At 60.3% G+C, this 49,122-nt stretch carries 32 protein-coding genes; 9 read left to right on the top strand and 23 right to left on the bottom strand.

Annotated elements, in window-relative coordinates; genetic code table 11:
• Positions 1–115: 115 nt before the first annotated feature.
• From LVD08_RS03740 to LVD08_RS03675, 14 genes are all read right to left on the bottom strand, one after another.
• Positions 116–490, bottom strand: coding sequence for a hypothetical protein (locus LVD08_RS03740; RefSeq protein ID WP_115989738.1), 375 nt, complete (start codon positions 488–490; stop codon positions 116–118).
• Positions 491–728: 238 nt separating this feature from the next.
• Entirely contained in the window at positions 729–2,582 is a 1,854-nt protein-coding gene (locus LVD08_RS03735; protein ID WP_247267440.1) for a polyurethane esterase, read from the bottom strand.
• Positions 2,583–2,798: 216 nt separating this feature from the next.
• The gene (locus LVD08_RS03730) at positions 2,799–4,487 is read right to left on the bottom strand and encodes a polyurethane esterase (protein WP_247267439.1); all 1,689 of its coding nucleotides are present in this window, start codon (positions 4,485–4,487) and stop codon (positions 2,799–2,801) included.
• 56 nt (positions 4,488–4,543) lie between these two features.
• Positions 4,544–7,630, bottom strand: coding sequence for an autotransporter domain-containing protein (locus LVD08_RS03725; protein WP_431061419.1), 3,087 nt, complete (start codon positions 7,628–7,630; stop codon positions 4,544–4,546).
• Positions 7,631–7,861: 231 nt separating this feature from the next.
• Positions 7,862–10,813, bottom strand: a complete 2,952-nt coding sequence (gene eprS / locus LVD08_RS03720) for an autotransporter serine peptidase EprS (protein WP_247267438.1) — start codon at positions 10,811–10,813, stop codon at positions 7,862–7,864.
• A 246-nt stretch (positions 10,814–11,059) separates the two neighbouring features.
• Positions 11,060–12,418 (bottom strand): TolC family outer membrane protein, encoded by a 1,359-nt coding sequence (locus tag LVD08_RS03715; RefSeq protein ID WP_098964081.1) that lies wholly within the window; start codon positions 12,416–12,418, stop codon positions 11,060–11,062.
• A 2-nt stretch (positions 12,419–12,420) separates the two neighbouring features.
• Positions 12,421–13,770, bottom strand: coding sequence for an HlyD family type I secretion periplasmic adaptor subunit (locus LVD08_RS03710; RefSeq protein ID WP_049827896.1), 1,350 nt, complete (start codon positions 13,768–13,770; stop codon positions 12,421–12,423).
• Positions 13,767–15,542, bottom strand: a complete 1,776-nt coding sequence (locus LVD08_RS03705; RefSeq protein WP_247267437.1) for a type I secretion system permease/ATPase — start codon at positions 15,540–15,542, stop codon at positions 13,767–13,769. Before LVD08_RS03705 ends, LVD08_RS03710 begins: the two co-directional genes overlap by 4 nt.
• 204 nt (positions 15,543–15,746) lie before the next feature.
• Complete coding sequence (locus tag LVD08_RS03700) at positions 15,747–16,175, bottom strand: AprI/Inh family metalloprotease inhibitor (RefSeq protein ID WP_247267647.1); 429 nt, start codon at positions 16,173–16,175, stop codon at positions 15,747–15,749.
• Positions 16,176–16,268: 93 nt separating this feature from the next.
• Positions 16,269–17,732 (bottom strand): serralysin family metalloprotease, encoded by a 1,464-nt coding sequence (locus tag LVD08_RS03695; protein WP_247267436.1) that lies wholly within the window; start codon positions 17,730–17,732, stop codon positions 16,269–16,271.
• A gap of 460 nt (positions 17,733–18,192) precedes the next feature.
• Complete coding sequence (locus LVD08_RS03690; RefSeq protein WP_247267435.1) at positions 18,193–19,278, bottom strand: polyamine ABC transporter substrate-binding protein; 1,086 nt, start codon at positions 19,276–19,278, stop codon at positions 18,193–18,195.
• Between the two features lie 55 nt (positions 19,279–19,333).
• The gene (locus tag LVD08_RS03685) at positions 19,334–19,678 is read right to left on the bottom strand and encodes a cupin domain-containing protein (RefSeq protein ID WP_247267434.1); all 345 of its coding nucleotides are present in this window, start codon (positions 19,676–19,678) and stop codon (positions 19,334–19,336) included.
• Between the two features lie 31 nt (positions 19,679–19,709).
• Entirely contained in the window at positions 19,710–21,116 is a 1,407-nt protein-coding gene (locus tag LVD08_RS03680; RefSeq protein WP_247267433.1) for an NAD(P)/FAD-dependent oxidoreductase, read from the bottom strand.
• Between the two features lie 52 nt (positions 21,117–21,168).
• Complete coding sequence (locus tag LVD08_RS03675; RefSeq protein WP_027612776.1) at positions 21,169–21,984, bottom strand: helix-turn-helix domain-containing protein; 816 nt, start codon at positions 21,982–21,984, stop codon at positions 21,169–21,171.
• 263 nt (positions 21,985–22,247) lie between these two features.
• Between LVD08_RS03675 and LVD08_RS03670 the strand changes: the two genes are divergently transcribed.
• The gene (locus tag LVD08_RS03670) at positions 22,248–22,520 is read left to right on the top strand and encodes a DUF1652 domain-containing protein (RefSeq protein WP_025109621.1); all 273 of its coding nucleotides are present in this window, start codon (positions 22,248–22,250) and stop codon (positions 22,518–22,520) included.
• 60 nt (positions 22,521–22,580) lie between these two features.
• On the opposite strand, the gene LVD08_RS03665 is transcribed toward LVD08_RS03670, so the two are convergent.
• Complete coding sequence (locus LVD08_RS03665) at positions 22,581–25,055, bottom strand: UvrD-helicase domain-containing protein (protein WP_247267432.1); 2,475 nt, start codon at positions 25,053–25,055, stop codon at positions 22,581–22,583.
• A gap of 278 nt (positions 25,056–25,333) precedes the next feature.
• Between LVD08_RS03665 and LVD08_RS03660 the strand changes: the two genes are divergently transcribed.
• Positions 25,334–26,029: a pirin family protein gene (locus LVD08_RS03660; RefSeq protein WP_247267431.1), complete on the top strand. Its 696-nt coding sequence runs from the start codon at positions 25,334–25,336 to the stop codon at positions 26,027–26,029.
• Positions 26,030–26,208: 179 nt separating this feature from the next.
• Here LVD08_RS03660 and pgm read toward each other — a convergent pair whose 3' ends face one another.
• From pgm to LVD08_RS03640, 4 genes are all read right to left on the bottom strand, one after another.
• On the bottom strand, positions 26,209–27,855 hold the full coding sequence (gene pgm / locus LVD08_RS03655; RefSeq protein WP_247267430.1) for a phosphoglucomutase (alpha-D-glucose-1,6-bisphosphate-dependent): 1,647 nt from the start codon (positions 27,853–27,855) through the stop codon (positions 26,209–26,211).
• Between the two features lie 96 nt (positions 27,856–27,951).
• Positions 27,952–29,352 carry an aminotransferase-like domain-containing protein gene (locus tag LVD08_RS03650; protein WP_247267429.1) on the bottom strand — a complete coding sequence of 467 codons (1,401 nt, stop codon included), beginning with the start codon at positions 29,350–29,352 and terminating at the stop codon, positions 27,952–27,954.
• Between the two features lie 48 nt (positions 29,353–29,400).
• Entirely contained in the window at positions 29,401–30,870 is a 1,470-nt protein-coding gene (locus tag LVD08_RS03645; RefSeq protein ID WP_247267428.1) for a hypothetical protein, read from the bottom strand.
• 548 nt (positions 30,871–31,418) lie between these two features.
• Positions 31,419–32,441: a zinc-dependent alcohol dehydrogenase family protein gene (locus tag LVD08_RS03640; RefSeq protein WP_027612770.1), complete on the bottom strand. Its 1,023-nt coding sequence runs from the start codon at positions 32,439–32,441 to the stop codon at positions 31,419–31,421.
• A 269-nt stretch (positions 32,442–32,710) separates the two neighbouring features.
• Between LVD08_RS03640 and LVD08_RS03635 the strand changes: the two genes are divergently transcribed.
• Positions 32,711–33,640: a LysR family transcriptional regulator gene (locus LVD08_RS03635; RefSeq protein ID WP_007963542.1), complete on the top strand. Its 930-nt coding sequence runs from the start codon at positions 32,711–32,713 to the stop codon at positions 33,638–33,640.
• 16 nt (positions 33,641–33,656) lie between these two features.
• Here the strand turns inward: LVD08_RS03635 and LVD08_RS03630 are convergent, their stop codons facing one another.
• Entirely contained in the window at positions 33,657–34,835 is a 1,179-nt protein-coding gene (locus LVD08_RS03630) for a sugar transporter (protein ID WP_139053923.1), read from the bottom strand.
• A 400-nt stretch (positions 34,836–35,235) separates the two neighbouring features.
• Between LVD08_RS03630 and mexE the strand changes: the two genes are divergently transcribed.
• From mexE to LVD08_RS03615, 3 genes are read left to right on the top strand one after another with little or no spacing between them, the layout of a single operon-like run.
• Complete coding sequence (mexE, locus tag LVD08_RS03625; RefSeq protein WP_247267427.1) at positions 35,236–36,489, top strand: multidrug efflux RND transporter periplasmic adaptor subunit MexE; 1,254 nt, start codon at positions 35,236–35,238, stop codon at positions 36,487–36,489.
• A gap of 15 nt (positions 36,490–36,504) precedes the next feature.
• On the top strand, positions 36,505–39,693 hold the full coding sequence (locus LVD08_RS03620; RefSeq protein ID WP_247267426.1) for an efflux RND transporter permease subunit: 3,189 nt from the start codon (positions 36,505–36,507) through the stop codon (positions 39,691–39,693).
• The gene (locus tag LVD08_RS03615) at positions 39,693–41,114 is read left to right on the top strand and encodes an efflux transporter outer membrane subunit (RefSeq protein WP_247267425.1); all 1,422 of its coding nucleotides are present in this window, start codon (positions 39,693–39,695) and stop codon (positions 41,112–41,114) included. Before LVD08_RS03620 ends, LVD08_RS03615 begins: the two co-directional genes overlap by 1 nt.
• 58 nt (positions 41,115–41,172) lie before the next feature.
• Here the strand turns inward: LVD08_RS03615 and LVD08_RS03610 are convergent, their stop codons facing one another.
• The 3 genes from LVD08_RS03610 to LVD08_RS03600 are packed head-to-tail and all read right to left on the bottom strand — an operon-like array spanning position 41,173 to position 44,495.
• Positions 41,173–42,153, bottom strand: coding sequence for an HlyD family efflux transporter periplasmic adaptor subunit (locus LVD08_RS03610; RefSeq protein WP_247267424.1), 981 nt, complete (start codon positions 42,151–42,153; stop codon positions 41,173–41,175).
• Between the two features lie 4 nt (positions 42,154–42,157).
• Positions 42,158–42,358, bottom strand: coding sequence for a DUF1656 domain-containing protein (locus LVD08_RS03605; RefSeq protein WP_027612752.1), 201 nt, complete (start codon positions 42,356–42,358; stop codon positions 42,158–42,160).
• The gene (locus LVD08_RS03600) at positions 42,348–44,495 is read right to left on the bottom strand and encodes an FUSC family protein (protein ID WP_247267423.1); all 2,148 of its coding nucleotides are present in this window, start codon (positions 44,493–44,495) and stop codon (positions 42,348–42,350) included. Before LVD08_RS03600 ends, LVD08_RS03605 begins: the two co-directional genes overlap by 11 nt.
• Before the next feature lie 160 nt (positions 44,496–44,655).
• Between LVD08_RS03600 and LVD08_RS03595 the strand changes: the two genes are divergently transcribed.
• From LVD08_RS03595 to LVD08_RS03585, 3 genes are all read left to right on the top strand, one after another.
• Entirely contained in the window at positions 44,656–45,711 is a 1,056-nt protein-coding gene (locus LVD08_RS03595) for a tetratricopeptide repeat protein (RefSeq protein ID WP_027612750.1), read from the top strand.
• 140 nt (positions 45,712–45,851) lie between these two features.
• Positions 45,852–47,354: an ATPase domain-containing protein gene (locus LVD08_RS03590; RefSeq protein WP_247267422.1), complete on the top strand. Its 1,503-nt coding sequence runs from the start codon at positions 45,852–45,854 to the stop codon at positions 47,352–47,354.
• The gene (locus tag LVD08_RS03585; RefSeq protein ID WP_247267421.1) at positions 47,351–49,021 is read left to right on the top strand and encodes an ATP-binding protein; all 1,671 of its coding nucleotides are present in this window, start codon (positions 47,351–47,353) and stop codon (positions 49,019–49,021) included. The genes LVD08_RS03590 and LVD08_RS03585 overlap by 4 nt, the downstream gene beginning before the upstream one ends.
• Positions 49,022–49,122 lie beyond the last annotated feature (101 nt).

Raw genomic sequence — 49,122 nt, 5'->3', positions numbered from 1 at the left:
TGTTTGCCTGGGGGGGGCGCGCGGAGGTTGTTTTTTTTTTTTTTTATTATAAAAAAAAAGAAAAAACGACCCCCCCCGGCGGCAGCTCCTACAGGGGAAGTGTTATCCGCCTGGGTTATTCGAAAGCAGGCAAACCCATAATGCTGTGATCACAGCTGAAATACTGCTCACCCCGCCGCGCCAGCTCGGCTTGCAGACGCCGGCAGCGCTCCAGATCCTGTTGGGTCATGCGGTCGATGCTCAGGTTACCAGTGGCTTGTGCCTGTTTGTCATCACCGCGCCGAAACGTCACGAAGGGCTGTTCGGGCTGAATCTGAAACAGGCTTTTCTCTTCCACCGGCTCGACCACTTCAGTCTTTTCCGGTTTCGGCAATTGATCGCTGCTGATGCCGTAGCGGCTCAGAATCGAGGTTTGAGGCAGATCGGCCCAGGCATTGGCCGATAACAGCGCCAGTCCGACAATCCCGACATACCCCTTGAACCTTTTCACGTGTGCATCTCCTGTACTCAATGGCGGCTGGCTATAGAACGTGCGTGCACGTGCTGGCTTTAGGCCGCTTCTGCTGTTTGCACAGCTTTTGAGTCAGGGTGTGGCTGTTGAGTCACTTTTGATGCCAAGTTGTGGCGAGGGAGCTTGCTCCCGCTTGAGCGCGTAGCGCTCACAAAATCTTCAGGGCCGCTTCGCGACCCAGCGGGAGCAAGCTCCCTCGCCACAGGTTACGGATGCATCAGGCGATCACAATTCCATCGGCACTGAGGCTATTCAGCGCCACCCCAACCAATGTCACCGAATCCCCACCAAACTTCAGCACCGTGTCCTGCCCCACCGCCGTCGCATGCGCGCGGAAGTCATCATTGGGCAACACACCCTGCACGCCAAGAAACACCAGTTTGTCGTTCGACGTAAAACCCACCACCCGATCCTGACCGAACGCGCCGTTGAACAGGAACGTATCCGCCCCGCCCCCCGATTCCATCAGGTCATTGCCGGCGCCACCGACAAACACATCGTTGCCGACGCCGCCAATCAAATGATCGTTGCCATCCAGACCAAACAACCAGTCACCGCTGGCATTTGCCTTGAGCGTGTCGGCGCCGCTGCTGCCCTTCACGCTCGATTCATAGGCCGTGACATTGTTGCCAACCTTCAGACCGCTAGCCGTGACGCTGTGGGTCACGTCGTCCTTGAACAGGCCCCAGAGAAAACCCGGCTCCCTGGTGACGATGCTGCCGATGTCGCGGGTGATGCTGATCCCGCCGTTGGCGTCGCGCACGTACAGATTGCCGGCGCCGTCGTTGGCGAAGTCGAAGGTGTTCACCGATTTCTGCAAATCGAGGGTGTTGTTGCCGGCGCCACCGAGAATCACGTTGTAGCCACCACCGTCACGAAAAGTGTCGTTGCCGGCGCGACCTTCCAAATAGTCATTGCCGCTGCCGCCCTGGATCAGGTCATTACTGTCACTGCCGATGATGAAGGTGCTGCCCTTGTGGGTTTCGGCGTTGCGGTTCAGATCCTGCACCCAGGTGTTGGCCCGCGCCGGGTCCGACAGGTTGGCGACGATGATCGTCGAGTCCTTGCTGGTCAGGTCGTAGAACTTCGACTCGATGATGCGGTTCATGCCGTCGCCGTACGCGGTCGGCAGGTGCGAGATCCAGGTCGGGATGTTGAGGATAGAGAACGGCAGCAGATTCCACGCGGTCGAGGCGTAGTGATCGTTGAAGCTGACGATGTTGTCGGTGGCCGATTCCTTGGGCGCGTCGTGCACGCCGACCGAGGCGCCGGTGAAGGTCGAGCCGTCGAGGGCGCGGAACACCGGATCGTTTTCGTAACCGACGTTGAGCACTTTGTCGGTGCTGCTCTGGGTCGGCGAGGCGTAGGCGATGTAGTTGGAATCGGCGAAGAATCCGCCCCACTTGCCACCGCTCAGATCGGCCATGCTGTTGACCGCCAGCCCACCGAGACTGTGGCCGCTGACCAGCACGTCCTTGCCGGTCAGGCCGTTGGCCTTGGCGAACGCCACCACGTCATTGAGCAGATTGCCGAACGCTTCGCCGACGTAATTCTTGGCGTAGTCCTTGGGACCGAAGGCTGCCAGCAGGTCGTTGATCACGTCACCGATCGAGTCGAGGATCAGGTTTTCACGCGGGCCGCTGGTGCCGCGAAAGGCGATACCGATTTCCGTGAGATGGCCCTGGGCGTCGTACTTGCCGAGGATTTCCACCTGAGCGGTGGTGTAACCGGCCTTCTCACCGAAGAAGGTTCCGCGCGCGTCGGTCTTGCCGTCGTAGCCCAGTTGCGAGGCGGTGATCGGTGTCCAGCCGGCCTTTTTCACCGCGTCGAGGGCGAGTTTTTCCGAGTCGGGGTTCCACGGAATCCCGGGAATCACCCCTTGCGAATCAGTACCGCCGAGCAGCGCGGTGACCAACGTGGCGGGCAGGCCGAGGCCGAAGCCGTTGTGCTGATAACCGGCGGCAAAGCCGTTATCGAGGTTGTGATAGGAATACAGCGTGATCGCCATGGCATCGCTGAACAACGCCTTGGAATCGGCTGTGCCGAAGTTCTTGTAGTCATACACACCCATTGCTATTGCCTCTCTTTTGTTGGAATTGTCAGAGATAGCTCACAGCCAGGGCGCCCCTCGCGGGCACGCCCCGGAGCATTTCAGTACTACTTGCATTGCTTTTAACTGTAGGAGTGAGCCTGCTCGCGATGAGACCGTGTCAGGCAACATGGATGGAGACTGACTTACCGCGATCGCGAGCAGGCTCACTCCTACAGGGTTTGTCTTAACAAGGAGCTAGGCGAACACGAACGCCGAGTCCGACAGGTTAGCCACTCCCACCCCGACCAGGGTCACGGCATAGTCGCCAATCTTCAGCACGGTATCAGCCCCCGACTGTGCAGCATGCTGCTTGTAGTCGTAGCCCTGCCCCGCGCCTTCGACGCCCATGAACACCAGTTTGTCGCTGCCCTGGTAGCCATTGATCGCGTCGAAACCGAACGCGCCGCTGAACAGGAAGGTGTTGTTGCCACCCACCGCCGTCATCACGTCGTTGCCGGAGCCGCCGACGAAGGTCACGTGGCCCTTGTCGCTGATCAGCTTGTCATCGCCACCCAGCCCGAACAGCCAGTCACCCTCGGCGCTGGCGTGCAGCGCATTGCCGTAAGCATCGCCGTTGAGCGAATGGGTGTACTGGGTCAATTCGCTGCCATTGGTCAACCCCTTGGCCGTGACACCCCAGGTGATTTCCTTGCTGCCCCACCACGAACCCGACTCCTTGCTCACCAGCGCGCCGATGTCGCGGGTCATGCTGATGCCGCCGTAGGCGTCGCGCACGTACAGCGTGCCGTCACCGTCGTTGGCGAAGCTGAAGTTCTGCAGCGGTTTCTGCAGCTCGAAGGTGTTGTGGCCCTGGCCACCGAGAAGGATGTTGAAACCACCGTCATCGCGGAACCGATCATCGCCGCCCAGGCCTTCGAGGAAATCGTTACCCGCCCCGCCCTTGAGCCAGTCGTTGCTGTTGGTGCCAATGATGAAAGTGCTGCCGGTGTGCGGCTCGCCGCTGCGCCCCAGATCCTCGACCCAGGTCTTGCCCCGGGACGATTCCTCAAGGTTGGAGACGATGAGGGTCGAGTCCTTGTGCGTCAGGTTGTAGAACTTCGAATCGATCACCCGGTTCAAGCCATCGGCATACCCGAGCGAGCTGTGGGCCGACCAGTTCAGCGGATTGACGATGCTGAACGGCACCAGGTTCTGCGCGGTGGACGCGTAGTTGTCGGTGAAATTGACGATGTTGTCGGTGGTCGACTCATGCGCCCCGTCGTGCTTGCCCAGCGAACCGCTGCTGAACGTGGTGCCGTCCAACGCACGGAACACCGGATCGTTTTCGTAACCGATGTTCAGCACGTTGTTGCCGGTGCTGCTCTGGGTCGGCGAAGCGAACGCGATGTAGTTGGCATCCTTGAAGAAACCGCCCCAGTTGCTGGCACTCAACTCGGCCACGCTGTTGACCCCGAGGCCACCGAGGCTGTGGCCGCTGAACAGCACGTCCTTGGCGGCGATGCCGTTGGCGATGGCAAACGCGGCAACGGACTTGAGCAGGTTGTCGAAGGCATTTTTTGCGTAGTTGCTCGCGTAATCCGATGGCCCAATGGCGGCCAGCAGGTTGTTTTTCATGTCGCCGAAGGTGTCGCTGTAACCCAGCCCGCCAGTGCCGCGAAAGGCCACGCCGAGGCCGATCAGCTTGCCGCCGGCGTCGTACTTGCCGAGCACTTCGGCCTCGGCGCTGGTGAAGCCGTCCTTCTCGCCGAAGAACGTGCCTTGCGCGCCGACCTTGCCCTGATAACCCAGCGCCGTGGCGCTGAGCGGTTTCCAGGCGGTGGCCGGCAACGGCTGGCCGGTTGGCGTGTAGGCATACAGCGTCAGTGCGATGGCATCGCTGTACAACGCTTTGCCGTCGGCATTTTTATAATCGAACAATCCCATGTTGTGCTCTCTCTTCCTTCAAAACCGGCAGCCCCCAAGAGACTGCCGGCACGCCTTTAGAACTGCCAGTCGAGGGTCAGACCCACACCGTGGTCTTTCTCGTTGTTACCGATCAGTCCGTTGTAGTCCAGGTTGACCCGGACATCGCGATTGAGCGCCAGCCCGGCGCGTACGCCGACCACCGCCGCGTCACGATCCATCGACACACTCTGCACAGTGAAGGCGCTGTTGCCATTGGCGAAGGCCAGGTGGCTGTCAGCATCGACACTGCTCAGGTTGTGCTGCCAGCCGAGGGTCGCGCCCAGTTCCAGCTGATGTTTGTCCGACAGCGCGAAGGTGCGCTTGGCGCGTACGCCAAGGGTCGACAGCACCACATCGCGGTTGTCTTCAGAGCTCTTGAGCGCCGCCGCATCACCCTTCTCGGTGAAGCTCTCGGTGTTCAGATGCACGTAGGACAGATTGGCGAACGGCTCCAGATTCATCGGTTGCAGACGCAGATCGTAAGCCGCTTCGGTGAACACCTGAGTGGTCGCCGCATCGTGCTTGGTTTTCTCTTTGCCGCTGACGCCTGCGAACTGCAGATCACGCTTCACGTCCACGCGGTGCCAGCTGTAAGCCGCACCGGCGGTCAGGCGCAGCGCATCAATCTGATGCCCCAGGTACGCACCCAGATGGTAGCTGTCGACCGAGGCCGACGAATGCGTGCCGCCGCCCATGTTCAACGAGCTGTCGCTATAACCGGTAACGAAACCCAGACGCGTATCTTCAGCAATCAAACCGTCGACACCGGCCAGCAGCCCGCCAATGGAGCTGTTGGAGTCGGCGTTTTCATGGCCGCCATCGCTCTTGCCCCACGAACCCAGTACCTTGACCCAGGCGTTGCTGCGGTCGTCGGTCGGTGCGTCGGCATTGAACAGATCACGCTCACGCAGACGCTCGCCCACCGCTTCACGCAGGTAGCGGCTGTCGTTGATCAGCATCGTGCCGATGGCCGGGTGAATCTCGCCGGACAGTTGCTGGAAGGCTTGTTGCGCCGACGCCGCGTTCGGCGACAGCAGCAGGGTTTCGAACAGCGCATTGCCCGCGCCCAGACCCTCGGCAGCCGCGCCAACCGCACGCTGGTTCGGCGTCAGGCCGACACTGGCGAACGACGCGCCGTTGCGCCCGACGTCCAGTTGCACGCCGTTTGCCGAGTACGCCAGGGTGCCGCCGAGGAACGCGTAGTTCGGCAGCACTTGCCCGAACTGGCCTTGGATGCCACCGGCCGCTTGCAGGATGTTGAACTGCGAACCGAGCAAGCTCTTCGCTTCAGTCGTCGTCAGCAAGGTCGGGCTGTTTTCCAGCGACAAACTGACCGTGGCGCCATCAATCACCGCTTTGCCACCGGCAACGATCTTGTCGCTGCTGGTCGGCGAGACTTCCACCGCGTAGGTCGAACCGCGCTCGAAGGTCACGTCACCGGCGACGTTCAGCGTGCCGATCGAGTTGCCCGGGGCGACGGTACCGCCGCTTTTCGCAGTCAGTGCACCGATGCGGCCGTTACCGCCGAGGATGCCGCTGTCGTTGACCGTGACCGCCGAAGCCAGCGAGCCATTGATCGCCAGACGCCCCTGATTGACCAGAGTCGGGCCGCTGTAGGTGTTGTTGCCGGTCAGCACCAGCGTGCCGATGCCCTGCTTGGTCAGGCCGCCGTGACCGGAAATGTCGTTGCGCCAGGTGTCGAGGCCACAGGTGATGTCGTTGCACACGCGCTCGGTCGGTTTGCCCTTGTCGATGATCGCGCCGATGCCCGGCAAGTCCGCGACAAACTGCCCGGAACCGTAGGCACCCTGGATGCGGAACTCTTCCGGGATGTCCTGCTCGGTGATGAACATCGCCGGGCCGTCGATGCCTTTGCGCAGGTTGATCATGCCCCAGCCGTACAAGGCGTCGATGCCCGGTGCGCCGAGGTCGGTGGCGGTGGTACGCAGCACCGTGGCGACCTGATCGCCCGTCATGTACGGGAAGCGCTCCATCAACACCGCCATCGAGCCCGCCACATGCGGTGCGGCCATCGAGGTGCCGTTGTAGTTCTTGTAGCCGGTGGTCAGGTTGTCGGCGTTGGTGCCGCTGATGATCGAGCTGTAGATCTGCGTGCCCGGCGCCGAGACGCAGAAGCTCGCGGTGTAGCCGCAACGCGAGGAAAACGTACTCATGATGTACGGATTGGCGCTGGCCAGATCAGGGTTCTTCTGCAACGCGGCGACGGTGATCCAGTTCGGCGCGATGTCCGGCACAAAGTAACCGAGGCCGGCGATAGCGTCCGGGTTGTTCAGGTTGTAATCGTTACCGGCGGCGAAGATCGTCACGATGCCGCTGCGGGCGGCGGCGATGGCGCCGTCGTAGGCGCCGCCGGGCTTGGTGCCGAGCAGCGTGCGGATTTCGTTGAACTGCAATTGCGCGTCGTTGACGGTGAAGTGCGGATACGCCGGGTCGCGGCCGCCGAGGTCGAAACGGTCAGTGATGCCGATGCCCCAGCTGTTGTTGATGATCCGCGCGCCACTGGCGATCAGCGCATCCCAACCGGCCTTGTACACCGCGCCGTCGTTGCCACGGACGATGCCGTCTTCCGGACCCGGGTCACCGTTATCCGCGCTAATGATCTGCGCACCGAACGCCACGCCGTGCATCGGCCCGCCGTCACGGCTGCCGGCAGCGATGCCACCGACGTGGGTGCCGTGGGCACCGAGCTTGCCGTCGGAACCGACCGAAGGCGAACCGTCATAACGGAACGCATCGCCGGCTTTGACCGGGATGTACGGGTCGGTGTATTCGCGGATCCCGCTGGTGACCAGGGTGATGACTTTGTTGGCACCGGAGAACTCCGGGTGCGCGGCGTACACCGGCTGGTCGAAGATCCCCAGTTTCACACCTTTGCCGGTGTAACCGGCGGCGTAGGCGTGATCCGCGCCAATGGCGCCCAGGCCCCATTCCGCCTGGAACTCGGCGCTGCGCCAACTGGCGGGATCACCGCTGCGGCCGCTTTCCACGTAAGGCGCCGCGTGCGCGGTGCCCCAGGTGGTCAGCGCACAAATCACGGCGCAATTGAGGGTTTTCATGGCGAAGCGACCGCCCGTTTGCGCGGGGGTATTGTTGTTATTCATCCAGCGACCTTCCTTAGTGTTGTTGCGAAAAATCCGTGTACTTCAATCTCATGAATGCTGCTTTGTGTGGCGAGGGAGCTTGCTCCCGCTGGGGCGCGAAGCGGCCCTGTGCATTCTTCCAGTCGAACCCGGTGTGGCGGATTTACGACTGCTGCGCAGCCGAGCGGGAGCAAGCTCCCTCGCCACAGGTATGTGTTCACAGCTCCTACAGGGTTACGCGTACGCCCTCCGTCAGAACTGCCAGTTCAGGCTCAGCCCCACGCCGTGGCTCTTCTCGCGGTTGGCCAGTTGTCCGTTGTAATCCAGGTTGACCCGCACGTCCTTGCTCAACGCCAGGCTGGCTTGTACGCCGACCAGCGCCGCGTCACGCACCAGTGCCGAACTCCCGACCGCGTACGGTGTGCTACCGCTGGCGAAACGCAGATGCTGTTCGGCGTCGATGTCGCTGAGGCTGTGCTGCCAGCCGAGGTGGCCGCTGACGTCCAGTGCCTGTTGCGTCGACAGGTTGAAGCGCTTGACCGCGCGCACACCGAGGGTGCTGAGGACCGCATCACGCTGCTCGCCGGAGCTTTTCAGCGCCGCCCCGTCGCCCTTTTCGGTGAAGCCGTCAGTGTCCAGATGCACGTAAGCGAGGTTGGCGAACGGCTCCAGTGCCAGCGGCTGCAGGTTCAGCCGATAAGCCGCTTCACCGAAAACCTGCGTGGTCGCCGCATCGACCTTGGCTTTCTGTTTGGCGCTGACGTCGCCGTATTGCAGATCGCGTTTCACATCGGCGCGATGCCAGCTGTAGGCCGCGCCGGTGCTCAGGCGCCAGCCGCCGATGTCATGACCGGCGTAAGCGCCGAGGTGATAGCTGTCGACCTTGGCCGACGAATGCGTGTCCGAGCCCATGTTCAGCGAGCTGTCGCTGTAACCAGTGACCAGACCGATGCGGGTCTGCTCGTCCAGCGCGCCGTCGACACCGGCGAGCAAGCCGCCGATCGAGGTGCTGTAGCGCGAAGTGTCGTTACCGGAGTTGGTCGAACCCCAGGCACCGAGGGCCTTGATCCAGCCATTGCTTTGCGTGGCGTTGGCATCGTGCAGACGCTCACCGACCGCGTCGCGCAACTGGCGGCTGTCATTGATCAGCATCGAGCCGAGCGCCGGGTAGATTTCGCCGCTCAATTGCTGGAAGGCTTGCTGCGCCGAGGCGGCAGACGCCGACAGCAGCAGGCTTTCGTACACCGAATTGCCGGCGCCGAGGCCTTCGACGGCGGCCGCCACCGCACGCTGATTCGGGGTCTGCCCGACGCTGGCGAACGAGGTGGCGTTGCGCTGAATGTCGAGCTGAATGGCGTTGGCCGTGTAGTCGAGGTTGCCGCCGATGAACAGGTAATCCGGCAGCACCGCGCCGAACTGGCCCTCAATACCACCGGCCGCTTGTAAAATGTCGTACGAATGGCCGAGCAGGCTGCGGGTTTCAGTGGTGCTGAGCAGAGTCGGACTGTTTTCCAGCGACAGGCTGACCGTGGCACCGCTGATGCTCGCGGTGCCGCCAGCGACGATGCGGTCGCTGCTGGTCGGCGACAGCTCGACCGCGTAGGTCGAACCGGGGGCAAAGGTCACGTCACCGGCCACGCTCAAGGTGCCGATGGAGTTGCCCGGCGCCACGCGGCCGCCGCTGTTGGCGAGCAACGAGGCGATCCGCCCGGAACCGCCGAGGGTGCCGCTGTCGTTGACGGTCACCGCAGAGGCCAGCGAGCCGTTGACGCTCAACAAGCCGCCATTGACCGTGGTCGGGCCACGAAAGGTGTTGTCGCCGGTCAGCAGCAAGCGCCCTGCCCCGGATTTGATCAGGCTGCCCTGATAGACCCGCGTCGCCGCTGCGGCATCGCGCGCCATACCGACGGCGTAGTCGGTCTGATCCTGCTGACTGGCGCCGGCCGGAATACCGTTCTGCCAGCCCTTGTCCTGCAAGGTCTGCTGCCAGGCGCCGTGTTCGGCGAGGTCTTCGCGCTGACGCTGAATCAGCGCCTTGTCGGAGATGTCATTGCTCCACACATCGCTTTGCCCGGTCGCCAGATTGGCATCGAACGCGCCGAGCAATTGCCCCGGCCCGCGCATCGCCCGATCGAGGTTGGCCACGCCCCAGCCGACCCGTTCGGTCGGCGCATCGGTGACCGCGCCGTCGAGTTGCGTGGCGGTGGTCAGCAGCACTTCCAGCGCCTGCTGGTTGTTCATGTACGGGTAGCGTTCCATCACCAGCGCCAGTGCCCCGGTAGCGTGCGGCGCGGCCATCGAGGTGCCGGACTTGATTGCGTAATCGCCACCCGGAATGGTGCTGTCGATCTTCGCCCCCGGTGTGGTGATGCACCAGTATTTGGCGATGCCGCACTGGTTGTACTTTTGCTGATTGCTTTGGTCCAGCCCGGAGACTGCCAGCCAGTGGCCTTCGAGGTCCGGCTGAAAGTACGGCAGCGCCGAGCGCACGCTGGCGTTCGGGTAGCCGCTGTTGCCGGCACTGAACACGTTGATCACGCCACGGCGCGAGACGTCCGCCGCCGCGTCGAGCCAGGTGCCCTGATTCCAGTGCTGAGCGTACGCGGCGTGCAGATCGGCCAGGGTGCGATAGCTGACATCCGGCGGCTGGCTGCCCCAACTGTTGTTGATCGCACGCACGCCGGCAGCGGCCAGGGCGTCATAGGCGGCTTTGAAATAGCGCGGATCGGGTTTCGGGCCGAACAGAAAGCTGTCGTTGTTGTTGGTGTTGCCGACGTAGATTTGCGCGTTGTACGCCACCCCGTGCATGCCGGTGCCGTCACGGCTCGCGCCCATGGTGCCGACCACGTGGGTGCCGTGGGAATCGTTGTTGGGGTTGAGGGTGCCGTTGACGTTGAACAGTGAGCCGTCGACGTAACTGCCGGAGGCCAGCACCGGGTGATAGCGGTCGCTGGCGAACTCGGGATGGGCGGCGTCGAAGCCGGAGTCGAGGGCGCCGATCTTTACGCCTTTGCCGGTGATGCCGGCAGCGTAGGCCTGATCCGCCTGCATCCGCGCAAGGCCCCAGTCACGCTGGAATTCGGCGCTGCGCCAACTGGCGGGATCGCCGGGCTTGCCGGTTTCAAGGTACTGCGCATTGGCTTGCGCGATGGAAACTGCGAGCAACAGGGTGCCGACCGCTGCCGGCTTGATGCGTACTTCCATGTTCACCACTCACTTTTATTGTTTTATGCAGGTTCTTCTGCGGTGTAAAACCCTCACCCCAGCCCTCTCCCAGAGGGAGAGAGAGCCAATCCGGGTGTCTTGAGCCATGCATCGACCTGAGAAACCGAGTCGATTATGGATTCAGCACCGCTCACTCATATCGGTGCCCATCTGGAACACCCCCCATTCAGTCCCCTCTCCCTCTGGGAGAGGGTTAGGGTGAGGGCCACTCCCAAGCCATGCACATTAGCGATGAGCAACACCGAACGCCTCATCCACCCGCGCCAGATCCTGTTCGTTCAAGGTCCCTGCGTAGTAATGCAGCTTGGTCCAGGCCATCAAGTAGTCGTAGCGCGCCTGCGCCAGATCGCGGCGGGTGGTAAACAGTTGCTGTTCGGCGTTCAGCGCATCGAGGTTAGTCCGTTCACCACCGAGAATGCTTTGCTTGGTCGATACCACCAGCGCTTCAGCCGAGGCCAGGGCCTTCTGGTAGGCGCGCAGTTTGTTGACGCCCGACAGGCAGGCGCTGAACTGGCGGCGCAGTTCGATCAAGGTTTCGCGGGTCTTGCCGTCGAGTTCGTATTCCGCCTGCTCCATGGTGCGGCTGGCCTGACGGGTCGAGGCCGATACCCCGCCGCCGGCATACAGTGGAACGTTGACTTCAAAGCCGATGGTATTGGTGTCGTAGCGCTGGTTATAGGTGTTGCCGCTGTCCGATTCAGTCTTGCGGATCGACGCGTAGGCACTGACTTTCGGCAGGTGCCCGGCGCGGTTGCGCTCGACTTCGTACTTGGCCACTTCCACCGCCTGGCGTTGCGACGCCAGATTGGGGTTGTTGCTGATCGCCAGCTCATGCCAGGTGTCGTAGTTGGCTGGCATCAGGGCGAAAGTCTGGAAGTTCTGATCCAGTGGCGCCAGCTCGCTGATGTCCACCGTCTGCACGCCGACCAGCGCGCCCAGCTCACGCAGCGCGGCGTCCTGCTCGTTGCGTGCCTCGATCTCTTCGGCGGTCGCCAGTTCATAGCGCGACTCGGCTTCGAGAATGTCGGTGCGCGTGCCCTCGCCCTGCTTGAACATGTGTTCGTTCTGCTGGAACTGCTGCTCGTAAGCCTTCTTCTTGGCCTGGGCGATGTCGATCTGATCCTGGGCGAACAAGGCTTTGGTGTAGTTGTCCAGCACCCGTACCAGCAGCTCCTGACTCTTGCCGCGAAACGCCTCGTCGGCGAACAGCGACTGCGCCACGCCTTTGCGATACGCCGCGTAAGCTTCGTAGTCGAGCAACGGTTGCTGCAAGGTCAGCGTCGAGCCGTAGCTGTTGTAGTTGCGGTCTTCGGTCAGGTTGCCGCGGGCGGTCAGTTGCGTGGCCTTGGAGGTGTTGTGACCCCGGTTGTAGTTGTAACCCAGTCTCGGCAACAGCCCGGCGCGGCCGATGATGCGGTTTTCCAGGCCCGCGTCGCGCTCCTTGATCGCGCCGAGGAACACCGGATCGTTGCGCAATGCCTGTTCGTAGACCTCGAATGGCCCCATGGCCGCCAGCGCGCTGTTTCCTGCGAGCAGCGCGAACGCTGCTCCCAACATCGAAAGCTTATTCATACAGCCGAACATCCTTATTCTTCAGTCAATGCAGAGCCAGCGCGATCGAGCAGTGGTTTGAACAGGTAGTTGAGCAGTGACCGTTCGCCGGTGCGCACGAACATTTCCGCCGGCATACCGGGCTTGATCACCAGGCCATGGAGTTTTTCCATCGCCTGATCACTGACGCTGCTGCGCAACACGTAGTACGGCACGCCGGTTTTCTCATCGACCATCTGGTCGGCGGAAATCAGGCTGACCTCACCCGGTACACGCGGGGTCTTGCTCTGGTTGAACGCGGTGAACAGGATATCGACCGGCAGATGCGTGCCGACCTTGTCGATCAGGTTGATCGGCAAGTGCCCTTCGACTTCCAGGGTGGTGCCTTGCGGGACGATCTCCAGCAGGGTTTCGCCCTGACGCACCACCGCGCCTTCGGTGTGCACGCCAAGGTTGACCGCCACGCCGTCGGCGGTGGCGAGGATCTCGCTGTGTTGCAGGTCGAAACCGGCCGAGGTCAGTTGCTCGGACAGGGTCACGCTTTTGAGTTGCGCGTCGGCCAGTTGCGTGCGCACTTCCTTTTGATATTCCTCGCCATGCTGTTGCAGTTTCAGGCGCGATTCGAGGATGCCCTGCTCCACCCGGCCGCTTTCACCGGTGTTTTCCGCGAGTTGCTGCTGCACTTGCGACAGCTGACGCTGGTACTCCATCAAGCGGTTGCGCGGGATGTAGCCGTTGTCCGCCAGTGGCTGCAGGTTGCTCAGTTGCTGTTGCAGCGAATCGGCTTGGGCGTTGAGGTCGGTGCGGGCGCGGCGCATGCCCGCCAGCTGCGCGGTGGCGCCTTCAATGCTGGCGCGCAGACCGGCCTGCTCGCGGTAGAACGCTTCGCGACGGCTGCTGAACAGTTGACGCTGGCCTTCAAGAACCAGCGCCAGACGCGGATCCGGGTCGTTACTCAGTTCGGCAGGAAAGGTAATCTCTTTGCGGTTGTCGCGCTCCGCCTGCCAGCGTGCGAGGCTGGCCCAGGCCATGCGGTACTGGGCTTGCAGCGACTGCACGTCGGCGGCCACCTGGGTCTGATCGAGGCGAAACAACGGTTGACCCTGCTTCACGATCTCGCCTTCGCGCACCAGAATCCGGCTGACCACGCCGCTGCTCATCGACTGCACAGCTTTGCGCTTGCCCGAGACCACCACGGTGCCTTGCACCGGAATCCCCTGATCCAGCGGCGCCAGTGCGGCCCAAGTGAAGAAACTGCCAGCGCCGACGATGGCCAGAATCCAGCCCATGCGGGCGAAGAATTTCGCATCGCGCTCCGGGCGCTCGGTGACGTACGCGTGTTCCATGGAGGCTTCGTTTTCAGTGTTCATGCTGGCGCTGCTCATACACCCGAATTCCTTGTCGAGGGCTGGTACTGCCGGCTCATGCTGAGCCCGCCCGGTGCCTGCGCGGATTTTTCCCGTTGTTGTTCCTGAGCGCCGGACAGCGCCTTGAGCACTTCCTGACTGGCGCCGAACGCCTGCAAGCGGCCATCGTTGAGCACCAGCAGTTTGTCCGCCTGAGCCAGTACCGAAGAGCGATGCGTCACCAGCACCACGGTGGTGCCCTTGGCCTTGAGCTGGGCGATGGCGCTGGCCAGCGCGGCTTCACCGACAGTGTCGAGGTTGGAGTTCGGCTCATCGAGCACCACCAGGCTCGGATCGCCATACATCGCACGGGCCAGGGCCACACGCTGCTTTTGACCGCCGGACAGGCCACTGCCATCCTCGCCCAGTTGCGTGTCGTAGCCTTGTGGCAGGCGCAGAATCATCTCGTGGACGCCGGCCTGTTGCGCGGCGGCCACGACCTTCTCCGGGTTGGCTTCGCTGAAACGGGCAATGTTTTCGGCGATGCTGCCGCTGAACAGTTCGATGTCTTGTGGCAAGTAGCCGATGTACGGGCCGAGCTCGTCGCGGTTCCAGCGATGGATGTCGGCACTGTCCAGGCGCACGGTGCCGCCGAGGGTTGGCCACACGCCGACCAGCACACGGGCCAGAGTCGACTTGCCGGAACCGGAAGCACCGAGCACGCCGAGCACTTCGCCAGCACCCAGATTGAAATTGATCATCTGCAGGGTTGCCGCGCGCTGCCCGGGAGGGCCGGCACTGACTTGCTCGAAAGTGATCTGGCCTTTCGGTGCCGGCAGCGCCATGGCGTCGTCACTCGGCGGGAACGCCTGCAGCAAGGAGTCCAGACGACGATAGGCCAGCTTCGCCCCGCTCCACTGTTTCCACACGGCGATCAACTGGTCGATCGGGCTCAGCACGCGGCCCATCAGTATCGAACCGGCAATCATCATCCCGGCGGTCATGTCGCCCTTGATCACCAGTAACGCACCGAGGCCCAGCACCAGCGATTGCAGGCACAGGCGCAAGGTCTTACTGATCGAGCTGATCACCGCGCCGGTGTCGCTGGCCTGATTCTGCAGGCCGAGGAAACGCGAGTGCACACCGAACCAGCGCTTGCGCAACGCGCCGAGCATGCCCATGGCCTGAATGGTTTCGGCGTTGTGCAGGTGGCTGGTCGCCAGTTGGCTGGACTTCTGCGAGTAACCGGCGGCTTCCCCCAGCGGTTTTTTGGTCATGTATTCGTTGAGGCAGGCCAGCGCAATCAGCAGCAGCGCACCGGCCGTGGCGAGCACGCCCAGCCAGACGTTGAACAGGTAGATGACAAACAGATAGACCGGGAACCATGGTGCGTCGAAAAACGCGAACAGGGCCGGCCCGGTGACGAATTGCCGAATGTGGGTCAGGTCGCCCAGCGATTGCCCGGCGTTGCCCTCGCCCTTGAACAGGTTGCGCTCGAATGCTGCCTGATACACCCGCAGGTTGAAGCGGCGCTCCAGTTGGCTGCCGATGCGGATCACGATGAAACTGCGCACCACTTCCAGCATGCCGATGAACGCGAAGAACCCGACGACCATCAACGACAACATGGCCAGGGTGGTTTCGTTCTGCGAAGACAGCACGCGGTCATAGACCTGCAGCATATAAATGGAGGGCACCAGCATCAGCACGTTAATCAGTGCGGTAAAGCACCCGACGCTGATCAGAACGCTTTTATAGTCACCCAAAGCCTTGAATAAGGGAGCGGTGGCTGGGGCCTTCGCCATCTTCATTGATTATTCCTGCAATAATTTCCCCGCCATTCTTTGGCGAGACGCTTCCAATAATTATCCGTGCGCAGACCGGACGGGTTCTTGCAACTTGCATTTACATTTCAATAACAACTTCCGTTGCTCAACGGCTATTCGACGTATCGGGCTGCCACTTATAACTGCAACGTGAAACCTTATATTCAACTGTGCAACCGATTTCGCTGTTCACTGCGTTGGAGTATTCCGTTTCAGCGTAATCTCCAGTCCCGACTTCAAAGTGCTCAGATAAAGCCCATCACGTTGTCGGCTGAAGAACTGGATTCTTGAACCTTCCTTGCCCGTAATCGACAAGCCGTCCGGTTCAGGAAACCAGCCGATTGGCGCTTGCTCAAGCCATGCCCCCAGGCATTCGGCGCCCTTGCCCAGCGTCTGGTTCGGTTCAAGATCGATCAGGCAAGTGTTCGACGGCTTGTCCTGCAATGCCTGCGCCTGTGGTGCGTCGTCGGGCGCAGTCAATACAGCCTGCCATTGCCCGGCAAAAACCGATGGATCTTCAAGTCTGAGGCTGCTTGCCATGGTTGTTTCTCCAGAAATCATGATCAGCGCCGCCGAAAGCCACGCCATTGCCTTGTAGGTAAAAACTTTACAGATCATCAGAAAATTCACTCCAGCACCTAGCCTTGCCCAGCGGCCAGGACGATGCAAGTAAAGAAAGCGGCGCATCAAGCGCCGCTTTCCCGTTTTACATCACGCCACGATGTCGCTGGTCGCTGCCTGGCCCACGGTGCTGACCTGGAAGTCCGCCACACCGTGCCCGGAGAAGTCCACCGACAACAGGCTGTTGCCGCCCGACGAGGTCAGGATCGCGTCGCCGGCCGAACCGGTGAAGCTGCTGACAAAGTGCAGGCCGGAACCGTTGGTGATGGCGCTCAGGTCGATTTTGTCCAGACCGCTGACGAAATCGAGGATCTGATCGATCGCACCCGGCTTGGAGTCGGAGCTGGAGGCGAACACGAAAGTGTCCGAACCCGAACCGCCCCACAGTTTGTCCGCACCACCGGCGCCGTAGATGATGTCGTTGCCGGCACCGCCCTTCAGCTCGTTGGACGCACTGTTACCGATCAGCAGGTCGTTGCCCGAACCGCCGATGGCGTTCTCGATGGTCACGCCCTTGGCGATGGACACGTTACCGATCATGCCACCTACGTCGGAGAACGAGGCTTCATTGAGGTTGATCTTCTGGTTCTGGGTGAAACCCGAGAAGTCGAAGGTGTCCTTGCCGCCCGCGTCCCACACCGAGAACACCAGCTTGTCGCTCGACGACGAGGCGCTGAGGAAATCGCGACCGGCGTTGGAGTTGAAGCCGTAGGTGGTGTCACCGGTACGGGTGGTCAGATTGGCGCCGTACAGCTTCTGGATCGCTGCAATGTCGTCCATCAGCGGGCCGGAGGCATAGGCTTCCACACCGCCCTTGCTGAAGTTCTGGGCGGTGTTGCTTTCGCTCCAGTAACTCATGAGGCTGTAACCGCGGGTGTCTTGCCCGTAGGAAGCATCCTTGTAAGTCGGATTGCCTTCGCCGGCGTTGTAGTCGCCAGGGTGAGACAGGCCCAGGGTGTGGCCGATTTCGTGGGTCAGGGTTTGACGCCCGTAATTGTTCAGGCCCGGGGTCTTGTTGACGTCATAGCCACTGCCGGTCAGGTACCAGGATTGACCGTCATAGCCTGGCTCGGTGCCTGGCAGGAACGCAAACGCCGCCGCGCCTTCCTGACCGCCACTGTAGTTACCGAAGGTCATGTGACCGTCGCCACCACGGGCCGATTCGGTGAACGTCACGTTGGCGACATCCGCCCACGACTGCATGGCGAGCACGGCCTGGGCTTTCTGCAGGGAGCTGAACTGACTGAAACCGGTGACGCCCAGGCCGCTGAAGTTAGCGGTTTTGGCGGTCAGAAAGGTGTAGGTCAGTTCGATCTTGCCGCTGTTGTCGAGGTCGTGCCAGGAGGCACCGTCGCGCAACAATTGAGTGGCGGCTTGATCCACCGAGAAGGACGGTTTGCCATTGACCGTGAGGTTGCCGCCACGATCGTATTGATGGCTGAAGCTATTGATCTGGTTCCAGGCAGAGCTGGTCGCAGCCAGAGATTGCGCTGCGCCGACAGGCACGAATGTGTCTGCGGTGATATCAATAGCGTTCGCTTTTACTTTCGACATAAACACACTTCCTTGTTTAGCAATGGAACAGTTTTTGTCAGATAGCGACGATCCCTGGCGAGATCGTCCTATCACTCGCCCAATGAAGGCGTAAGAAACCTGACACAATTTGAAATCTGTCGTCTAGCGTTTTTTTGAGATCAAATTGAACTGTTGCGTAAAACTGCCGAAAACAAAGCCTGCGGGGTCGAAAGATTGTTTTACCGGGCATCACCACGCCCAATTGTCTGACGATTTTCTATTTAAATATTAAATATTAGTAAGTTGTTTTTTGTTAGACGCGTCTCACTTTCCTGCACTCTACTAGTGCAATGCCAGTGTATTGATATCAAATAAAATGCTGCGCTGAAAACACATTGTGGGAGCGGGCTTGCTCGCGAATGCGGCTTATCAATCAACATAATTGCTGACTGAACGGACGCATTCGCGAGCAAGCCCGCTCCCACAGGAATGAAGTGAATCAACTACCCGTTCGAATCTTGTTCCACACCCGTGTGCGGATCCGGTCAATGTTCAGCGGCATTGCCTCCAGCGCAAACAGCTTGCCCATCATCTCCGGGCTCGGATACACCTTGGTGTCACCCTTGATTGCCGGATCGATCAGGCTGTCGGCCTGCTGGTTGCCAATGGCGTAGTGCACGTAATTGCTGATGCCGGCCATCACATCCGGACGCAGCAAATAGTTCATGAACGCGTAACCGGCCTTCTCGTCCGGCGCATCGGCGGGCATGGCGACCATGTCGAACCAGATGGCGGCGCCTTCCTTGGGAATCGCGTAACCGATGTCGATGCCGTTCTTCGCTTCCTTGGCGCGGTTTTCCGCCTGCAAGATGTCACCGGAGAAACCGACCGCCACGCAGATATCGCCATTGGCCAGGTCGCTGGTGTACTTCGAGGAATGGAAGTAGCTGACATACGGCCGCACTTTCATCAGCAGTGCTTCGGCTTTCTTGTAGTCCTCGGGGTTCTTGCTGTGGGGCGGCAGGCCCAGGTAATTGAGCGCTGCCGGCAGCAGTTCCGGGCCGTTATCGAGGATCGCCACGCCGCACTTCTGCAGTTTTTCCATGTATTCGGGCTTGAAGATCAGATCCCAGGAATCCACTGGCGCGTTATCACCCAGCACCGCCTTGACTTTGGCGACGTTGTAGCCGATGCCGGTGCTGCCCCACAGATACGGAAAGCCGTGCTCGTTGTTCGGGTCGTTGACCTGCAAGGCCTTGAGCAACACCGGGTTGAGGTTTTTCCAGTTCGGCAACTGGCTCTTGTCGAGCTTCTTCAGCGCCCCGCCCTGGATCTGCCGCGCCATGAAATGGTTGGACGGGAACACCACGTCATAACCGGATTTGCCGGTCATCAACTTGCCGTCGAGGGTTTCGTTGCTGTCGTAGACGTCATAGGTGACGCCGATGCCGGTGTCCTTCTGGAAGTTTTTCGTGGTGTCCGGCGCGATGTAGTCCGACCAGTTGTAAATTTTCACCGTTTCGGCGGCATGGCTAATGGAGGCGGCCAGCAGCAGCGGCGCCAGAGCAAGGGTTTTCTGGATCATGAGGTGATTCCTGTAGTGGCTATTTTTGTTGGCAGGCAATCAAAGGATCAAACAATCAGAAAATAAGAACGTAGGTCTTGCGCACGGTCTCCTGGATATCCCAGATGCCGAGCGTATTGGCCGGCAACATCAGTGCGTCGCCACCTTGTATGTGCAGGGTTTCGCCGCCGTCGTCCGGAGTGAACGTGCAACGGCCGGAGATGAAATGGCAGAACTCCTGCGCGGTGATCTGCCGACGCCAACGCCCCGGGGTGCATTCCCAGACGCCGGTTTCGACGCCGTCGTCGCGCTCGACGCTGGTGGTCGAGGCAATTGCGATCGGCTCGCCGAGTGGCACGGCGACCGGGCTGGATTCGTCCAGTTGCAGGTTGGCGGTGTTCTTGAACTGCGTAATGCTCATGGTGGGACCTGTCTTGTGAAGAAAACGGCGGTTAGTGCATGAAACCTTCCATGAACCCCGCGACCTGACTGGCCAGCTTGCGCCGCCAAGGTGCGCTGGCCGGGTTGGCCAGGGTCTGGTCTTCGTGGACGAAACTTTTGATGATCGCGTTGTAACCGAGCCAGCGGCACGGCTCCGGCTCCCAGGCGCGTAGCGCATGAATTCCGCCGTCCGGCAGCACCCACGGCTGATGCACCAGTTCGGTATCGCGCTCAAGAATCAGATCGGCCAGGGTGCGGCCGCCGAGATTGCTGGCACCCACACCCTCCCCGCCATAACCGCCGGACAACGCGATACCATTGGCGCGATCGCAGAGCATGTGCGGCTTGAAGTGCCGGGACATGCCGAGGTTGCCGCCCCAGGCGTGGGTGATCTGCACGTTTTTCAGCTGTGGGAACAGTTCGCCGAACAGATAGCGGCGCAGTTCGACTTCATCACGGGTCAGATCGAAGTTATGGCGCAGTTTGCCGGCGAACTGATAACCGCCGCGGGCGCCAAAGACCAGACGATTGTCGGCACTGCGCTGGCCATAGGTGACCTGACGGCTGAACTCACTGAAAGCCTGGCCACGGTTGAGGCCGATTTCATCCCAGGTCGCTGCCGACAACGGTTCAGTGGCGACAATCAAGCTTTGCACCGGCAACTGATAGCGGCCCAACGGTGGGAGCGTGACCGAATAACCTTCGACCGCCGGCACAATCCAGCGACTGCGCACACTGGCCCTGGCCGTGCGCAAACTGCCGGACTGCCAATGGGTGACTGGGCTGTTTTCATAGATCTTCACGCCCATGCTCTGCACGGTGCGCGCCAGACCGCGCACCAGTTTCGCCGGGTGAATGGTCGCCACGTGCGGCGCATAAATGCCGCCGTAGGGTTTCGCCACACGAATCTGTTGCGCCAGTTGCTCGGGGTTCAGCCAGCGGTAATCGTTGTCGGTCAGGCCTTGGGCGTGCAGTTTGTCGAGGTATTCGCGCAGGCTGGCTTCCTGCTCCGGGTAACGGGCGGCGCAGTACAGTACCCCGCCTTTACGGTAATCGCAGTGGATGCCCTCACGTTCGAGGACAACTTCCACTTCATCAGGAATGCTGTGCAGCAGATCAAACGATGCGCGACGTTGTTCTGGAGAGAGACCGGCGAGCAGTCGATCCTCGCCCAGCAGGTTACCCATCAGCCAGCCGCCATTGCGCCCGGACGCGCCGAAACCGGCGGTTTGCGCCTCGACGATGGCGATATCGAGACCGGGGGCGAGCTTTTTCAGGTAGTACGCGGTCCACAACCCGGTATAACCGGCGCCGATGATCGCCACGTCGACATCCAGATTCTGTTCCAACGCCGGCCGCGCAATCAACGGCTCGTCGAGTTGATCCATCCACAAACTGATAGTGCGCCACGCCGGCATGCAAGACTCCGCCACTGAAAACCTTCGATGGCGTCGATCCTAGTGCGTGACTTCAATCACTGTCTTGCGCGCGTGCCCGCAAAGAAATTTGTTTGGCGTAGGCCTTCGGCGACTGGCCGGTGTGCTGGCGAAAACAACTGTAAAACGCTGACAGCGAGTTGAAACCGGCAGCAAACGCCAACTCATCGATACGCAGCGGCGGCGTGGCCTGATCCAGCGTCTTGAGCAAGTGCTGCAGGCGGGCCTGGTTGACGTAGCGGTAGAAGCTTTGGCCGAGCACCTGATTGAGCAGGTAGGAAATCTGATTGCGGCTGTAGCCGCACTCCTTCGCCACCCGTTGCAGATCCAGTTCCGGATCGAGATACGGTTGCTGGCGTTCGAAATATTGCTGCAGATCCTCGGCCATGAAACTGATCTGGCGCGGTGACAGCCCCAAGCGACTGACCGCCGGGCGCTGACTGGGTGCGACAGCGCCGTTGGTTTGCGTGCGGACCAGCGAGGCGTATTCGTTGACCCGCCAGATCAGGCCGTCCTTGACCGTGATCGCTTCGCTGGATCGGAACGACACCAGCCCGTCGCCACCGCGCAAAGTCACTTCGTATTGAATGAACGCGGTGTTGCCATCCACGCGAATCCGGTCGCAATGCTCGAGCGCTTCGTCGGATTCTCGCGGCATGCTCACGCGCACGTACTCGCGCAATTCGTCGAGGCCGAGGACCCGGTTCTGAAAGAAATCGTTGTATTGGACGTCCGGGTGATACAGCGCCATGACGCTGTCCAGATCGCGGTGCTTCCAGCTCAGGTGGTAACGCATGACCGTGGCGGCCGTGGCCGGGGTCTGTTCTGGGCCGTCATCGTCGGCGTGCATAAAGGGCTCGGCGCAAAAGCACCGAGCTTGCCCAAGTTCGACAAAACGATCAACGAGCAAACGGTAGTGGCCATTTGGCGATGACTGATCCCGACGTGACTTACATCAAAAAACGCGCAGCAATCGCAAAATGAACTGAAAAATCTCACGGAAAATTCACATGCGGGTGCTACTTTTAACGTCACTGACCGGTTGAGCCAATGAAGGCTCTTCCCACCTAACATGAGCAAAAGGAAGCGCTCGATGAAGAAGGCGGGCAACACATGAATAAAGGCTCCAGTAAAGTCACGTTTCCCAATGCGTGCCAACTGATGCGTTGGCACTTTCATCCCATGGGTTTTGAGGCAACGATGGATGCGCCGGGCAGCATGATTGCCCGTCTGTTTGATCGTGCCAGCGGTGAAACCATGATCGCCATCGCCGGTATTCCTTGTGCGACGGTGATGAACGCGGCCGATGTCGAGCGCATCATTGAGGCTGTGGAAGACGAACTGGAGGCTTTCATTCCTCCGGAATCTCTCAAGAGTTACGCATAACCTATTGTTTTACATAAAAAAAGCCCGCCAATTCAGGCGGGCTTTTTTTGTGCTTGCGTGCTACGCGTTTTGCGGCTGTTTTCGGTGATCGACGAAGAATGCCTTGCCTTGGGCAACCCGATCGGACGCCCTTGGCATGTTCACCGCCTGGGTATCCTGCGGCTCGACGTACCAGTAGCAATGGCTGACCGCCCGGGTGATACCAACGTAGGCCAGCCGCAGGATCTCGTCCTTCTGCGCCGTATCATAAGGTTCACTGTCGCCAGCCTTGCCCAAGCCGGCCATGCGATACACCTGGTTCTTGTAGGGCGAACTGGTCAGGTGCTGGCAGTCACCCAGCAAAAACACCGCATCGGCTTGCAGGCCCTTGGCGCTGTGGTAGGTGAGCTGCTTAAGGCGCCGGGCCTCGTACGGCAAGCTCGAATCCACATTAACTACAGGATTAATATGCTGCTCAATCAATGACTTATCACTGCTTTTTCGATAAAGCATCAAAATTGAATCGCCGCGATTGTAATGTTCAGCCAGGCGCTGACCCAAAGCCTGATCATCGCGCTCCAGCACACTGACTGGCTGCAAGGCCTTGGGCGCACCGCTGGCCTTGGCCTTCTTGCCGGGGATTGCCGGCGCGGCACGAACGATGTGTTCGGCAGCATCGATGATGTGCTGATGGCTGCGATAGTTGTCGCTGAGCATCACCCGAGTAGTGCTCGGCGACGGGAATTCCTTGTTGAACTCCATGAAGTAACTCGGCGAACTGCCGCGCCAGCCGTAGATCGACTGCCAGTCGTCACCCACACAGAGCAACGACGAACGCTGCGCACCTCGCCCGACGTGCATGGCCGGGCCGCGACTGCGGATTTCCGCCAGGCTGGCGCGGATCCATGAAACGATTTGCGGCGATACGTCCTGAAACTCGTCGATCATCAGGTGCGACATCGGTCGCAGCAGCTCATCACTGAGCAGCTTCAGGTTCTCTGGCGAATGCTCGCTGAACAGCGCAAACATTCGGTTGTAGGTCATCACCGGAGGCTTCTGATCGAGCAGATGATCTTCCAGGGCGCGCCAGAACAGGCTCAGCGCCTCGAAGAAGAATCGATCCGGGTCGTCCTTGGCAAAGCTCATGCGGCCGACGGCATCCGGCACATCCAGCCCAAGGTTTTCGATAAAGCCGGCCGCCGCAACAAAACAGTCCAGTAACGGCGCCGAAACCAGTTCACCTTTGACCTTGTAATCGAACCCCGGACCCGCGCTCGCATCGCCAGCCAACGTCGACAGAACCCGCTTTGACATTTCATAGCTATCCAGCCAAATCAATGGCTTATGACAGAAAGCTTGAAACAGGGTGCGCTTCACAGCCCATTCAGCACGCACGCTAAGCTTGGCGTTGGGGCGGCAGATTTGCGGGTTTTCCCGGTGATCGAAGCCGAGCACTACCCAGGCATCGAGGCTGGGAATGTAGCCGTGGCAGTGAAAGGACGAACCGTTGATCTCGAACGTCTGCCGGCTGGGCTCAATGCCCTTGATCGGCCAGGCACCGGCGCGAAACCACAGGTCTTCGATGGCATCGCACAGTTCTTCGTCGCGTTTGGCTGCCAGTTCGGTCACCGCCATGCGCTTTTGCACGTCCGGGTGATCGCGCTCAAGCTCCTTGAGCTGCAAGGCAGCCTTGGCCAGTGGTTGAATCAACTGGCGGAAACGTTGGTCCTGATTGAATAACCGGTGGTAGCAGGCGTTGAGCTGCTGGCGCTGGGCATCATTGATTCGCAGATCGAACGGGTTGCTGTCGACCTCCTCGTCAGCGCCTTGTGGCCGATTGCTTAGATTTTCAAAAGCCTGCAAGCGTTCGAACCCCGGCAGGCTGCGTACCATCGGCAAAATGCGTGAGTGAAAGGTGCGCACCAGTTCCCGCGCCTGTTGCAGGCTCAATGGCTGGCCCCAGAGCGCGAACATCTCGATAAGCTTATTGATGAAGTCCTTGCGCGACTCACGGGTGAAGGTCACCACGGTCATTGAATCCAGCTCAAAGCCCAGATAATGCGTGAGCAGCAGAATACGCAGCACCAACGTGGTCGACTTGCCTGCCCCGGCTCCGGCGATCACCGAGGTCGAAGGAGTGTCACTGAAAATCATCTTCCATTGAGCGAGGCTTGGCTGGGCATGCGCGGGCAGCAGGCGCGCCACATCGGCTTTCATGCGCTTCTTCAGCTCGGCGCTGAGCGGCAGACGCCAGTCGTCGAACAGATGATTATCGACGCTCGGCGGACGATGCTCGGTGCTGCGACTGTCACGAATCAACAGCACCTGCCGGCCTTCTTCCAGGCCTTCGAGTTTCCCCTCCTTGAAGCCGTACTCCACGCCAGCGGTGTGTCCGCTGCGAAAACCGTCCGCCTGGCCGTGCAGCCACGACGCACGGTGTTGAGCGCGCAAGCGTGTCAGGCCATGGCCGAAGAAACGTGCGGCCAGACGCTTGAACCATGGCATCTCGGCCAGTGGGCGAAGTTCGGGAGGAAGATCGGGAGTGTGTTGCGCCACGCTGAGGGGCTCCAGTGGGTGAGGCTGTTGGGGGCTATGGTGGCTTTATTTGCTCATGAGTTCTAGCGAAATGCTTACAGCTCATTGGTTTAGGCGATGAACTGAAAGTTGGATGAGATCGTTTCGAGCCAGATTCTCATCAACGGATTCGATGAGAATGCCGCACTTTTTACGCTTTTTCTCGATGGTTGCCTCATGGATGATGCCCGTCATAACCGACGGTCTCGCTTCGTGGCTTTGGCGTTACGCCCCATGACGAACCTTTTGAGGAGACGATCATGCTTGAACTCAGACCTTTCAATACACTGGGCGGCGCTCACCACGGCTGGTTGGATGCCCATCACCACTTTTCGTTCGCCGAATACTACGACCCGCAACGCATGAACTGGGGCAATCTGCGGGTGTGGAACGATGACGTGATCGCCGCCGGCACCGGATTTCCACTGCACCCGCACCGCGACATGGAAATCATCACTTACGTGCGTGAAGGCGCGATTACCCACCAGGACAACCTTGGCAACAAGGGCCGTACTGAAGCAGGCGACGTGCAGGTCATGAGTGCCGGTACCGGCATCGCACACAGCGAGTACAACCTTGAAGACAAGGAGACCCGAATCTTCCAGATCTGGATTCTGCCGACGGAAACTGGCGCGCCGCCATCGTGGGGTGCCAAACCGTTCCCCAAAGGCCAGCGAGAAGGCTTCGTGACCCTGGCCAGCGGCAAGGATGGCGACGACCAGAGCCTGCGAATTCGCGCCGATGCGCGCTTGGTCGCGGCCAACCTCAAGGCCGGCGAAACCGCTGAGTATCAGCTGGAGGCGGGACGTCGAGCCTACCTGGTGCCCGCCACCGGCGTGATTGAAGTCAATGGCTTGCGCGCGAAAGCTCGGGACGGTGTTGCCGTCGAGCATGAGTCGGTGCTCACGGTAACGGCGCTGGAAGACAGCGAAATCGTGTTGGTGGATCTGGCTTAGATTGCGGGTATGAAAAAGGGTGACCAATTGGGTCACCCTTTTTACACAGGATTTAACGGCTGCCAACCTTGTGGCGAGGGAGCTTGCTCCCGCCGGGGCGCGAAGCGGCCCTGTTTTGCGACTGCTTTGCAGCCGAGCGGGAGCAAGCTCCCTCGCCACAGTTTTTTTGGTATTTACTACTATTTCGTAGAAATAGCACCATCCACCAGGGTTTGCGCTTCGGCCACCAGTTGCTTGAGGTGGTCGTCGCCAATGAAGCTTTCGGCGTAGATCTTGTAGATGTCTTCGGTGCCCGAAGGACGCGCGGCGAACCAGCCGTTCTCGGTCATCACCTTCAAACCGCCGATGGCCTGATCATTGCCCGGCGCATGGCTGAGAATGCTCTGAATCTTCTCGCCTGCCAGCTCGGTCGACGTTACTTGCTCCGGCGATAGCTTGCTCAGCAGGGCTTTCTGCTCAGGGTTGGCCTTGGCATCGACGCGTACCGAGAACGGTTCGCCGAGTTCATCGGTCAGGGCGCGATAGGCCTGGCTCGGGTCACGGCCGGTACGGGCGGTCATTTCGGCTGCCAACAACGCCGGAATCAGACCGTCCTTGTCGGTGCTCCAGACGCCGCCATCCTTGCGCAGGAACGAAGCGCCAGCACTCTCCTCACCACCAAAACCCAGCGAGCCATCGAACAGGCCATCGGCAAACCATTTGAAACCAACCGGCACTTCGTACAGACGACGTCCCAGGCGCTTGGCCACGCGATCGATCAGGCCACTGCTGACCACGGTTTTACCCACGGCCGCGTCGGCGCGCCATTGCGGGCGGTTCTGGAACAGGTAGTCGATAGACACCGCCAGATAGTTGTTCGGTGCCAGCAGCCCACCCGACGGGGTGACGATGCCATGACGATCGTGATCCGGGTCGCAGGCGAAGGCCACGTCGTAACGTTCCTTGAGGCCGATCAAACCTTGCATGGCATGGCTGGACGACGGGTCCATGCGGATCTGACCGTCCCAATCGACCGTCATGAAACGGAAAGTCGGATCAACCTGCTTGTTCACCACATCCAGATCAAGACGGTAACGCTCGGCAATCGCCGACCAGTAGCGCACCCCTGCTCCGCCCAATGGGTCTACACCCAGACGCAGCTTGGCGTCACGGATGGCATCGAAGTCGATCACATTGATCAGGTCTGCGACGTAAGTGTTCAGAAAGTCATGACGGTGGGTGGTGCTGGCCTTGAGCGCCTGCTCGTAGCTGATGCGTTTGACGCCTGCCAGCTTGTTGGCCAGCAGTTCGTTGGCCTTGGCTTCGATCCACTTGGTGATGTGGGTGTCGGCCGGGCCGCCGTTGGTAGGGTTGTATTTGTAGCCCCCGCTTTGTGGCGGATTGTGCGACGGCGTAATCACGATGCCATCGGCCAAGCCCGAAGTGCGGCCACGGTTGTAGCAGAGGATTGCATGCGAAATCGCCGGTGTCGGCGTGTATTCGTCACCTTCGGCGATCATCACGGTCACGCCGTTGGCCGCCAGCACTTCCAGCGCACTGGCCCCGGCCGGGGTCGACAGCGCGTGAGTGTCGATACCGACGAACAACGGGCCGTCGATGCCCTGGGCTTCGCGGTACAGGCAGATCGCCTGGCTGATCGCCAGAACGTGCCACTCATTGAAACTCAGGTCGAAGGAGCTGCCGCGGTGCCCGGAAGTACCGAATGCAACACGCTGGGTGGCAATCGAAGCGTCCGGTTGGCCGGTGTAATAAGCCGTTACCAGTCGCGGGATGTCGACCAACAATTCTGCTGGTGCCGGTTTGCCCGCAAAAGGACTGATAGTCATGCAAAACCTCTGAAATAGAGTGGTTCAGGAAATACAGCGCAGTTTACTGACAGTTCGACCGCAGCGCGACGGGATCTATCCGACAGATTTCAACGTTCATTCCAGCGGCGCCAAGCGCAGCGCCTCTCCCAACCTCTCGAGTGCTCCGCCCAAGCCGCTCTCGCCGTGATCCAGCAGGTTCAGGCGCAGATGCCGACGGTGCAATCCCTGCAAGCTGAACAGTTCGCCCGGCGCAATCAACACCTGTTGCCTGAGCAGGCGCTGAAACACATCGCGCATGTCCACCGGCCGCCGTGCCCGCACCCAGACCGTCGCCCCACCTTGTGGCTCGACAACCTGCAGCGCTTCGCCCAGACGTTCGCGCAACAAGTCGATCATTGGCGTACGGCGTTCCTTTAGGCGCCGGCGAAGTACGTGCAGATGCTGATCGACCCGACCGTTTCCATACAGCCGGGCAATGGCTTTCTGGCGAACGGGCGACAACCGGAACGAGCGCATCAGAAAATGCCGCTGCATTTCGTGCTTCCATTGGCGCGTCAACACGTACCCATAAGGCGCTTCGATACCGATGAATTTCTCGAACGTGGAGAAGACCAGCAGTCGGTCAGGGTCCAGTTGATCACGCAGACGCTCGACGCCCATTGCCTCGCCCAGTTCACCGTAGCAGTCGTTTTCCAGCACCCAGGTGCCGTGCTCGCCAAGCAGGCCGGCGATCGCATTGCGGTTATCCGCTGGAACCTGTGTACCGCGCGGCATGCACAGGCCCGAGGACAGCAGAATCAACCGCACGTCTTCGGTCTTGAGCAGTGTTTCCAGCCGCTGCAGCTCCAGCCCGCCACAGGCCTGCAACGGCAGTTCGATTACACGCACCTCAGCCGCCTGCAGCAACCGCAGTATCACCCAGTCACAGGGCGACTCGACCAGAACGGTTGTGTGCCTGAGCTGCAGAACGGCCACCAGGATCTCCAGCACCCCGCGCATATCCGCGCCGATGTAAACATCCTCGGCGTGCCAGCACTGCTTTGGCGAGGTGGTATAGCGGGCCGCCAGGACGGCGCGTAATTCCAGTTCACCACAAGGCTGGTCGAGCAACGGCGGCTGGCGGGGATACTGGCGCAGCAGCTCACGCTCCAACAACAGCAATGGACTGTCCAGTGATTGCAGCGAAACCGGATCATCAGCATTCAACAAACGCATACCCGGGTGCCGCGCGTTGACATAGAGCGTTTCGAGCAGATCATTGCTCATGGCAGGTGGCGTCCCCCCCGAAACCGCCCTGGCGTAATACCCGGACTTGGCCACCGAATAGATCCGCCCTTCCTTTTCGAGCAACGAGTAAGCGTATTGAATGGTCGAGATCGACACGTTCAAGCGATCTGCCAACTGACGCAACGATGGCAGCCTTGAATTGCCATCGCAAGCCGACTCGGCCATCAAGCGCATCAGGTATCGATAGACTGCCTGGTAGGCGAAACCGGATTCCCGTACAGCCTTCATGAGACGGACACCATAACCGTTGGTGCGCCCAAGGATCGCTCGCTCACTTCATCGTTCCACTGAACGGTCACCCACGCCGGCGCCATCGAGGCCTGCCGCGTCGAGTGCGGTCTCCAGTGTTTGCCGGGCCGCACCGTGCGCAGGCAAGGGTTCCATGGCGTAGAGGTGGCCGATGAGCCGAACCGGTAAACCGCTGACGTCCATCATCCACTGCATTACCTGCTCCGGGCCGTGCAGCCCCTGCATGGCCCGATGCAAATCAGGCAGCGCCACCAACATGCCGGGATGACAGCTGCGCAGGAACCGCTCGAGCCCGGCTCCACGCTCGATGAACGGCGTGAACAGCAGGCAGACCCATTGTGCTTCGTTCAGACCGTAAGTCTGGTGCAGCCAGCTCGCCGCGGCTTCGCGCAGTTCTTCCGTGGTCTGCCGTTGCCCCAATCTTGCGATCATCTGCTCGCAGACCGGTTCCGGCACCCGCTGCAGCTGCATGTTCGCCAGCATGCGCTGGACATGTTCCGAGAACCCCGCTTCATAGCTGCGATCGCTGAGGAACTCGGCTTCCAGGCCGCGTAAATGGGCCTCGATCAAAGGGTCGGCGTATTCGCCCTCACCCTGGTGAAACACCCATTCCTCTGCCTCGAACCCCAGAAACTCGCTCAGTAGCGGCCAGCGTTCTTCAAGATTGCCGACCGCCATGTCATGAATGTCGACAAATGTCGTGCGACGACATGACTCGAAGCCACCCTCGGGACGCCAGCATTGCCGCTCCGATTCGGAGTAAAAACCGCGATACAAATCCCCTCCCAATCCGTCCAGCAAAGCGAACAGCTCATCGAACGTCCCGGAATTCGGCGTCAGCGCCCCGATACCGGCCTTCTGCACGGCCCGGTCCAGGTCTTCGACAAACTGCTTCTGACGACGCGGCGATTCGCTGGCCAGCCAGGCATCCACGCCGTTACTCCAGCGAGCAATCTGGCCGTAAAATTCGGCCCAGGCCAGGCAGGCGTCGTCCCGCCACTCAAGCTTCTCGCCCATGGCACGTCGATGCCCCATCATCAGCAGATTGGTGCGATGGGCGTCCGCACTGTCCATTCCGAGTGGCGCCAGATGGTTGAACGGCAACACTTGTCGATGTTCCACCATGAGCAACTCGACACGGGGGTCGTCATACAGAAACAAGGCAGCGAAGCTGCGGTGCATGTTGTTCAGCGCCGCCGTCCCCGATTCGCTGCGGCGCAAGGTGGCCACACGTAACTGGAACGTGGCGGGCGCGCGGCCGGCAATACTCAACTGGGCGGCGCGCAGCAGCGCCAGCATGTAGCAACTGTCACGGGTACCGGATGGCGTCACCATGACCTTGTATTCACCCATGCGCTCCATTCCGCCGGCGGCGACCACCAGACGCTGGATCAGCAACTGCAGCGCTGTGCGCTCGGCTCTGGAAAAGAAACTCAGCAGGCGTTGCAATACTTGCTGGTAGACATAGTTCATTGCCTGATCATGGATCGTGCTCATCAGTACTTTACCCGGCATAAAAAATTCATATCGCGCATCAGCGATGACGCTGGCGCAATAAATTCATCAATAAGTAATAGACGATCAAATACTAACACTTATGATTTTGAAGTTATTTGAAACACTTGACGCAAGGAAGTCAGCAATCCCACCACCTCAGACAACGTAACCCACTGTCAGCATTGAGTTTTTTTTGATCAGAAAATATCTGAGGAAACTTCTTACAGCGTCCCACGAACATTGAGTACAACAAAAGCAGAACAACAATAGGAAATGCCCTACAGTCATTAAACAAAAACCGCTATATCGCCCATGAGGGGAAACGTTAAACGCGAAATGAAAAACAGAATGCACAGACATGGCTCATTCCTTGAGATGAAAGTAATCATTCAATTATCAGGGCTTATATGGCGAATAGAAGATACAGATGGCAGACAAAAACCGGTTCAGATGCACAACCGGCCACGCACCATGCTTGGTCTGTCTGATTATTTGCGAGAGGTAAAAACGCAAGAGTCCGTGGGGCCACGGACTCTGTTCGGAGGGAGTTATGCGGGTTCGACCTGCAGGGCGACCCGTTCGCGGCATGGGCATTCGTCCATGTAGCGATGTGCTTCGACGAACTCGTTGAACGGGAAGACCCGGGTCTTGAGCGGCAGCAGCACACGGTCGGCCGTCAACTGATTGATATCACGCAGGGCACGTTGCAAGGCGACTTGATCCTGAACAATGCCCAACTCGGGTTTACCGGTGAAATTACCGATGCAGTGCACAAAGAACTGGATGTTTTTCTGGAACGCCGCACAGGCCGGAAATGGTGTCTGGTTGCCACCCTGCAGACCATACAGGACCAGGCTGCCACGCGGTGCGAGGACATCGCCGAGCAATGACATCTGCGGGCCGCCCAGACCGTCGAACACCACATCGACACCACGGTTGTCGGTGATCTTGTTGATTCGCATCAACAAGTCTTCTTCCTCGGTGACGATGACTTTCTCGGCACCCAGCGACAGCAGGTACTCACGCTCATCAGCGGTTTTCGTCGCGGCAATCACCCGCACGCCCATGGCCTTGCCCAACTGGACAAAGGACGGACCGGCGCAATGGCTGGCATCAGTGACCAAGGCAAACTGCCCTGGTTTGACCCGCGCCAGATCGGCGTAGGCGAAGTAAGCGATCAACAACGGCGTGTAATGCACGCTGGCCTCAACCGGGCTGAGCACATCCGGATAACGGGTCAGCGCGGTACGTGGCAGCACGATCTGCTCGCCATACACCGGGTAATCGTTCGGGCTTTCGGCCGGGAAACTGGCTACCTTGTCGCCGACCGACAGATCGTCCACACCGTCACCGACGGCGGTGACCACACCGGCCATTTCATGGCCGAGACCGGACGGCAGGCGTGCCTGGGACGAGGCCAGATTCTGACGCCAGAGAATGTCGTACCAGCTGATGCCGATCGCCTCGACACGCACCTGCACTTCGCCAGGACCTGGCTGAGCGGCCGCATGCTCTTCGCATTTGAGCACCTCGGCCGGACCAAACTTGTGAAAACGGATCGTGCGGGACATCGCAAACCTCGTCAAAGTAACCTCTAATGCCCTGAACTCTATCTGGGCTTTTGACCCAAGACTATCAGTGGCTATTAATAGTCGACATGCCTGTCATTGATTCCGCAGTATGAACGGCATTGGCAAAATTGATGAAAAAATGCCGCCACCGGCCCGGTAAAGCTGAATTTAGCGGTGCAGAGTACCAGCCTTTCCCCGTAATATTCATGCCGGCCATTGTTCTCATATGGTCGCTCTCGTCAAGCTTGATGACTCTGCCAGGACTCCAGATGAATCGTAATGACCTGCGTCGTGTCGACCTGAACCTGTTGATCGTATTCGAAACATTGATGCACGAACGCAGCGTGACCCGCGCCGCCGAGAAGCTGTTTCTAGGCCAGCCGGCGATCAGTGCGGCGCTCTCGCGCCTGCGCAGCCTGTTCGATGACCCGTTGTTCGTGCGCACCGGACGCAGCATGGAACCGTCCGCCCGCGCGGTGGAAATTTTCGCCCTGCTCTCCCCGGCGCTCGACTCGATTTCAACGGCTGTCAGCCGCGCGGCGGAATTCGACCCCGCCACCAGCACTTCGGTATTTCGCATCGGCCTGTCCGACGACGTCGAATTCGCCCTGCTGCCGATGCTGCTCAAACGCCTGCGCGCCGAAGCACCGGGCATCGTCCTCGTCGTGCGCCGAGTCAACTACATATTGATGCCGGGCCTGCTGGCCTCCGGCGAAATCTCCATCGGCGTCAGCTACACCACCGACCTGCCGGCCAACGCCAAGCGCAAGGTGCTGCGCCGCAGCCAGCCGAAACTGCTGCGCGCCGACACCGTGCCCGGCCCGCTTAGTCTGGATGACTACTGCGCGCGTCCGCATGCACTGGTGTCGTTCGCCGGTGACCTCAGTGGCTTTATTGATGAAGAGCTGGAGAAACTCGGGCGCAAGCGCCACGTGGTGCTGGCCGTGCCGCAGTTCAATGGCTTGAGTACGTTGCTCGCCGGCACTGACATTGTTGCGACCGTGCCGGACTACACCGCGGATGCGCTGACGGCTGCCGGCGGTGTGCGGGCGGAGGATCCACCGTTGCCGACGCGCACGTTCGAACTGCATATGGCGTGGCGTGGGTCGCAGGATAACGATCCGGGGGAGCGTTGGTTGCGGTCGCGGATTCAGATGTTCTTTGGCGATCCGGACAGTCTCGAGCTGCCTGCGCATTAACCAGGCAGCCAGCGACTCAAGCCCCAGCCCGGCTGTTGCGATAAATCGACAGGCAGTAAAACGACAGCGCTGCCGCCGCCAGCATCCCCCCCACCACCCCGATGTAAGCAAAACCAAACTGGCTGCCGACCCAACTGCCCACCAGTGCCCCGCCGCCGATACCGATGTTGTAGATCCCGGAAAACAGCGCCATCGCCACATCGGTGGCGTCCGGCGCCAGTACCAGGACTTTCGACTGTAACGCCAGCCCGAAGCCCATGATCGCCATGCCCCAGAACACACTCAGCACGCCGAGGTATGAGACGTTGCCGCTCAACGGCAACAGCAAAGCCAGGCACAAGGCGAGCACCGATACGCAGATGATCAGAAAGCGCTGGGGATTATAGCTGTGCAGGTAGCTGAACAGCAGCGAGCCGAAGATACCGGCACCGCCGAATAGCAACAGCAGCAGCGTCACCACGTCGCCGCTCATGTTGGCCACGGTCAGTACGAACGGTTCGATGTAGCTGTAAGCGGTGAACTGTGCCGTCACCACCAGAGCCGTCAGAACATAGACGGCCACCAGCGCAGGTCGCTTCAGCAATATCGGCAGGCTCTTGAGCGAGCCTGAGTTCTGGCTGGGTAGCAGCGGCAGTACCTTCGCCAGGCAGAACACCAGCGCCGCGGCAAAGCCTGCAATCACCATGAACGTGGTGCGCCAGCCCATGGCCTCGCCCAGCAAGCGGCCGAGGGGAATCCCCAGCACCATCGCCAGCGAAGTACCGGTTGCCAGCAAGCCCAAGGCCTGAACCTGTTTGCCCGGCGGTGCCAGGCGCACGGCCAGAGACGCGGTGATCGACCAGAACAACGCATGCGACAACGCCACACCGATCCGGCTCACCAGCAGTACACCGAAGCTGGTCGCCAGACTCGACAGAATGTGACTGGCGATAAACATCCCGAACAGCACAATCAGCAATTTCCGCCGCTCGACGTTGCGCGTCAGCAGCATGATCGGCAGCGACGTCAAAGACACCACCCACGCATAGATGGTCAACATGAGGCCGACCTGCGCGGTCGACATGTCGAAGCTGCTGCCAATCGAACTCAACAGGCCGACCGGGACAAACTCGGTGGTGTTGAACACAAACGCGGCCAATGCCAGGGCAATCACTGCGTACCAGTTGCCGTTGTTAGTCGCCGTAGAATCACTCATTAAAAGTCGTTTTACTCGTTGATGATCGTGCGTGTTTTGTACGCAGCGATCTGTGTCCATTTGTCGGTTTCTGGTCCACCGATTGCCGAATGTGTCGACGTTGAGGGGGACGCTGGATCAGATGGACAAGCCACATGATCCTGTCCTGTGCGGCCATTTATTGGCTTGGGGAGTCCGTTTTGTACTCCCGCCGATTCAACCCTTGCGGATTCTTGCTCGCTCCGCAACAAACATTTGTCATCAAACCAATTGATAGCACCCTAACGAAAGGTGCATGCTAGAGGGCTCGAATCGGTCTTATATCATTCCGAATGATAGTTACCTTTGCTTCATTCGATTCGTGCCATCACACCCCGCCGAGCATCATCCGCCCATCTTCAATACATTGGCGGATGATTCCATGGAACAGTCACTCAAACATTTGCGCTTCCCCTTGGCCATGTTGGCCGTGCTGGTGATGAGCGCCTGCGGCAAGACTCCGGAGACTGCCGCCACTATGCCCGCTGCCAAAGTCAGCGTGGCCAAGGTGCTGGAACAACCGGTCAACGAGTGGGACGAATTCACCGGGCGCCTCGAAGCGCCGGAAACCGTTGAAATCCGTCCGCGAGTCTCCGGCCAGATCGACGACGTCGCCTTCACCGAAGGCGCACTGGTGAAGAAAGGCGACCTGCTGTTCCAGATCGATCCGCGTCCTTTCCAGGCTGAGGTTCGCCGCCTCGAAGCCCTGGTCGCCCAAGCCCGCGCCACCGCCACCCGCAGTGAAAACGAGGCCGGTCGTGGCGAACGTCTGCGTGCCAGCAACGCGATCTCCGCCGAACTGGCCGACTCGCGCACCAGCGCCGCCCAGGAAGCCCGCGCCGCCGTTGGCGCCCTGCAGGCGCAACTGGATCTGGCCAAGCTGAACTTGAGCTTCACCCGCGTTACCGCGCCAATCAGCGGTCGCGTCAGCCGTGCCGAGATCACCGCCGGTAACCTGGTGACTGCCGACACCACCCCGCTGACTAGCGTGGTCTCCACCGACAAGGTCTACGCCTACTTCGACGCCGACGAGCGTGTGTTCCTCAAATACACCCAGCTCGCCCGCAACGGCCAACGTGGCGCCACCACCCCGGTGTACATGGGCCTGTCCAACGAGGACGGCAATCCGCACCTCGGTCAGATGAACTTCGTCGACAACCAGGTCAACCCGAAAACCGGCACCATCCGTGGTCGTGCGGTGTTCGACAACAGCGACGGCACCTACACCCCTGGCCTGTATGCACGTCTGAAACTGGTCGGCAGCGGCACCTACAACGCCATGCTGATCAACGACGAAGCGGTCGGTACCGATCTGGGCAAGAAGTTCGTGCTGGTGATGGATGCGGACAACAAGACCGCTTACCGCGCCGTCGAACTGGGGCCGAAAATCGAAGGCCTGCGCATTGTGCGCACCGGTCTGAACAAGGACGACACGATCATCGTCAAGGGTCTGCAGCGGGTACGTCCGGGTTCGCCGGTGACCCCTGAAGTGATCCCGATGGCCAGCGAGCAGACCATTGCCGCTCTGGCTCAACAACGTCAAGCGCTGGAAGCCAGCAACCTGCCCAAAGTCGCACCCGCCAAAGGTGCACAGGGTACGGCTGTGAAGCTGGCCGCTACGACCCCACGCGGTTAAGGGACGACAACTCCGATGAATTTTTCCCAATTCTTCATTTCACGGCCGATCTTCGCAGCGGTGCTCTCGCTGTTGATCCTGATCGCCGGTGCGATCTCGCTGTTCCAGCTGCCGATCAGCGAATACCCGGAAGTCGTGCCACCGACCGTGGTGGTGCGTGCCAACTTCCCGGGCGCCAACCCCAAAGTCATCGGTGAAACCGTGGCCGCTCCGCTGGAGCAAGCCATCACCGGCGTCGAGAACATGCTGTACATGTCCTCGCAGTCCACCGCTGACGGCAAGATCACCCTGACCATCACCTTCGCCCTGGGCACCGACTTGGACAACGCGCAGGTGCAGGTGCAGAACCGGGTGACCCGGACCGAGCCGAAACTTCCCGAAGAAGTGACGCGCATCGGTATCACCGTCGACAAGGCCTCGCCCGACCTGACCATGGTTGTGCACTTGACCTCGCCGGACAAACGTTACGACATGCTCTACCTGTCCAACTACGCGATCCTCAACATCAAGGATGAGCTGGCGCGTCTGGGCGGCGTCGGTGACGTGCAGCTGTTCGGTATGGGCGACTACTCGCTGCGGGTCTGGCTCGATCCGAACAAGACTGCTTCGCGCAACCTGACCGCCACCGACGTGGTGACGGCGATTCGTGAACAGAACCGTCAGGTCGCTGCCGGTCAGCTCGGTGCGCCTCCTGCGCCGAATGCCCAGAGCTTCCAGCTGTCGGTCAACACTCAGGGCCGTCTGGTCACTGAAGAAGAGTTCGAGAACATCATCATTCGCTCCGGCGACAACGGTGAAATCACTCGTCTCAAGGACATCGCGCGCGTCGAGCTGGGTTCCAGCCAGTACGCCCTGCGTTCGCTGCTGAACAACCAGCCCGCTGTAGCGATCCCGATCTTCCAGCGTCCAGGCTCCAACGCCATCGATATCTCGAACGAAGTTCGCGGCAAGATGGAAGAGCTGAAGAAAGGCTTCCCGCAAGGCATGGACTACAGCATCGTCTATGACCCGACGATTTTCGTGCGCGGCTCGATCGAAGCGGTGGTTCACACCCTCTTCGAAGCACTGATCCTCGTGGTGCTGGTGGTGATCCTGTTCCTGCAGACCTGGCGCGCCTCGATCATTCCGTTGGTGGCGGTGCCGGTGTCGTTGATCGGTACGTTTGCGGTCATGCACCTGTTCGGCTTCTCGCTCAACGCCCTGTCGCTGTTCGGCCTGGTACTGGCGATCGGGATCGTGGTCGACGACGCCATCGTGGTGGTGGAGAACGTCGAGCGTAATATTGAACTGGGGCTCAACCCGTTCGATGCGACCAAAAAGGCCATGGGTGAAGTGACCGGCCCGATCATCGCAACCGCGCTGGTGCTGTGTGCGGTGTTTGTTCCGGCGGCGTTCATCTCCGGCCTCACCGGGCAGTTCTACAAGCAGTTTGCGTTGACCATTGCGATCTCAACCGTGATCTCCGCGTTCAACTCGCTGACCCTGTCGCCAGCGCTGGCCGCTGTGTTGCTGAAAAGTCATGACGCGCCGAAAGACCGCTTCTCCAAAGTGCTCGACAAGATCTTTGGTGGCTGGTTGTTCCGTCCGTTCAACCGCTTCTTTGAAAAGGCCAGTCACGGTTACGTCGGTACTGTGCGCCGGGTCATCCGTGGCAGCGGCATCGCCCTGCTGCTGTATGCAGGCCTGATGGTGCTGACGTTCTTCGGTTTCTCCAGCACGCCGACCGGTTTCGTACCCGGCCAGGACAAGCAATACCTGGTAGCCTTCGCGCAACTGCCGGACGCCGCGAGCCTGGATCGCACCGAAGACGTGATCAAGCGCATGTCAGACCTGGCGCTGAAGCAACCGGGCGTGGAAAGCGCCGTAGCGTTCCCGGGCCTGTCGATCAACGGCTTCACCAACAGCCCGAACGCCGGCATCGTGTTCGTGACCCTGAAACCATTCGACGAACGTAAGGACCCGAGCATGTCCGCCGGTGCAATCGCCGGAGCCTTGAACGGTCAGTACGCGAACATTCAGGAAGCGTACATGGCGATCTTCCCGCCTCCGCCGGTACAAGGTCTGGGCACCATTGGCGGTTTCCGTCTGCAAATCGAAGACCGGGGCAACCTGGGCTACGACGAGCTGTACAAAGAGACGATGAACATCATCACCAAGAGCCACAGCGTGCCTGAGCTTGCGGGGCTGTTCACCAGCTACACCGTGAACGTACCCCAGGTCGATGCCGCCATCGACCGCGAAAAAGCCAAGACCCACGGCGTGGCCGTCAGCGACATCTTCGACACCCTGCAGATTTACCTGGGTTCGCTGTATGCCAACGACTTCAACCGTTTCGGACGCACCTATCAGGTCAACGTTCAGGCTGAGCAACAGTTCCGCCTCGAATCCGACCAGATCGGTCAACTGAAAGTGCGCAACAACAAGGGCGAAATGATCCCGCTGGCGACCTTCATCAAGGTCAGCGACACCTCGGGTCCGGATCGCGTGATGCACTACAACGGCTTCATCACTGCGGAAATCAACGGTGCGGCAGCCCCCGGCTACAGCTCCGGCCAGGCCGAAAAAGCCATCGAGAAACTGCTCAAGGATGAATTGCCGAACGGCATGACCTACGAGTGGACCGACCTGACCTACCAGCAGATTCTGTCCGGTAACACCGCGCTGTTCGTGTTCCCGCTCTGCGTATTGCTGGCGTTCCTGGTGCTCGCGGCGCAGTACGAAAGCTGGAGCCTGCCACTGGCGGTGATCCTGATCGTACCGATGACCCTGCTGTCGGCCATCACCGGGGTGATTGTCTCCGGCGGCGACAACAACATCTTCACCCAGATCGGCCTGATCGTACTGGTGGGCCTGGCGTGCAAGAACGCGATTCTGATCGTCGAATTCGCCAAGGATAAACAGCTGGAAGGTCTCGATCCGCTGGCTGCGGTACTGGAAGCCTGCCGTCTGCGTCTGCGGCCGATCCTGATGACCTCCTTCGCGTTCATCATGGGTGTGGTGCCACTGGTGTTCTCCAGCGGTGCCGGTGCCGAGATGCGTCACGCGATGGGTGTGGCGGTGTTCTCCGGGATGCTCGGGGTAACCTTCTTCGGTCTGTTGCTGACGCCAGTGTTCTACGTGTTGATCCGTAATTTCGTCGAGCGTGGCGAAGCCCGCAAAGCGGCCAAGGCGCAAGCTCTTCAAAAGCCACTGGAGGCGCAATAATGAGTCTGAAAGTCTTCCTGCCGAGTCTGCTGGTGCTGGCGTTGAGCGCCTGCGCCGTCGGCCCCGACTACAAGACCCCGGCCACGGAGGCGGCCAACATCACGACCGCCACCGACGGCGCTGCCGGTCAGAAGAACTTTGACCGTTCGAAATTCGAAGGCATCTGGTGGCAGCAATTCGACGACCCGACCCTCAACCAGTTGGTGACGCAATCGCTGCAAGGCAACCGTGAACTGCGCGTGGCGTTCGCCCGCTGGAAAGCCGCCCGGGCGATCCGCGACGACGTCAGCAACGATGCGATGCCGACCATCACCAGCCGTGCGAGCAGTGATCTGGCCAAGGGGCAAATCCCCGGCCAGACCACCAAACGGGTCAACAGCGAACGCTACGATCTGGGCCTGGACATGGCCTGGGAACTGGACCTGTTCGGGCGGATCCAGCGCAATCTGGAAGCCAGCGACGCCGATCAGCAGGCGGCCGAAGCCGATCTGTACCAACTGCAAGTCACCATGATTGCCGAACTGGTGGACGCCTACGGTCAACTGCGCGGTGCGCAATTGCGCGAGAAGATCGCCGTGGCCAACCTGGAAAACCAGCAGGAGTCGCGCAAGATCACCATCAGCCTGCGTGACGCCGGCGTGGGCGATCAGCTCGACGTCGAACGTGCCGATGCGCGTCTGGCCTCGGTCGAAGCCAGCGTGCCGCAATTGCAGGCGGAACAGGTTCGGCAGAAAAACCGCATCGCCACTCTGCTGGGTGAACGTCCCGACAAACTGACCGTGGATCTGAGCCCGAAAGACTTGCCGGCGATTGCCAAGGCCCTGCCGATCGGCGATCCGGGTGAACTGCTGCAACGCCGGCCGGACATCCTCGGCGCCGAACGCAAACTGGCCTCGGCCACCGCGCGAATCGGTGTGGCGAAGGCTGATCTGTTTCCACGGGTCAGCCTCAGCGGGTTCCTCGGCTGGACGGCCGGGCGTGGTTCGCAGATCGGCTCCTCGGCGGCCAACGCCTGGGCACTCGGCCCGAGCATCACCTGGGCGGCGTTCGATCTGGGCAGCGTGCGCGCGCGTCTGCGCGGCGCCGATGCCGACGCCGAAGGCGCACTCGCCACCTACGAGCAACAGGTGTTGCTGGCGCTGGAAGAATCGGAAAACGCCTTCAGCGATTACGGCAAGCGTCAGCAACGGCTGATCTCGCTGATTCGTCAGAGTGAATCGAGCCGCAAGGCTGCCGATCTGGCGGAAATCCGCTACCGCGAAGGCACCACCGACTTCCTCGTGCTGCTCGATGCTCAGCGCGAACGCCTGAATGCCGAAGACAGCCAGGCACAGGCCGAAGTTGATCTGTATCGCGGCATCGTCGCGATCTACAAGGCCTTGGGTGGTGGCTGGCAGCCGGAAACCGTCGCCAGTAAGTAATAGTTGTTAAAGAGCTCCTTTGGTTGGCCGCAACCAACCAATTTTTTTGCCCCGCGTATCATTCGGTCGCGGGGCTTTTTTTCGCCTGATGGTTTTGCGCTTCCAGTACAGTGACAGTGGCTGTCGTACCGGCCCTTAATCGATTCTTGCCGGCATAGTCACCATCAATGCCGATGCGCACCGGCACCCGCTGCGCCAGCTTCACCCAGGTGTAACTCGGATTGATATTGGCCAGCAGTCGGCCACCCGTGGCGTTTTCCCGGTCGGCGATGGCAAAGGCGATGCTCTGGACCGTGCCACCTAAGGTTTCTCCGCTCATCAACTGCACGCGCACGCGGTCCCCCTCCTCGATTCGCGGCAATTTGGTCTCTTCAAAGTAACCGCTGACGTAGAACGAATCGCTGTCGACCAGTGCCAGCAGTGCACCACCCGCAACCGCGTAATCACCCTGTCGGGTCAGCAGATTAGTGACGTAACCGCTGACCGGCGATTCGACACGAGTACGCTGCAAGTCCAGTTCCGCCTGAGTCAGTGCAGCAATCGCCAATTGCACATTGGCCTCGGCCAGCCCGAGATTGGCCTGATTGCGCAACAGATCAGCCTGAGCCACCGCCACATCGGTATTGGACTTCTCCCATTCTTCCCCGGAAATAGCAAAACCCTGCTTGAGCGTACGCCGGCGCCGCTCTTCGCTCTGGCGTTGTTTGAGCAGCGCTTCACTGGCGACGATGGATGCCTGTGATTGCCCCAGCGTCGCCTTCGCCACCTCGACCGAACGCCGCGCATGCTCGACTGCCAGGCTGTAGCGCGCCGGATCGATCTCCATGAGCAATTGCCCCTTGTCGACATGCTGGTTGTCCTGCACCACGAGGCTGACGATACGCCCGGAAACATCGGCTGATAGCGTCACCACATCCGCCCTCACCCGCGCATCCCGCGTCCAAGGCGCACGGGTGTAATGCTCCCAGGCAAACCAGCCAAGCACGATGGCCAGCAACACCACCGCTAATGTCGTTGTTCGAGCGAGTAACACTTTCAAGGCATCAGGCTCCCATCAGCAAAATCAGCGAGGCACAAACGCATGCATACAAGGCGCCCTCAAACAGCGCCTCGTGCCAGACCAGTCGCAACACACCCAGACGTCGCAAACACCAGTCCAGGAGCATAAATATCGGTATCGCCAGCAATAGGGCCTGGGCAATGGGTGGCAGATAAACGCCACCCATTTCGAAATCAATGGGCAAGGGCCGGTTCTCCTTCCGAGACTTTACGTTGCAGGTATTCGCCGTGGCGTTTCAGGAAAGACACGACGATCAACAGCGCCACGCGCATGCGAAACACCGACCACAAATGTTCGTGGCTGGCGACGTGCAACTCGTCCAGCTCATCACCCAATAGCTGGAGCGAGGTCAACAACGCTTGCAATTGCACGTCCTGGCGCCCGGCCACAAAACGGCCGGTCTTGCGCAGCGCCGAAGCCAATTGCTGGCTGAACGCGTCCGTCAGCAGTGCATTGTTCTGTGCCTGCTGCCGGAGTTGATGCATTGCTACGCCCAATGCGACGCACGCCAGACTGATTTCATAGAGCTGCTGCATGGCGCGCTCGCTCACGGCCGGCAGCAAGCCAAGCATGCTGGTCAGTCGGTCGACCATACGGCTTTCGAAAGCGAATTGCTGTTCATCGGTGGCCGGTTTTTTGGTCAGTTCATAAACCTGCTCACGCGCCTCGTTATAAAAGCGGCGGAGACGCAATGCCGGACGGAACGGGAAAATCCATGCGTAGACCATCAAAGCGAGCATCGCCGCGCTGACATAGGCGCCGGCGAATTCGAACCATTGAATTGCAGTGTTCTGCCCGGTGCCGACATTCTGTGGGCCGAGCAGGAGGAAACTCGACAACCCCAGGCCCATACCAATGCCCGCGGTCGTCGGGCTCGCCAAACCGACAGCGATCACGTACAGCAGCGGTGCCAGCATCAACGCCAATGGCTCGAAATCACTGATGGTCGGCACCAGCATGAATTGATAGAACGCCGAGACCACCAGTGCCAGTCCCAACCCACGCGCGTAACTCTGCGCGGCCATCAGTGGCCGCGGGAATGTCGCCATCAGCGAACAGAGAATCCCCACCAGAATCATCCCGCCCCGCGCGCCATCCCAGGCGGTTTCGATCCAGATCAACCCGGCTACCAGTAATGCGGTAAAGGCGCGGATGGCGTTCATTGAAGCCAGTGTGAAATCAAGATGCAGCGGGCTGGCCTGACCGCGATACAGACAACTGGCTTCGCGCCCTTCCTGAATGGCATCACTCAACTCCAGAATCTGCTCCAGTTGCTGCAACAGCCGCGCCTGCTCCCAGCGTAACGCCCACGCCAGCGAGCGCAGGATAGCGCTCATGTCTTCGGTCAGTTGTTCGGCCTCATACGCCAAGGCTTCAAACTGCTGCTGCAGCGTGATGAATTGATGCCGCCGCTCGGCGGGCAGCGCTCGGCCCAACTGCGCCAACTGGTCGAGAAGTGCGAGCTCTTCTGCACGCAAGCGCTGTACGTCCAGAGGAAGATCGCCCTCCCATCGTTCGGTGAGCAATTCGCGCTGATGACGTAATGCAGTCAAACGCGAGGTCAGCAACATCAGTTGATTACCCAACAGCAGCACCAGATTGTCGGCACCGCGCAACCGTGGGGCATCGAAATACAGATGGCGGCGCAACCCTTCGAGCGCGCTGATTTCACCGAGCAACTGCATCTGACGGCGCTGAAAGTCGGCATCACTTTCTTCTGTTCGAATCACCGCAGCGGAGTGACTGGCAGCCAGTTTGATCACCTGATCGACCTTGGCGAAGTAACCTTTGGCAACTGCTTCCGGACGCGCAGTGAGCAGGCTGACCACGCAGACGCACGCTACGGCCAGCAAGGTTTCGGTAACGCGGGTGACAGCCAGCAGAAAGGTGCCATCCTGATCGGGAATGGCCAGCAATGCCACCACCACGGCGGTATAACCACTGAGCACAAACGCCTGAGAACTGGTATAGCGCAGCAACGTGCCGCCCGCGGTGCAGAGCGCCAGCCACAGTGCCAGCGTTGTGATGAACGGAAGCGGCGCCTGCGGGAATATCGCCATGATCAACACCGCCACCGCAGCACCCAGCGTTGTGCCAATCACTTGACCGAAACTACGCGCCAGCGCCATGCCGGCCAACGGCTGGCTGACAATCACGACGGCCATGATCGACCACTTGGGTTGGTCGAGATCGAACAAAAACGCCAGATACAGCGTCAACAGCCCGGCGGCAATGGTGCGCAGGGCAAACAGCAGGACAGCCTGACCGGGATGGATCACGACCTGGAAATAATTGCGCAGGGCTTGCATGGGGGCTCTCATCGAAGCGACTCCTGCAAGCGTAGACTCTGCATCGAATGCCTGATGGGTAACTGAATCGACAGATGTTGTAGGGCGATTCGCATGCACGGGGTTTGACTCACGGCCCTCGCTGGTCGAAGCTTGCCGTTCTGCTATAGAACGCCAGTTCACGGAAATCTGCATGCCTCAGTCCCGCCGCTACCTGCTTATCAGCCTTGGCCTTGTGCTGCTAGTCGTCATCGCCTGGTTATCCCTGCGCTCCACCGCCCCGGTGGTGCCGGAAGCGATCAAGCGCGGCTACAGCGAAGCCCTGACGGCCGCCCGTTCCGGTCAGCCGGGAGCCGCGCGGCAGTTGTATCAGCAATTGGGTCGCCCGGACCTGTCGGTCAAACGCAGTGTCTGGCTGCTGGCCGAGCTGCCCAACTATCCGAGCCCGCAAGCGCTGAAACTGGCCGACGCCCATCTGCAGAACGAAGCCCCCGAAGTACGGCTGGCAGCGATTCAAAGTGTGGTCGGACTGGTGCCCGGCGGGCAACGCAGTCTGCTGCTCGGGCCGATGCTCGACGATGAGGACCAAAACGTACGGTTCGCCGCGATCAACGCCCTGCTCGGTCTGACGCCGGATGAACTGGGGCTGTATTTCGCCCCGCTGCAGCAGGCGATCGATGGCTGGGAACAAGCGCTCAAGGGACAGCCGGAAAGCGCCGCCACCTATGCGCAACTGGCACGCCTGTATCTGCACAACGCCGAACTCAAACAGGCCCAACAAGCGCTGGACAACACCCTGCGGCTGGAACCGGGCAACCTGCCGGCACTGGTGATGCAGATCGATGTCCTCGACCGCCAGGGTCAGAGCGACGCCGCCCGCCAGTTGCTCGCCAAACAGTTGCAGGCGCAACCGGATTCCGCCTACCTGCAACACGCGCTCGGACTGTGGCTGTTGCACCACGGCCAGCGTGAATTCGCCCTGCTCGGCTTGTCCAAAGCGGTGGAACTTGAGCCTGACAACAAGGATTACCGCTACGACCTCGCCACCACCCTGCACGCTGCCGAAGAGCTGGAAGCGGCGCAAAAGCAGTTGCAGGAAGTCGTCCAGCGTCACCCAGCCGACCGCAAGGCGCGAGTGCTGCTGATCAATTACTGGAAGGAAAGCGGCCAGTTGCAGAACGTGCAGATTCTGCTCGCGCAACTGGAGCAGATGAACCCTGATGACCCGGCGTTACAGCAGGGACTCTGAGCCTTTACCCGCTGATTCAATGACATTTTGATATCGAAACATCGGAACCGTCATGACTGGCAGCGGTCAAGTAATCAGGTAGAGCACAACGGCTGATACAGCCTGCTGCCTCGATTCCCCTAGTCATGAGAGGGCATTCTTTGTCTACGTCCAACGAGTTGATCAGTGCAAAAGCCGCCACCGGCATCATTGGCCTGGATGACATCCTCGCCGGTGGTCTGTCCCGAGGGCATGTGTTTTTGCTCGAAGGTGAACCCGGTACAGGCAAAACCACCGTCGCGTTGCATTTCCTGATGGCGGGCGCCCGTGCCGGCGAACGCTGTCTGTACATCACGCTGTCGGAAACCGAGCGTGAATTGCGTCAAGGCGCGGCCTCCCACGGCTGGGAGCTGAACGAGAACATTGAAATCTTCGAGCTGACGCCGCCCGAGAGCCTGCTCAACGCCGAGCATCAGCAAAGCCTGCTGTACTCCTCCGACCTTGAGCTGGGCGAAGCCACCAAGCAGATTTTCGAAGTGGTCGAGCGCTTCAAGCCCACCCGCGTGGTGCTCGACAGCCTGTCGGAGATCCGCCTGCTGGCGCAGAGTTCGCTGCGCTACCGCCGGCAGATTCTGGCGATCAAACATTACTTCGTGCGTTACGACGCCACCGTCCTGCTGCTTGACGACCTGACCACCGAGTCTCTCGACAAGACCGTGCACAGCGTCGCCCACGGGGTGATCCGCCTCGAAGAACTGACGCCCAATTACGGTGCCGAGCGCCGCCGCGTGCGCATCGTCAAATATCGCGGCCAGAAATACCGTGGCGGTTACCACGACTTCACCATCATGGGCGACGGCGTCCATGTGTTCCCACGACTGGTCGCCGCCGAACACCGCAGCGACTACCCGCGCCTGCAATTGAGCAGCGGCATCAAGGAAATGGACGCCCTGCTCGGCGGCGGCATCGAGACCGGTTCCAGCACGCTGATTCTCGGCCCGGCCGGTACCGGCAAATCGCTGATTTCGATGATCTTCGCCGCCGCTGCCGTAGCACGCGGCGAAAAAGCGGCGCTGTTCATCTTTGATGAAGAACTGGGCTTGCTGTTCGAACGCATGAAAAACATCGGCATCGACCTCAAGGCCTTGCAAGCCACCGGCAGCCTGCTGATCGATCAAGTGGATGCCGCCGAGCTGTCCCCCGGCGAGTTCTCGCATCGGGTGCGTCGCTGCGTAGACGAAGGCAATATCAAGACCGTGGTAATCGACAGCATCAACGGCTATCAGGCCGCGATGCCGGAAGAAAACGCGCTGGTGCTGCACATGCATGAGCTGCTGCTGTATCTGAACCGAAAAGGTGCGGCGACTTTCATGACGGTTGCCCAGCATGGCCTGGTCGGCGACATGCAGGCGCCGGTCGACATCACTTACCTGGCCGACACGGTGATCCTGCTGCGCTACTTCGAAGCCATCGGCAAGGTTCGCCGAGCCATTTCCATCATCAAGAAACGCACCGGCAGCCACGAATCTACCATCCGTGAATACCGCATTTCCGGCCAGGGCATGACCATCGGCGAACCGCTGGAAGCGTTCCAGGGCGTGCTGCGTGGCGTGCCGACTTACCTCGGCGCGAGCAATCCGCTGTTGCGGGAAGAAACCTTGTGACAGCCTCCGTATCACTGCCGGAACGGGCGCTGATTCTGGCGCCCATGGGTCGGGACAGCCAAGTGGCGCTGATGATCCTCAATGAGGCCGGTTATGGCGGCGTCATCACCCCGGATCTGGGTGCACTGTGCGCAGAACTGGAGCCTGGCGCCGGACTCTTGTTGATCGCCACCGAAGCCCTGCGCGGCCCCGAGCTGGAAACGCTCCTGCACTTTCTGGAACAGCAACCGGCCTGGTCGGATCTGCCGATCGTCTTGCTGACCCACCATGGCGGCCCGGAACCGGGCCCCTCCTCGCGCCTGAGCAAACTGCTGGGCAACGTCACGTTCCTTGAGCGCCCGTTTCATCCGGCGACCCTGGTCAGTCTGGTCTCCACCGCCCTGCGCGGGCGACGACGACAGTACGAAGCCCGCGACCGCCTGATCGATTTGAGTGAAAGCGAACGCCGACTGCAATCGACCCTGGAAACCCTTGAGCAACAGGTCGAGGAACGCACCGCGCAACTGCGCCACAACGAAGAAGCCCTGCGCCAGTCACAGAAAATGGAAGCGGTCGGTCAGTTGACCGGCGGCATCGCTCACGACTTCAACAACATGCTCACCGGGATTATCGGCAGCCTTGAACTGCTGCGCCGGCGGCTGGCTCGCGGACGCCTTGATGACCTCGACAGCCTGATCGATCTCGGTGTCACTTCAGCCAACCGCGCAGCCGGCCTGACCCACCGTTTGCTGGCGTTTTCCCGCCGGCAATCGCTGGACTCCAAAGCCGTGCAGATGAACACACTGGTGCTGTCGATGGGCGAGCTGCTGCAGCGCAGCCTCAACGAAAGTATCCAGCTGGAGATGCGCCTCAACGACCAGTTGTGGATCGCCGAAGCGGATCCCAATCAACTGGAAAGCGCCCTGCTCAACCTGGTACTCAACGCCCGCGATGCAATGCCCGAGGGCGGCAAACTGGTGGTCGAAACCAGCAATCAGGTGCTTAAGCCGGAATTCACCGAGGCCTACCCGAATCTCGAACCCGGCGACTACGTGATGCTCAGCGTCACCGATAACGGCAGTGGCATGGCGCAGAGCGTGGTCAGCCGCGCGTTCGATCCGTTCTTCACCACCAAGCCGATCGGCCAGGGCACCGGGCTGGGTCTGTCGATGATTTACGGCTTCAGCAAGCAGTCCCGTGGTCACGTCTCGATCGACAGCGAAATCGATCAGGGCACCACGGTCAAACTGTACCTGCCGCGCTTTCGCGGCGAAGAGCTGGAGCATCCGGTGTCCGATGTTCAGCAGGCCCCGGAAGCAATGGATGGCGAAACCGTGTTGATCGTCGAGGACGACCCCGCCGTGCGCGTGCTGGTCAGTGCGGTACTCAGTGAGTTGGGTTATGCGTTTGTCGAAGCCGGCGATGCCGACGGCGCCGTGCCGATCCTCAACTCGACGCAGCGCATCGACCTGCTGATCAGTGACGTCGGCCTGCCAGGCATGAACGGCCGGCAACTGGCGGAGATCGGCCGGCAGTATCGGCCGGGGCTGAAGGTGCTGTTCATCACTGGATATGCCGAGCACGCGGCAGTGCGCGGTGGTTTCCTCGACCCGGGCATGCAGATGATCACCAAGCCGTTCACTTTCGATCTGCTGACCGCCAAAGTCCGCGAGATGATCCAGAACTGATCCCCCAAAACCACTGTAGGAGCTGAGTGTGGGGGGGAGCTGGCTCAATTAAGTTTTTTTATATAAAACTAGTGTACCTCCACGCTGCATGACATCGACCA

It is taken from the genome of Pseudomonas sp. YL2, assembly GCF_023063025.1.
GTDB lineage: Bacteria > Pseudomonadota > Gammaproteobacteria > Pseudomonadales > Pseudomonadaceae > Aquipseudomonas > Aquipseudomonas putida_A.
Note: the sequence above shows the minus strand (reverse complement) of the source record. Positions and strands in the feature narration are given on the sequence as shown.

Excerpts from the sequence above, each read along its gene's own strand:
- LVD08_RS03685 (WP_247267434.1), bottom strand. The coding sequence starts at position 19,678 with ATGAGCATTACGCAGTTCAAGAACACCGCCAACCTGCAACTGGACGAA.
- LVD08_RS03640 (WP_027612770.1), bottom strand. The coding sequence starts at position 32,441 with ATGTCCCGCACGATCCGTTTTCACAAGTTTGGTCCGGCCGAGGTGCTC.
- LVD08_RS03660 (WP_247267431.1), top strand. The coding sequence starts at position 25,334 with ATGCTTGAACTCAGACCTTTCAATACACTGGGCGGCGCTCACCACGGC.
- LVD08_RS03635 (WP_007963542.1), top strand. The coding sequence starts at position 32,711 with ATGAATCGTAATGACCTGCGTCGTGTCGACCTGAACCTGTTGATCGTA.
- LVD08_RS03680 (WP_247267433.1), bottom strand. The coding sequence starts at position 21,116 with ATGCCGGCGTGGCGCACTATCAGTTTGTGGATGGATCAACTCGACGAG.
- pgm (WP_247267430.1), bottom strand. The coding sequence starts at position 27,855 with ATGACTATCAGTCCTTTTGCGGGCAAACCGGCACCAGCAGAATTGTTG.
- LVD08_RS03700 (WP_247267647.1), bottom strand. The coding sequence starts at position 16,175 with ATGATCTGTAAAGTTTTTACCTACAAGGCAATGGCGTGGCTTTCGGCG.
- LVD08_RS03595 (WP_027612750.1), top strand. The coding sequence starts at position 44,656 with ATGCCTCAGTCCCGCCGCTACCTGCTTATCAGCCTTGGCCTTGTGCTG.
- LVD08_RS03695 (WP_247267436.1), bottom strand. The coding sequence starts at position 17,732 with ATGTCGAAAGTAAAAGCGAACGCTATTGATATCACCGCAGACACATTC.
- LVD08_RS03730 (WP_247267439.1), bottom strand. The coding sequence starts at position 4,487 with ATGGGATTGTTCGATTATAAAAATGCCGACGGCAAAGCGTTGTACAGC.
- eprS (WP_247267438.1), bottom strand. The coding sequence starts at position 10,813 with ATGGAAGTACGCATCAAGCCGGCAGCGGTCGGCACCCTGTTGCTCGCA.
- LVD08_RS03735 (WP_247267440.1), bottom strand. The coding sequence starts at position 2,582 with ATGGGTGTGTATGACTACAAGAACTTCGGCACAGCCGATTCCAAGGCG.
- LVD08_RS03710 (WP_049827896.1), bottom strand. The coding sequence starts at position 13,770 with ATGAGCAGCGCCAGCATGAACACTGAAAACGAAGCCTCCATGGAACAC.
- LVD08_RS03630 (WP_139053923.1), bottom strand. The coding sequence starts at position 34,835 with ATGAGTGATTCTACGGCGACTAACAACGGCAACTGGTACGCAGTGATT.
- LVD08_RS03670 (WP_025109621.1), top strand. The coding sequence starts at position 22,248 with ATGAATAAAGGCTCCAGTAAAGTCACGTTTCCCAATGCGTGCCAACTG.
- LVD08_RS03725 (WP_431061419.1), bottom strand. The coding sequence starts at position 7,630 with ATGAATAACAACAATACCCCCGCGCAAACGGGCGGTCGCTTCGCCATG.
- LVD08_RS03675 (WP_027612776.1), bottom strand. The coding sequence starts at position 21,984 with ATGCACGCCGACGATGACGGCCCAGAACAGACCCCGGCCACGGCCGCC.
- LVD08_RS03690 (WP_247267435.1), bottom strand. The coding sequence starts at position 19,278 with ATGATCCAGAAAACCCTTGCTCTGGCGCCGCTGCTGCTGGCCGCCTCC.
- LVD08_RS03615 (WP_247267425.1), top strand. The coding sequence starts at position 39,693 with ATGAGTCTGAAAGTCTTCCTGCCGAGTCTGCTGGTGCTGGCGTTGAGC.
- LVD08_RS03715 (WP_098964081.1), bottom strand. The coding sequence starts at position 12,418 with ATGTTCGGCTGTATGAATAAGCTTTCGATGTTGGGAGCAGCGTTCGCG.
- LVD08_RS03645 (WP_247267428.1), bottom strand. The coding sequence starts at position 30,870 with ATGAGCACGATCCATGATCAGGCAATGAACTATGTCTACCAGCAAGTA.
- LVD08_RS03600 (WP_247267423.1), bottom strand. The coding sequence starts at position 44,495 with ATGAGAGCCCCCATGCAAGCCCTGCGCAATTATTTCCAGGTCGTGATC.
- mexE (WP_247267427.1), top strand. The coding sequence starts at position 35,236 with ATGGAACAGTCACTCAAACATTTGCGCTTCCCCTTGGCCATGTTGGCC.
- LVD08_RS03620 (WP_247267426.1), top strand. The coding sequence starts at position 36,505 with ATGAATTTTTCCCAATTCTTCATTTCACGGCCGATCTTCGCAGCGGTG.
- LVD08_RS03705 (WP_247267437.1), bottom strand. The coding sequence starts at position 15,542 with ATGAAGATGGCGAAGGCCCCAGCCACCGCTCCCTTATTCAAGGCTTTG.
- LVD08_RS03650 (WP_247267429.1), bottom strand. The coding sequence starts at position 29,352 with ATGAAGGCTGTACGGGAATCCGGTTTCGCCTACCAGGCAGTCTATCGA.